The 56,857-nt window shown below is 72.1% G+C and carries 51 protein-coding genes, 1 tRNA gene and 1 riboswitch (2 of these 53 running past the window's edge); of the genes, 25 read left to right on the top strand and 27 right to left on the bottom strand.

Translation table 11 applies throughout. From position 1 onward, the window contains the following. The 4 genes from ABD883_RS03210 to ABD883_RS03195 form a co-directional block, all read left to right on the top strand. On the top strand, window positions 1–18 hold the final stretch of the coding sequence (locus ABD883_RS03210) for a TRAP transporter large permease (RefSeq protein WP_345029763.1). The gene continues 1,503 nt to the left of window position 1, outside the view; only the last 18 of its 1,521 coding nucleotides appear in the window; its start codon lies beyond the left edge, outside the window; it ends in the stop codon at window positions 16–18. A gap of 190 nt (window positions 19–208) precedes the next feature. Next, window positions 209–1,507: a type 2 periplasmic-binding domain-containing protein gene (locus tag ABD883_RS03205; protein WP_247423260.1), complete on the top strand. Its 1,299-nt coding sequence runs from the start codon at window positions 209–211 to the stop codon at window positions 1,505–1,507. A gap of 192 nt (window positions 1,508–1,699) precedes the next feature. Continuing rightward, the gene (gene dctP / locus ABD883_RS03200; protein ID WP_247423262.1) at window positions 1,700–3,001 is read left to right on the top strand and encodes a TRAP transporter substrate-binding protein DctP; all 1,302 of its coding nucleotides are present in this window, start codon (window positions 1,700–1,702) and stop codon (window positions 2,999–3,001) included. 330 nt (window positions 3,002–3,331) lie between these two features. Further along, window positions 3,332–4,630 (top strand): type 2 periplasmic-binding domain-containing protein, encoded by a 1,299-nt coding sequence (locus tag ABD883_RS03195; protein ID WP_345029760.1) that lies wholly within the window; start codon window positions 3,332–3,334, stop codon window positions 4,628–4,630. Between the two features lie 73 nt (window positions 4,631–4,703). Here ABD883_RS03195 and ABD883_RS03190 read toward each other — a convergent pair whose 3' ends face one another. The 3 genes from ABD883_RS03190 to ABD883_RS03180 all read right to left on the bottom strand — a co-directional run bounded on the left by ABD883_RS03190 (window position 4,704) and on the right by ABD883_RS03180 (window position 9,099). Further along, window positions 4,704–6,305 carry an AMP-binding protein gene (locus ABD883_RS03190; protein WP_247423266.1) on the bottom strand — a complete coding sequence of 534 codons (1,602 nt, stop codon included), beginning with the start codon at window positions 6,303–6,305 and terminating at the stop codon, window positions 4,704–4,706. A gap of 195 nt (window positions 6,306–6,500) precedes the next feature. Then, window positions 6,501–7,673 (bottom strand): trans-sulfuration enzyme family protein, encoded by a 1,173-nt coding sequence (locus tag ABD883_RS03185; RefSeq protein WP_345029758.1) that lies wholly within the window; start codon window positions 7,671–7,673, stop codon window positions 6,501–6,503. 121 nt (window positions 7,674–7,794) lie between these two features. After that, window positions 7,795–9,099, bottom strand: a complete 1,305-nt coding sequence (locus ABD883_RS03180) for an MFS transporter (protein WP_345029756.1) — start codon at window positions 9,097–9,099, stop codon at window positions 7,795–7,797. Between the two features lie 255 nt (window positions 9,100–9,354). Here ABD883_RS03180 and ABD883_RS03175 point away from each other — a divergent pair, with 255 nt between their 5' ends. Next, a complete protein-coding gene (locus ABD883_RS03175) occupies window positions 9,355–10,773 on the top strand; it encodes an SLC13 family permease (protein ID WP_345029754.1) in 1,419 nt (472 codons plus the stop codon). Between the two features lie 72 nt (window positions 10,774–10,845). On the opposite strand, the gene ABD883_RS03170 is transcribed toward ABD883_RS03175, so the two are convergent. Further along, window positions 10,846–11,391, bottom strand: coding sequence for a GNAT family N-acetyltransferase (locus ABD883_RS03170; RefSeq protein ID WP_345029752.1), 546 nt, complete (start codon window positions 11,389–11,391; stop codon window positions 10,846–10,848). After that, complete coding sequence (locus ABD883_RS03165; RefSeq protein ID WP_265808369.1) at window positions 11,388–12,350, bottom strand: ornithine cyclodeaminase family protein; 963 nt, start codon at window positions 12,348–12,350, stop codon at window positions 11,388–11,390. The genes ABD883_RS03170 and ABD883_RS03165 overlap by 4 nt, the downstream gene beginning before the upstream one ends. A 298-nt stretch (window positions 12,351–12,648) precedes the next feature. Here ABD883_RS03165 and ABD883_RS03160 point away from each other — a divergent pair, with 298 nt between their 5' ends. After that, entirely contained in the window at window positions 12,649–12,969 is a 321-nt protein-coding gene (locus ABD883_RS03160) for a GNAT family N-acetyltransferase (RefSeq protein WP_175406885.1), read from the top strand. Window positions 12,970–13,002: 33 nt separating this feature from the next. Here the strand turns inward: ABD883_RS03160 and ABD883_RS03155 are convergent, their stop codons facing one another. Next, window positions 13,003–13,377: a DUF488 domain-containing protein gene (locus ABD883_RS03155; protein WP_137318945.1), complete on the bottom strand. Its 375-nt coding sequence runs from the start codon at window positions 13,375–13,377 to the stop codon at window positions 13,003–13,005. Continuing rightward, a complete protein-coding gene (locus ABD883_RS03150; RefSeq protein ID WP_247423277.1) occupies window positions 13,374–13,718 on the bottom strand; it encodes a cupin domain-containing protein in 345 nt (114 codons plus the stop codon). Before ABD883_RS03150 ends, ABD883_RS03155 begins: the two co-directional genes overlap by 4 nt. Before the next feature lie 188 nt (window positions 13,719–13,906). Between ABD883_RS03150 and ABD883_RS03145 the strand changes: the two genes are divergently transcribed. After that, complete coding sequence (locus ABD883_RS03145; RefSeq protein WP_137318943.1) at window positions 13,907–15,364, top strand: NAD-dependent succinate-semialdehyde dehydrogenase; 1,458 nt, start codon at window positions 13,907–13,909, stop codon at window positions 15,362–15,364. Window positions 15,365–15,490: 126 nt separating this feature from the next. Here ABD883_RS03145 and ABD883_RS03140 read toward each other — a convergent pair whose 3' ends face one another. The 4 genes from ABD883_RS03140 to galU all read right to left on the bottom strand — a co-directional run bounded on the left by ABD883_RS03140 (window position 15,491) and on the right by galU (window position 19,827). Next, window positions 15,491–17,359 carry a hypothetical protein gene (locus tag ABD883_RS03140; protein ID WP_345029747.1) on the bottom strand — a complete coding sequence of 623 codons (1,869 nt, stop codon included), beginning with the start codon at window positions 17,357–17,359 and terminating at the stop codon, window positions 15,491–15,493. 111 nt (window positions 17,360–17,470) lie between these two features. After that, on the bottom strand, window positions 17,471–18,124 hold the full coding sequence (locus ABD883_RS03135) for a GNAT family N-acetyltransferase (RefSeq protein ID WP_345029745.1): 654 nt from the start codon (window positions 18,122–18,124) through the stop codon (window positions 17,471–17,473). A 3-nt stretch (window positions 18,125–18,127) separates the two neighbouring features. Then, window positions 18,128–18,898: a molybdopterin-binding domain-containing protein gene (locus ABD883_RS03130; protein ID WP_345029743.1), complete on the bottom strand. Its 771-nt coding sequence runs from the start codon at window positions 18,896–18,898 to the stop codon at window positions 18,128–18,130. Further along, the gene (gene galU, locus ABD883_RS03125) at window positions 18,895–19,827 is read right to left on the bottom strand and encodes a UTP--glucose-1-phosphate uridylyltransferase GalU (protein WP_345029741.1); all 933 of its coding nucleotides are present in this window, start codon (window positions 19,825–19,827) and stop codon (window positions 18,895–18,897) included. Before galU ends, ABD883_RS03130 begins: the two co-directional genes overlap by 4 nt. Window positions 19,828–19,850: 23 nt before the next feature. On the opposite strand from galU, the gene ABD883_RS03120 reads away from it, so the two are divergent. From ABD883_RS03120 to mscL, 4 genes are all read left to right on the top strand, one after another. Then, window positions 19,851–20,582: a 5-formyltetrahydrofolate cyclo-ligase gene (locus ABD883_RS03120; RefSeq protein ID WP_345029739.1), complete on the top strand. Its 732-nt coding sequence runs from the start codon at window positions 19,851–19,853 to the stop codon at window positions 20,580–20,582. Window positions 20,583–20,649: 67 nt separating this feature from the next. Continuing rightward, window positions 20,650–21,024, top strand: coding sequence for an FmdB family zinc ribbon protein (locus ABD883_RS03115; RefSeq protein WP_345029736.1), 375 nt, complete (start codon window positions 20,650–20,652; stop codon window positions 21,022–21,024). Between the two features lie 154 nt (window positions 21,025–21,178). Continuing rightward, on the top strand, window positions 21,179–21,871 hold the full coding sequence (locus ABD883_RS03110) for an SAF domain-containing protein (protein ID WP_247423290.1): 693 nt from the start codon (window positions 21,179–21,181) through the stop codon (window positions 21,869–21,871). Between the two features lie 267 nt (window positions 21,872–22,138). Beyond that, the gene (mscL, locus tag ABD883_RS03105; RefSeq protein WP_295687956.1) at window positions 22,139–22,603 is read left to right on the top strand and encodes a large conductance mechanosensitive channel protein MscL; all 465 of its coding nucleotides are present in this window, start codon (window positions 22,139–22,141) and stop codon (window positions 22,601–22,603) included. Between the two features lie 165 nt (window positions 22,604–22,768). Here mscL and ABD883_RS03100 read toward each other — a convergent pair whose 3' ends face one another. Both ABD883_RS03100 and ABD883_RS03095 read right to left on the bottom strand, forming a co-directional pair. Further along, window positions 22,769–23,011: a hypothetical protein gene (locus ABD883_RS03100; RefSeq protein ID WP_345029728.1), complete on the bottom strand. Its 243-nt coding sequence runs from the start codon at window positions 23,009–23,011 to the stop codon at window positions 22,769–22,771. 8 nt (window positions 23,012–23,019) lie between these two features. Continuing rightward, a complete protein-coding gene (locus ABD883_RS03095; RefSeq protein ID WP_345029726.1) occupies window positions 23,020–27,996 on the bottom strand; it encodes a DUF4011 domain-containing protein in 4,977 nt (1,658 codons plus the stop codon). A 153-nt stretch (window positions 27,997–28,149) separates the two neighbouring features. Here ABD883_RS03095 and ABD883_RS03090 point away from each other — a divergent pair. Continuing rightward, window positions 28,150–28,222: transfer RNA gene (locus ABD883_RS03090), tRNA-Arg, on the top strand. 85 nt (window positions 28,223–28,307) lie between these two features. On the opposite strand, the gene ABD883_RS03085 is transcribed toward ABD883_RS03090, so the two are convergent. The 4 genes from ABD883_RS03085 to ABD883_RS03070 all read right to left on the bottom strand — a co-directional run bounded on the left by ABD883_RS03085 (window position 28,308) and on the right by ABD883_RS03070 (window position 32,514). Next, window positions 28,308–29,090 carry an EcsC family protein gene (locus tag ABD883_RS03085; protein WP_345029723.1) on the bottom strand — a complete coding sequence of 261 codons (783 nt, stop codon included), beginning with the start codon at window positions 29,088–29,090 and terminating at the stop codon, window positions 28,308–28,310. 120 nt (window positions 29,091–29,210) lie between these two features. Further along, a complete protein-coding gene (locus tag ABD883_RS03080) occupies window positions 29,211–30,818 on the bottom strand; it encodes a hypothetical protein (RefSeq protein ID WP_345029720.1) in 1,608 nt (535 codons plus the stop codon). After that, a complete protein-coding gene (locus ABD883_RS03075; RefSeq protein WP_345029717.1) occupies window positions 30,815–31,405 on the bottom strand; it encodes an ABC transporter ATP-binding protein in 591 nt (196 codons plus the stop codon). Before ABD883_RS03075 ends, ABD883_RS03080 begins: the two co-directional genes overlap by 4 nt. 107 nt (window positions 31,406–31,512) lie before the next feature. Then, window positions 31,513–32,514 (bottom strand): universal stress protein, encoded by a 1,002-nt coding sequence (locus tag ABD883_RS03070; RefSeq protein ID WP_345029714.1) that lies wholly within the window; start codon window positions 32,512–32,514, stop codon window positions 31,513–31,515. A 365-nt stretch (window positions 32,515–32,879) separates the two neighbouring features. Here ABD883_RS03070 and ABD883_RS03065 point away from each other — a divergent pair, with 365 nt between their 5' ends. After that, complete coding sequence (locus ABD883_RS03065) at window positions 32,880–33,152, top strand: GlsB/YeaQ/YmgE family stress response membrane protein (protein WP_265808374.1); 273 nt, start codon at window positions 32,880–32,882, stop codon at window positions 33,150–33,152. A gap of 219 nt (window positions 33,153–33,371) precedes the next feature. Here the strand turns inward: ABD883_RS03065 and ABD883_RS03060 are convergent, their stop codons facing one another. From ABD883_RS03060 to pdxH, 5 genes are all read right to left on the bottom strand, one after another. Continuing rightward, window positions 33,372–33,875 carry an HNH endonuclease gene (locus ABD883_RS03060; RefSeq protein WP_137318929.1) on the bottom strand — a complete coding sequence of 168 codons (504 nt, stop codon included), beginning with the start codon at window positions 33,873–33,875 and terminating at the stop codon, window positions 33,372–33,374. Between the two features lie 459 nt (window positions 33,876–34,334). Beyond that, window positions 34,335–35,225, bottom strand: a complete 891-nt coding sequence (locus ABD883_RS03055; RefSeq protein WP_345029710.1) for a C40 family peptidase — start codon at window positions 35,223–35,225, stop codon at window positions 34,335–34,337. Between the two features lie 2 nt (window positions 35,226–35,227). Beyond that, a riboswitch (cyclic di-AMP (ydaO/yuaA leader) is annotated at window positions 35,228–35,370 on the bottom strand. A 278-nt stretch (window positions 35,371–35,648) separates the two neighbouring features. Then, window positions 35,649–36,344, bottom strand: a complete 696-nt coding sequence (locus ABD883_RS03050; RefSeq protein ID WP_345029707.1) for an iron-dependent transcriptional repressor DtxR — start codon at window positions 36,342–36,344, stop codon at window positions 35,649–35,651. A 109-nt stretch (window positions 36,345–36,453) separates the two neighbouring features. After that, window positions 36,454–37,926, bottom strand: a complete 1,473-nt coding sequence (locus ABD883_RS03045; RefSeq protein ID WP_345029704.1) for an aldehyde dehydrogenase family protein — start codon at window positions 37,924–37,926, stop codon at window positions 36,454–36,456. Between the two features lie 96 nt (window positions 37,927–38,022). Next, entirely contained in the window at window positions 38,023–38,694 is a 672-nt protein-coding gene (gene pdxH, locus ABD883_RS03040; protein ID WP_345029701.1) for a pyridoxamine 5'-phosphate oxidase, read from the bottom strand. A 97-nt stretch (window positions 38,695–38,791) separates the two neighbouring features. Between pdxH and serC the strand changes: the two genes are divergently transcribed. Continuing rightward, window positions 38,792–39,925, top strand: a complete 1,134-nt coding sequence (gene serC / locus ABD883_RS03035) for a phosphoserine transaminase (protein WP_345029699.1) — start codon at window positions 38,792–38,794, stop codon at window positions 39,923–39,925. Between the two features lie 183 nt (window positions 39,926–40,108). Here serC and ABD883_RS03030 read toward each other — a convergent pair whose 3' ends face one another. The 4 genes from ABD883_RS03030 to ABD883_RS03015 all read right to left on the bottom strand — a co-directional run bounded on the left by ABD883_RS03030 (window position 40,109) and on the right by ABD883_RS03015 (window position 42,302). Next, window positions 40,109–40,606, bottom strand: a complete 498-nt coding sequence (locus tag ABD883_RS03030) for a DUF456 domain-containing protein (protein WP_345029697.1) — start codon at window positions 40,604–40,606, stop codon at window positions 40,109–40,111. Between the two features lie 17 nt (window positions 40,607–40,623). Then, complete coding sequence (locus tag ABD883_RS03025) at window positions 40,624–41,595, bottom strand: DUF3027 domain-containing protein (protein ID WP_345029694.1); 972 nt, start codon at window positions 41,593–41,595, stop codon at window positions 40,624–40,626. Further along, window positions 41,595–41,969, bottom strand: a complete 375-nt coding sequence (locus ABD883_RS03020) for a cold-shock protein (protein WP_137318922.1) — start codon at window positions 41,967–41,969, stop codon at window positions 41,595–41,597. The genes ABD883_RS03025 and ABD883_RS03020 overlap by 1 nt, the downstream gene beginning before the upstream one ends. Window positions 41,970–42,068: 99 nt before the next feature. Beyond that, window positions 42,069–42,302, bottom strand: coding sequence for a hypothetical protein (locus ABD883_RS03015; RefSeq protein ID WP_345029691.1), 234 nt, complete (start codon window positions 42,300–42,302; stop codon window positions 42,069–42,071). 121 nt (window positions 42,303–42,423) lie between these two features. Between ABD883_RS03015 and ABD883_RS03010 the strand changes: the two genes are divergently transcribed. Next, a complete protein-coding gene (locus ABD883_RS03010; RefSeq protein WP_345029689.1) occupies window positions 42,424–44,634 on the top strand; it encodes a helicase-associated domain-containing protein in 2,211 nt (736 codons plus the stop codon). Next, a complete protein-coding gene (locus tag ABD883_RS03005; RefSeq protein WP_137318920.1) occupies window positions 44,631–46,331 on the top strand; it encodes a DNA repair helicase XPB in 1,701 nt (566 codons plus the stop codon). The genes ABD883_RS03010 and ABD883_RS03005 overlap by 4 nt, the downstream gene beginning before the upstream one ends. Before the next feature lie 24 nt (window positions 46,332–46,355). On the opposite strand, the gene ABD883_RS03000 is transcribed toward ABD883_RS03005, so the two are convergent. Further along, window positions 46,356–47,372, bottom strand: a complete 1,017-nt coding sequence (locus ABD883_RS03000; protein ID WP_345029686.1) for a DMT family transporter — start codon at window positions 47,370–47,372, stop codon at window positions 46,356–46,358. A 180-nt stretch (window positions 47,373–47,552) separates the two neighbouring features. Here ABD883_RS03000 and ABD883_RS02995 point away from each other — a divergent pair, with 180 nt between their 5' ends. From ABD883_RS02995 to htpX, 9 genes are all read left to right on the top strand, one after another. Next, window positions 47,553–48,107: a CGNR zinc finger domain-containing protein gene (locus tag ABD883_RS02995; protein WP_247423320.1), complete on the top strand. Its 555-nt coding sequence runs from the start codon at window positions 47,553–47,555 to the stop codon at window positions 48,105–48,107. 92 nt (window positions 48,108–48,199) lie between these two features. Then, complete coding sequence (locus tag ABD883_RS02990) at window positions 48,200–49,939, top strand: FMN-binding glutamate synthase family protein (RefSeq protein ID WP_345029683.1); 1,740 nt, start codon at window positions 48,200–48,202, stop codon at window positions 49,937–49,939. Window positions 49,940–50,041: 102 nt separating this feature from the next. Further along, window positions 50,042–50,803, top strand: a complete 762-nt coding sequence (locus tag ABD883_RS02985) for a response regulator transcription factor (protein ID WP_265808385.1) — start codon at window positions 50,042–50,044, stop codon at window positions 50,801–50,803. A gap of 98 nt (window positions 50,804–50,901) precedes the next feature. Then, entirely contained in the window at window positions 50,902–52,590 is a 1,689-nt protein-coding gene (locus ABD883_RS02980; protein ID WP_345029811.1) for a sensor histidine kinase, read from the top strand. Then, window positions 52,587–54,152: a S1C family serine protease gene (locus ABD883_RS02975; protein ID WP_345029679.1), complete on the top strand. Its 1,566-nt coding sequence runs from the start codon at window positions 52,587–52,589 to the stop codon at window positions 54,150–54,152. Before ABD883_RS02980 ends, ABD883_RS02975 begins: the two co-directional genes overlap by 4 nt. A gap of 151 nt (window positions 54,153–54,303) precedes the next feature. Next, a complete protein-coding gene (locus ABD883_RS02970; protein WP_345029676.1) occupies window positions 54,304–54,594 on the top strand; it encodes a WXG100 family type VII secretion target in 291 nt (96 codons plus the stop codon). Window positions 54,595–54,791: 197 nt separating this feature from the next. Further along, the gene (locus tag ABD883_RS02965) at window positions 54,792–55,601 is read left to right on the top strand and encodes a PspA/IM30 family protein (protein ID WP_247423324.1); all 810 of its coding nucleotides are present in this window, start codon (window positions 54,792–54,794) and stop codon (window positions 55,599–55,601) included. Then, complete coding sequence (pspAA, locus tag ABD883_RS02960) at window positions 55,598–55,882, top strand: PspA-associated protein PspAA (RefSeq protein WP_247423325.1); 285 nt, start codon at window positions 55,598–55,600, stop codon at window positions 55,880–55,882. The genes ABD883_RS02965 and pspAA overlap by 4 nt, the downstream gene beginning before the upstream one ends. Window positions 55,883–55,975: 93 nt before the next feature. After that, window positions 55,976–56,857, top strand: partial view of a zinc metalloprotease HtpX gene (gene htpX, locus ABD883_RS02955; RefSeq protein ID WP_247423327.1) — the 5' portion only. The gene runs 33 nt beyond the window's last position; the window shows 882 of its 915 coding nt (coding positions 1–882); it begins with the start codon at window positions 55,976–55,978; the stop codon falls past the right edge of the window.

Below are 56,857 nucleotides of genomic sequence, written 5' to 3'. Positions count from 1 at the left end.
GGCACAGCCACCCAATAGCCGCAGACCCGCACCGCCGGAATCACGGCACCGTCGCCGGCCCCGCACCTGCGGGACCGGCGGCACCGGCGGGGCAGGGCGCACGATGCCCTGCCCCGCCAGCCCGGTCCGCACCGCACCGCAGTCCGGTGCGGCGGAGCGGATCGCACCACAATCGTTCAACGAGGAACGACAGAAAAAGGGAGACACAGTGAAAACACTCACCACGACCCGCTTCCAGGGCCGCGCGCTGAGCATCTGCGCCATGGCCGCCGGCCTCACCTTCGCGCTGAGCTCGTGCGCCGGCAGCGCCGGCTCGGGCGGCGGAGGCGGTGACGGCGGGGACGCCGGCAGCGGCTTCGAGTACGGCGCCTCGCAGGAGGACGTCAACTCCGCGATCGAGGGTCTCGATCCGATCACCATCAAGTTCCAGCCCTCGGCCGCCTCGCAGAACTCGGTGATGGCCCCGGCCGGCACGGTTTTCAAGGAGATCGTCGAGGAGCGCTCGAACGGCCAGATCGAGGTCGAGATCACCTGGGGCCAGGCGATCGCCGGCTACGCCGAGGTGCACGACGCGCTCGCCGACGGCCGCCTCGACGTCGCGTACACCCTCCCGGTCTACCAGCCCACCGAGTTCCCCGCGGTCAACGACCTCGGCACCGCGATGGCCGGCCTCTCCGCTTCCCCGTACCTCGGCGAGCTCGTCGCGAACGCGGTCGGCAACGAGATCGGGTGGGGCAACGAGAACGTCCTGTCGCAGTACGAGGAGAAGGGCCTCGTGCCCCTCACCCCGCTCGCGGCGTCCGGTGGCTACTACACCGTGTGCAGCGAGCCGGTGGAGTCCGCCGACGACTGGCAAGGCCTGCAGACCCGCATCGCCTCGACCGCGCAGTCGGCCCAGGTCCAGCACCTCGGCGGATCCCCGGTGTCGATGGAGTACGTCGAGACCTTCGAGGCGCTCCAGCGCGGCACCGTCGACTGCACCCTCGGCCAGCTCGTGCCGTCCGCCGAAGCCGGCATCTTCGAGGTCGCCCCGAACCTCGGCTACACCACGACCGCGAGCTTCTCGCGTTCACCGGGTGCGTACCTCGCCGGGTCGAGCTTCGCGGACATGCCGCTGGCCTACCAGCAGATCATCTTCGACAGCAACGCGCTGGCCTCCTCCGGCGGCATGGAGGCGGTCATCGGCGGCAACGCCGCGGCCGTCCAGCAGGCCAAGGATGCCGGTGGCGAGGTGACGCCGTTCGCCGACGACATCCAGGAGGAGATCAGCAACTACTCCACCCAGCTCACCGACGAGGCGATCGGCAACGGTCAGATCGATGAGAACATCGAGACGATCATCCAGGACGCCGGCGAGAAATGGGCGAAGGAGTTCGAGGACCTCGGCTACACCGATGAGGGCGAGACCGCGGACTTCAACGACTGGTACGACGAGAGCAAGGACTTCATGGACTACGCAACCGCTTCCTACGAGAACGGCAACGCCATGAAGCACCGTCCGAGCTGACCCGCAGCAGGGCACGGCGGTGGCGGGGGCCGGTGACGGTCCCCGCCACCGGTGGGTCGGGAGACCGGCCCGCACCGCATCCGCAGCACCCTGCACGCCGCGAGCACCGGCACCGCCTGCGCCGCCGGCTCGAACCCCACAGATCCGCAGGCCCCCACCGGGGCAGGCATACGAGAGACACAAGGAGTCATCATGAGAACACTGCGCTCGCACTTCACGCGCACCCGCACCATCGGGGTCCTGTCCGCGGCGTCCGCCCTCACCCTCGGGCTCAGCGCCTGCGCCGGCAGCGCCGGCGGCGGCGGGGGCGGGGGAGGCGCCGGGAGCGGCGACGGCTACGAGGTCGGCGCCTCGCAGGAGGACATCGACGCGGCCATCTCCGAGCTCGATCCCGTCACCATCACCTACCAGCCCTCGGCCGCATCCGAGGCGTCCATCCAGTCGCCCTCGGGCACCGAGCTAGCAAAGGCCATCGAGGAGAAGTCCGGCGGCAAGATCACCGTCGACGTCGTCTGGGGCCAGGCCATCGCCGGCTACGGCGAGGTGCACGACGCGCTCGCCGACGGCCGCGTCGACCTCGCCTACACCCTCCCGGTGTACCAGCCCACGGAGTTCCCGGCCGTCAACGCGCTCGGCGACATGCTCGCCGGCATCTCCCCCTCCCCGTTCACCGGCGAGATGATCGCCAACGCGGTGGCAGCCGACGTCTCCTGGGGCTCCCCGGAGATCATCGAGGAGTACACCTCGAAGGGCATCACGCCGCTCGTCCCGGTCGTCGCCTCCGGCGGCTACTACTCCGTGTGCTCCGATCCGGGCATGGAGAAGGACGACTGGCAGGGCCGACAGGTTCGCATCGCCTCGAAGACGCAGAACGACCTCATGGCCTCGCTCGGCGCCTCCCCGGTGTCGATCGAGTACGTCGAGACCTTCGAGGCCCTCCAGCGCGGCACCGTCGACTGCACCCTCGCGCAGCTCGTGCCCTCGGCCGAGGGCGGCATCTTCGAGGTCGCACCCCACGTCGGCTACATGACGGAGACGAGCTACACCCGCTCGCCGGGTGCGATCCTCGCCGGCTCGAAGTTCGAGCAGCTCCCACTCGCCTACCAGCAGATCCTGTTCGACGTCTACGCCGACTACTACCAGGGCCAGATGATGACGACGATCGGCGGCAACGCCGAGGGCATCAAGCAGGCCAAGGCGGCCGGCGGCGAGATCGTCGAGTTCCCCGCGGACCTGCAGACGGAGATCGGCGAGTTCGACGAGGCGAAGAAGGAGGAGATCCAGTCCTCCGGCATCCTCGGCGACGACATCACCTCCCGCGTCGAGGAGTCCGAGCAGCAGTGGGCCGAGAAGATCGAGGAGCTCGGCTTCACCGACGGCGGCTCCACCGCGGACTTCGACGAGTGGTACGACACCGAGACCGACTACCGCGAGGTCGGCCAGGCCGTGTACGAGGACGCATTAGCCGAGCACCGTCCGGGCTCCGAGGGCTGATCGGGCTCACGCACCGATCGGGCTCATGTGCTGACCCGACTCATGCACTGACCTGGCACGCTCATCGGGTACACGCACGTCCACCCACAACGGCGCCGCCGGCAGGGGATCTCCCCTCCGGCGGCGCTGTCGTGCGTCCTGGAGGGTCCGCGGGCGCGCGTCCAGGGACCCCATCATCCGGGAACGGCCCACCGTCGTGCGCGCTGGACCACGGCACCGCCCTGGCGAGCCGGAGACGGGACTGTGGCGATCGTCATACCGCAGGCCCGATCGGATCGCCCACCTGCGGAATAGGGTGGGTGCACGCCCGCCAAACGCCCTAGGAGAACCATGCACCGCACCCCGGCCACCATCGCCCCACCCCTCGCCCGCCGCGGAGCCGGCCCGGGGATCGCACTCCTCGCCGCCGCCGGCCTGCTCGCCGGGTGCGCCGGCGGCGCGGGAGGCGCCGCGGACCAGGGGTCCGCCGAGGCGGGCGCCGGGTTCGCGTTCGGGGCCGCGCAGTCCGAGGTGGATGCCGCACTCGCCGAGCTCGACCCGGTGACGATCACCTACCAGCCCTCCGCGACCTCGGCGGAGTCGATCCTCGGCCCCAACGGCACCGACATCGCGGAAGCGATCGAGACGCGCTCCGGCGGGAAGATCACCGTCGACGTCGTGTGGGGGCAGGCGATCGCCTCGTACGCGGAGATCGACGACGCGCTCGCCGACGGCCGGGTCGACCTCGCCTACACCCTGCCGTCCTACGCCCCGACCGAGTACCCGGCCTTCGACGCGATCAGCACCGCGATGTCGACGCTGTCGTCCTCCCCGGTCTCCGGGGACCTCACGACGAACGCCGCCGGGGTGCAGGCCGGGTGGGACACGCCCGAGGTGCTCGCGGAGTTCGCAGACAAGGACCTCGTCCCTCTCATCCCGCTGCTCGCCTCCGGCGGGTACTCGACGATGTGCTCCGAGGCGCTCACCGGGCGCGCCGACTGGCAGGGCACGCAGATGCGGATCGGCTCCGCGGCCGCCGGCGAGCAGGCCACGGAGCTCGGCGCCTCACCGGTGTCGCTGTCGTTCCCCGAGACCTACGAGGCGCTCCAGCGCGGCACCGTCGACTGCGACCTCGGACAGCTCGCCCCCAATGTCGAGGCCGGCACCTTCGAGGTCGCCCCGCACATCGGCTACACGACGGAGGCCGGGTTCTCCCGCGCCGCCGGCGCCTATGTCGCCGGGCAGACCTACTCCGAGCTGCCGCTGGCCTACCAGCAGGTGATCTTCGATTCCATGGCGACGGCGTTCAGCACGATGACCGAGCTCGTCATCGGGGCGAAGGCGGTCGCGGTCGAGCAGGCCCTGGCCGCCGGCGGTTCGGTCCGGCCCTTCGATGCGGACGTGCAGTCGGCGATCGCCGAGCACGCCGGCCAGCTCAGCACCCGCACCGCGGAGGACGCCGGAGTGCCCGAGGTCCCGGCGCGGCTCGACGAGGCCGCGCAGGCGTGGGCCGAGCAGGTCGAGGAGCTCGGCCACACCGACGGCGGGGAGTTCACCCGGATGCCCGAATGGTACTCGGAGGATGCCAGCTACGACGACCTCGGCGCGGCGCTGTTCGAGCAGACCATGCTCCCCCACCGCCCCCACTGAGACCTCAATTCTCGAAGGTTCCTGAGCGCGAAACCTTCCGAAATTGCACTCTCACCCGGGCGGATGCCCCGCTTCACACCTCGTCGCGGAGCACCGTCTTCTGGATCTTGCCGGTGCCCGAGCGGGGGAACGCATCCTTGACGACGACGTCCTTGGGCAGCTTGTAGCGGGCGAGCTTGCCGTCGCAGAAGTCCCGGATCTCCTCGAGCGTCGGGGCCTCGTCATCGGACTTCGGCACGATCATCGCCACCGGCACCTCGCCCCACTTCTCGTCGGCCCGCCCGACGACGGCGACCTCGGCGACCTTGGGGTGCCAGGCGATGACGTTCTCGAGCTCGGCGCAGTAGATGTTCTCGCCGCCGGAGATGATCATGTCCTTGACCCGGTCGACGACGTAGAGGAACCCCTCCTCGTCCTGCCGCACGAGGTCCCCGGAGTGGAACCAGCCGCCGGCGAACGCCTCGGCCGTGGCCGCCTCGTTGTTCCAGAAGCGGCTCATCACGCCCGGCCCGCGGTAGACGATCTCGCCCACCTCGCCCGGCGCCACGTCATTCATCTGGGCGTCGACGACGCGGATCGCGTAGTTGCGGTCCGGCAGCCCGACGGAGCCGAGCTTGCGCAGGGAGTCCTCGTGAGACAGCGACACCCCGCTCGCGGTGGTCTCCGTCTGCCCGAATGCCGCCTGCGAGCTCGCCTGCGGGAAGGTCTCGCCCATCGCGGTCAGGAGCGCCTCGGTCGCCGGCGCCGCACCCCAGCTGTAGAACCGCAGGTCGACGGCGCGCGGGCTGCGGCGCTGCTCGTCGACGATGAGCTGCCACTGCGCCGGGACCATGAAGGTGCGCGTCACGCCGTGCTCCGCCATGACGTCGAGGAGGTGCCCGGCGTCGAACCCGGTCGAAGGCGTGATGACCGAGGTGGCGCCGTTGGCGATGTTCGTCGTCATGACGTTGAAGGCCGCGATGTGGAACATCGGGGAGGCGACGAGCACCGCGTCCTCGCCCGGCACGTACTGCCAGGACGCGGAGGAGCGCATGGTCGTGGCGAGGAAGTTCGAGTAGCTCAGCACCGCGCCCTTGGGCCGCCCGGTGGTGCCCGAGGTGTACATGATCGCCTGGTCGTCCTCGAGCGCGCAGATCACCGGATCCGGCGCCGGGAGGGTGCCGTCCGGGTCCGGCGCGGCGACCTCGAGCAGGTCGAGGAGGACCGGCGCGGAATCCCTCGTCGCCGAGGCGCCGTCCTCAGTGCTCCCGCTGCCCGCACCCGAGGCGCCGGCCGGCTCGGCACCGGACGCATCCGCGAGTGCGGTGCGCGTGACCTCGGCCCGCTCGGCATCGGTGACGACGACCGCCGGCTCGCAGTTGCTCAGGATGTAGGCGATCTCCCCGGCGGCGAGCCGGAAGTTCACCGGCACGATGATCGCACCGAGGAGGTTCGCGGCGTAGGGCACGACGGCGAACTCCGCGGCGTTGCCGGCGACGAGCGCGACCCGGTCCCCACGTCCCACCCCGGCAGCGGCGAGGCGCGCGGCGGCGGCCCGGACGCGGTGGAGCAGCTCGCCGTAGGAGATCACCGTGTCACCGGCGACGAGCGCCGGGCGGTCGGGCATCTCGTGCGCGTGCCGGTAGATCCCGGCGACGGGCAGGTGGGTGCGGGAAAGTTGGAACTCCAGGTCCACGGCGACTCCTCGGGTGATGCCGGCCCGCCGCCGACTGCTCTGTCCGGCACTCTGCGGGTGCGACTGATCAAACGTTCAGTAACTCGAGTCTAACCAGTCAGCCGTGACGGGTAAAGGGAGTCACCCATCCGAGCCGAGGTGCGCCCGAGCAGGCTCGCCCGAGCAGGGGCGCTCCCTCACCCGAGCGGCGCGCGCTCACCCGAGTGCGGTGTCGAGCGCCTGCTCCAGGTCGGCCCAGAGATCGTCGACGTGCTCGATCCCGACGCTGAGGCGGAGCAGACCCTCCGGGACGGACTCCGGCTCCGCGGCATGGCGGCGTCGGCGCTCGATGAGGCTCTCGACTCCCCCGAGCGAGGTCGCCGGTGTCCACAGCCGCACCGATTCCGCGACGGTGCGGGCGGCCTCGGCGGTGGGCAGGACGATGCAGAGGATCGACCCGAAGCCGGTCATCTGCGCCGCCGCCCGGGCATGGCCGGGGTCGGTGGCGAGGCCGGGGAAGCGCACCTCGAGCCCGGGATATTCGCTCAGCCGCTCGGCAAGCGCGAGCGCGTTCGCCTGCGAGCGCTCGACGCGCAGCGCCAGGGTGCGCAGGCCGCGCAGCGCCAGCCACACCTCGAAGGGCCCGGCGATGCCGCCGCGCACCGAGCGGTGGTGATGGAGCAGCTCGCGCAGCTCCGGATCCGCGGTGACCGTCGCGCCGAGCACCACGTCGGAGTGCCCGGACAGGGACTTCGTCACCGAGTGGAGGACGACGTCGGCACCGTGCTCGAGCGGCTTCTGCACGAGCGGGGTGGCGAAGGTGTTGTCGACGACGCTGAGCGCCCCGGCGGCGCGGGCGTGGGCGAGCAGCGCGGGGAGATCGGCGACCTCGAGCATCGGGTTGGTCGGGCTCTCGAGCCACAGCAGGACGGAGCGGTCGCGGCCGGAAGCCCTGTCGCCCGCCCCGGCGACGGCGGCATCGATCGCGGCGGTCACCTCGGCGGTGTCCTCGATGTCGACGGTGACGATCCGGAACCGGCCGGCGGCCGCGGACTCCTGCGCCCCGGACAGCGCGCCGAGGTAGCAGTGCCGGGGCATGATCACCGTGCCGCCGGGCGCCACGAGGTCGAGCGCGGCGGTGACGGCGGCGAGCCCCGAGGCGAACACGAGCCCCGGCAGGGCCGAGCCCTCGAGCTCGGCGAGCGCGGCCTCGAAGGGCTCCCACGTCGGATTGCCGTAGCGGCCGTACTGCCGACCGCCGTCCTCGACCCCGGCGGTGCCGATGAACGTCGAGGTCAGGGTGATCGGCGGATTGAGCGCGGCGTCGTGCTCGCGCGGAGGACGACCGGTCTCGACGACGACGGTCTCGGGGGCCCAGTTCTGCGTCATGGGGCCACTGTAATCCGCGTGGGCTCCGGCCGGCACAGGTGTCCGTATAGGGGCCGGCCGGCGCGGGTGGCCGCGTAAGGGGCCGGTCGGCGCGGGTGTCAGCGGGCGGCTCCCGCCGAGCTCAGCGCGCCGGGCGCATGTGCGGCAGCGCCCGCAGCGCGAACACCACGGCGATGACGAGCACGAAGGTCGCCATGAGGTTGATCCACAGGAAGCCGCCGAGCCCGAGCACGGCCCCGGCCATCGCGGCCATAAGCGCGCCCCCGAGGTTCATCGCGGAATCGGACACGCCCTGGAGGGTGACCTTGGCCTCCGGCGGCACCGAGCGGGTGAGGAGCGCGGAGCCCCCGATGAGGTACATCGACCAGCCGACCCCGAGGAGCACGAGGGCGGTGCTGAGCAGGACCATCGAGGAGCGCGCGGCGAGCGCGTCGACGACGCCGAGCACGATCGTCACCGCGAACACGAGCGTGCCCACCCCGATCACCGAGCCCGGCCCCCAGCGGTCGGACATCCAGCCGAACAGCGGGGACAGGCCGTACATCCCGGCGATGTGGATGCTCACGACGATGCCGACCGAGCCGAGCGAGAACCCCTGGTGGTCCATGTGCACCGGCGTCATGACCATGACGTTGGTCATCATCATCTGCCCGGTGATGATCGTGACGATCGCGAACAGCGGCACCGGCCGGGCGAGCGCATAGCGCAGCGCCTCCCCGAGGCCGAGGCCGAGGCGGCGGCCGGGCCGGGCTGCCCCGGCCGAGGGCGACCCGTCGCCGTCCGCAGCCGAGGCGTCGCGCGCCGAGTCCGCGGCCTCGGTGCCGGGCTGCTCCGGCATGCCCCCGGTGAGCCCGCGGGCGAGAGTCGAGGCCGCGATCGCGGCGATCGCGAACGCCGCCATGGAGATGACGTAGGGACCGGCGAGCGGGTTCATGCCGAGCGCCTCGCCCAGCCGGGCGCCCGGAGCGGTGAAGTTCGGACCGAGCACCGATCCGACGGTGGTCGCCCAGACGACGAGCGACATTGCGCGCCCGGTGGCGGCGGGGTCGGCGAAGTCGACGGCGGCGTAGCGCGCCTGCAGACCGGCGGCGGTCGCCGACCCGCACATCATCATGCCGAGCATGAAGAGCGGCAGGAAGCTCAGTGCGACCCCGAGGAGCACGACGAGCGCGCCGACGGTGCCGATCCCGAAGCCCAGGGTGAGCGCGGTCCGGCGGCCGGTCCGGGCGGCGAGAGCGGCGAGCGGGTAGGCGACGAGGCCGGCACCGAGGATGACGCTCATCTGCGCGAACCCGGCCATCGCCGTGCGCCCGGTGATCTGCTCGGCGAGCAGTCCGCCGACGGCGTAGCCCGAGGCGATCCCGGCCCCGGAGAACAGCTGGGCGGTGATGAGCTTGGCCTGCTGGGCGGCGCGCGGCGAGGGCACTCACGACTCCTTCGGTGAACAGGGGACCGGCCCGGCGGAGAGCTCAGCGGTGAGCGTCCGAACCGGTGTCCGCGCATCATCCCACATCGGCCCACCGCGTCTCCGAGCCGTCCACCCCTCGGCCGTGTCCGCCCCTCGGACGCGTCGCCCCTCGGCCATGTCCGCCCCTCGGACGCGTCCGCCTGTTAACCGGTCGGTGATCCTGTACCGTCCATGAGGTCAGCTCACCGTCGAGTCCCGGTCAGGAGGCCTGTCGTGTTCGCACAGATCGCGGCCATCATCATCTTCATCGCGCTGTTCGCCATCGGCGCCGTGCGCGGCGTCCACATCGGCGTCCTCATGGTCGCCGGCGCGGCGGGCACCGCACTCCTGTTCACGGAGATGGCCACGGACGAGGTCGTTGCGGGCTTCCCGCTGTCGATCATGGTGCTGCTCGTCGGCGTCACGTACTTCTTCGCGATCGCGCAGACGAACGGCACCATCGACCGGATCATCGACGGCGCGCTCACCCGGGTCGGGTCGAAGGCCGCGCTCATCCCGGTGGTGTTCTTCGTCCTCACCTCCGGCATCGCTGCGATGGGCGCCCCGCTCGCCGGCCTCGTGATGATGCCGGTGGGCATGCAGGTGGCCCGCCGCTACAACGTCGACTATGCGCTCATGGGCCTGGCGATCTGCTTCGGCGTGGGCGCCGGCGGCTTCGCTCCGACGAGCCTCTACGGCATCGTCACCTACGGCACCGCCCATGACGCCGGGATCGGGCTCAATCCGATGCTCCTATTCGGGATCACCGTGCTCGTCTACCTCCTGCTCCTCCTCGCCGCCTACGCGATGTTCGGCCGCGGCTTCTTCTCCCGCCGGGGCCGCGCCTCCACCGCGCACATCGACGTGCCGGACCTCGCGACGATCTCCGGGTCTCCCGCCAACCACCCGTTCGAGCGCGAGACCGCGCTGCGCCGCGGCTCCGCGTCGACGACCGGCATCCAGTTCGGTGAGGACGAGGAGGACCAGGCACTCTTCGACTCCTCCCACACCGAGGACGAGGACGCTCCCCTGCCGCCGTTCACCCCGATCCAGGTCCTCACCGTCATCTGCATGATCGGCCTCATCGCCGCCGTCGTCGCGATCGCCGCCTTCGGCCTCGAGCCCAACATCGGTCTGCTGTGCTTCGGCTTCGCCGCGCTCCTCACCATCGTCGACCCGGGCACCGGCAAGAACGCGGTGGGCAAGATCGACTGGTCCACGGTGCTGCTCGTCGGCGGCATCATCATGTTCGTCGGCGTGCTCGAGACGATGGGTGCCGTCGATCTGCTCGGCGAGGGCGCGAAGGCCATCGGCTCCCCGATCGTCGCCGCGCTCGTGCTCTGCGCGGTCGGCGGTCTCGTGTCCGCGTTCGCCTCGACGACGGGAATCCTCGCAGCGCTCGTGCCGCTCGCCCTGCCGCTCGTCGCAGACGGCAGCCTGCCGGGTTGGGCGCTCATCACCGCGCTCGGCATCTGCTCGGCCGTCGTCGACGTCTCCCCGTTCTCCACGCTCGGCGCGACCGTCGTCGCGACCGCGCCGTCCGAGCACAAGGAGAGGCTGACGAAGCTGCTCCTGCGCTTCGGCCTGTCGATGGTCGTCGTCGGACCGATCCTGCTCGTCGGCGGCCTCGTCGTCCCGGCGATGCTGTTCTGAGCGGTGCCGATCGGAGGAGCACTGCGCTGAGGTGCGCGACCCGTCCCCGCGCGCACCCGGTCCGGGTCGACGTCAGGCCGGAGTCGGGCCGAGCTCCTTGATGAGGACGACGAACTCGAGGTCCTCGGTGCGCGGCAGGCCGAAGCGGTCCTCGCCGTAGGGGAACGGTTCGCGCTCCCCCGTCTGCAGGTAGCCGCGGCGCTCGTAGAACGCGATGAGCTCGGTGCGCTTGTCGATGACGGTCATCCGCATCCGCTCGGCCCCGAACCGGTCGCGGGCGAAGGCCTCCGCGTGGGTCATGAGCTCCTTGCCCACGCCCCGGCCCTGGGCGCGCGGGGACACCGCGAAGGTGCCGAAGTACGCGGTCCGGTCGCCGAGGTCGCGCAGGTGCACGGTCCCGAGGGCGGCTCCGGACTCGTCACGGACCAGGAGCACGGTGCTGCCGGGTTCGGCGAGCATCTCCGCGGCCATGTCCGCGTCGATCCGCTGCCCGTCGAGGAGGTCGGCCTCGGTCGTCCAGCCGGCCCGGGAGTCGTCCCCGCGGTAGGCGGATTCGATGAGCGCGACGAGCTCGGGGATGTCCGCCGGCCCGGCGGTCTGCGGGTTCAGGCCGGTCACGACACCTCCTCGTACACGGCCTTGGCGACGACGAGGTCCTCCCAGGACATGCCGGAGGTCTTGAACACGATGGGGCGGTCGTCGGCGAGCACCGCGCCGCCGCTCGTCACGACCTCCTTGAAGGTCACGGTGTCCTCGATCGTCAGTGCGCCGTCGGCGATCGCGAGCACGACGTCGCCGCACTCGTCGAGCGCGGTGTGGCGGCTCTCGACGATGACGGTCGCCCGGCCCAACAGGGCGGAGGGCAGTTCGCGGGCCTCGGGGCTGTGGGAGCCCATGGCGACGACGACGGCGTCGTCGCGGATCGCAGCGGCGTCGAACAGCGGCTCCGCGGCCGAGGTGGCGGCGATGACGAGGTCGGACTGCTCGAGCGCCCGGGTGAGGTCCGGCGAGTCGCCGCCGGATCCGTCGCCGCCGAGGACCTCCGTGCCGGGGATGCCGAGCACGGAGAGGCCGGCGAGGAACTCCTCGCCGCGACCGGGCCTGCGCACGACGACGGTGACCTCGCGGACTTCGACGACGGCGCGGGCGGCCTCGACGTGGAGCAGTCCCTGCACCCCGGCGCCGAACACGGTCATCCGCACGCCGTCGGGGAATCGGCCGGTGAGGGCGTCGGAGACCCCGGCGAGCGACACTGCGGGGGTGCGCAGGTTGGTGATCGCCGGCCCGTCGAGGATCGCGAGCGTGCGGTGGGTCTGCGAGTCGAGGAGCAGGCAGCTGCCCTGGATGCGGGGGTGGCCGGCCGCCGGGTTGTCCGGGGTGACGGTGAGCACCTTGACCGCGGCATAGGCACCGATCTCGGAGGGCATGAAGAGGAACTCGCCGCGGGTCAGCGGGGCCGACATCCGCGTGGCGTCGTCGGCGGGATCGAAGTCCGAGGTCAATGCCGTGCGCAGAGCGGTGATCGCGCCTGCGTAGTCCAGGGCGGCGGTGACCGTCGCCTCGTCCAGAATCCTCATGAAGTTCTCCTCCGCCGGGTGGGCGCACTTCGCCGCACGCGCTGCATTCCATGCGCTGCGGGCGGTGCGCCCGCGACGCGTTGCATCTGCGCACCACTGTACTGGCACCCTCGGACACGGGCGGGAGGGAATGAACGGCCCACCACGCACAGCCCGGCACACCACGACGCAGTCGGCCGCACACAGCACAGGCCGACTCCGCGGAATAGCACCACGGGCTCCGGCGTTGACCCGATCAGTCGCTGCGTGCGACCACCGGTCCGCACCGAGGACGTCGGTTCCGCATCGAGGAGGACACATGAGCCAGGATGCCCGCACCATCGAGATCGACGGCGAGACCTTCGAGCTCCGCCATGACGCCGAGGCATCGAACTTCGCCGCCTGGCACGGCGACACCCGGGTGAGCCTCGCCGCATACCGCGACCGGGGCGAGCAGCGCCTGTTCCCCCACACGGAGACCCTGCCGGCCTGGGGCGGGCGCGGACTCGCAGGCGCGGTCGTGCGCTACGCGCTCGACTCCACCGTCGCCGAGGGGCTGACGATCGTCCCGGCGTGCTCGTTCGTCGCAGGCTTCGTCCGCGAGCACGACGACTGGGACGAGCACGTCTCCCGCCGCTGAGGCACGCGCAGGGACCGCAGCTCTCGCAGCCTCTCAGCGCTCCTGCGCGAGCTCCCGCAGCCTCTCAGCGAGCACCTGAGCGTGGTTGTGCTCGTCGTCCTTCGCCCCGTAGAGCAGCACGAGGATGCGCTGCGGCGCGGCTTCGAAGCGGTCGAGCAGCTCCCCCGGCGCCGCCGAATCCGTGAGCTCCTGCCGGTAGTGCTCGGCGAAGGTCTCGAAGTCCATCCCGCCGGAGTGGAAGGCTCGGCGCAGGTCTCCGCTCGGCGCGACGTCCCGGCACCACTCGGCGTGCTCGAACGCGGTCTTCTTCACCCCACGCGGCCACAGCCGATCGACGAGCACACGGTACCCCGGACCAGAGGCCGAATCGTAGAGGCGCTCGCACCGGATCTCGGGGACGGCGGTCATGCGCCGTCCGGCAGCCCGGTGACCGTGGTGAGGACGAGCACGCTGTCGGCGAGCGCGTGCACACCGTGCCGCTCGTGTCCGATCACGGTGAGCTCTCCCGCACCGAGCTCCACCGCGGGCGTCGACGACCCTGCGGCGTAGCTCAGCCGCACCCGGCCCTGCAATCCCTGGAGGGTGGCGGCGGCCGGGGCGTTGTGCTCGGCGAGCTCGGCGCCCGCGGCGAGCGCGAGGACGAGCTGGCGCAGCACCCCGTCGTGGACCACGAGCTCCGCGGCGCGGCCGTGCTCCTCGGCCCGGGCGCGGGTGAGCAGTTCATCTGCGAGTGCGGTGATGTCGACCATGGCTCTATCCAAGCAGGCGCGAGCACCCGCGTCCACGGCTCGCCGTCATCGCTGCGGGAACCCGGCACCGCGTGCGCCCGCCCGCTGCGTCCACGGGTCGAACAGGCGGGTGGAATGCACCGCGTGTCACATTAGACTGACACCAGCCCCTGGCAACCAGGATCACCCAACGGAAGGGAACGAGCGCTATGGACGTCCAGCCCATCATCGACCGCATGAATACCGGCCTGTTCATCAACGGACAGTGGCGTGACGCCGAAGGCGGGAAGACCATCGACGTCATCAATCCCGCCACCGGGAAGGTCCTCACCAGCGTGGCCGACGGCTCCGCCGCGGACGCCGAGGAGGCTATCGAGGTCGCCGGGGAGACCCAGGACTCGTGGGGCCGCACCGCACCGCGCGAGCGAGCGGAGATCCTGCGCCGCGCCTACGAGATCCTCATCGAGCGCGCCGACGACATCGCCGCGGTGATGACCGCGGAGATGGGCAAGCCGCTCGCGGAGTCCAAGGGCGAGGTGACCTACGGCGCCGAGTTCTTCCGCTGGTTCTCCGAGGAGGCCGTGCGGATCGACGGCGACTTCACCAAGTCCCCCGACGGCAGCACCCGCATCATGGTCTCCCGTGAGCCGGTGGGCCCGTGCGTGCTCGTCACCCCGTGGAACTTCCCGCTCGCCATGGGCACCCGCAAGATCGGCCCCGCGATCGCCGCCGGCTGCACGATGGTGTTCAAACCCGCCAAGCTCACCCCGCTGACCTCGCTGCTGCTCGTCGAGGCGCTCGTCGACGCCGGGCTGCCCGCCGGGGTCCTCAACGTCGTCACCTCGAACTCCGCCGGCCGCGTCGTGACGCCGTGGATGGAGTCCGGGATCGCCCGCAAGGTCACCTTCACCGGTTCGACCGAGGTGGGCATCGGCCTGCTCGAGCAGGCGGCGAAGACCGTGATGAACACTTCGATGGAACTCGGCGGCAACGCCCCGTTCGTCGTCTGCGAGGATGCGGACCTCGACAAGGCCGTCGAGGGCGCGATGGTCGCCAAGATGCGCAACATCGGCGAGGCCTGCACCGCCGCCAACCGCTTCTTCGTCCACCGCTCCGTGTCCGACGAGTTCGCCCGCCGGCTCGCCGAGCGGATGGGTGCGATGAAGGTCGGCAACGGCCTGGACGAGGGCACCGAGGTGGGCCCGCTCGTCGAGGAGAAGGCGCTGAACAAGGTCGCCGAGCTCGTCGATGACGCCGTGGGCAAGGGCGCGAAGGTCCTCACCGGCGGGAAGAAGATCGACGGCGAGGGCTACTTCTACGCTCCGACCGTGCTCACCGATGTGCCGGAGGACTCCGACATCCGCATCGAGGAGATCTTCGGACCGGTCGCCCCGATCACTCCGTTCGACACCGACGAGGAGGCGATCGCGCTGGCCAACGAGACCGAGTACGGCCTCGCCGGCTACCTGTACAGCGAGAACATCGGCCGCGCGATGCGTCTGGCTGAGGAGCTCGAGTGCGGCATGATCGGGCTCAACACCGGCCTGATCTCCAACCCGGGCGCACCGTTCGGCGGGTACAAGCAGTCGGGTCTGGGCCGCGAGGGCGGCCGCGTGGGCATCGACGAGTTCCTCGAGGTCAAGTACGTGGCTCTGCCGCGCGGCTGACCAGCTGCGTAGCACGCGCCCTGCACACGCAGATGGCCCCCGGTCCTTCGACCGGGGGCCATCTGCGTGCTGGTGCGATGCGGGTGTTCGGGAGGTGCGCGTCCCGGCTCGCTGCGCGGGGTGAGCTCAGGCGCGGCGGCGGGCGAGCACCTCGTCGAGGCGGCCGACGCCGCGGGTGCGGGCGCCGCCGATCGCGGTCCGGCCGTGGGCGAGCGGCCCGGCGTCCGCAGCGGTCTGCGCGTCGTCCTCACGGGCGGCGTCCTCGAACTCCGGGCGGTAGCCGAGCTCGGCGGCGAAGCGCTCGGCGAGGCTCTCCTTGGACTGCGGTTCGAGCCGGAAGGACGAGGCATCGGCCACGACCGGCTCCGGCTGCGCCCGATCGACGACCGGGGCGTCGACGTAGGTGGGGGTGGGCACCGGCGAGGGGTTCCAGCCGGTGGCCGCGAAGCGGGTGGCGAGCAGGTCGTCGCTCCCGGCGGGCGCGGGGGTGCCGCTCGCCGGGGGCTCCGTCGCCGAGGTGCCGGTCACCGAGGCACCGGCCGGCTCGTCCGTGTCCTCGTCCCCAGCGAGGTCGGTGCCGAGGCTGAGCACGACGCGCTCGCGCACCTGGGTGACCTGGAGCTCGCGACGCGCCCGGTGACGCGCTGCGGGGGCCTCGGCGGTGGAGGATGCGGCCGCGGTGGAAGATGCAGGCGCGGAGTCCGAATCCGGGGCCGAGGACTTGGTGGGCTCGGCGGAATCAGCGGACTCGCGGGATTCCTCGGTGGCCGTGGGCGCCTGCGCGCGCGGAACCTCGGTCCCGGCTCCCGGGTCGCGCTCCGCCCCGGCCCGGTTCTCCGCCCCGGCGCGGTGCTCGGCCCCGCGCCCGGCACCGAAGACGGCGCGGATGGCGGAGAGGTCCACGGTCGCATCGCGATCGTCGTCCTCGACGAGGGCGACGGCATCGGGAGTGCGCCGGGACTCGGGGGTCGCAGCTGTTCCGGGGGTCGCAGCGGTGGCGGAGGCCTTCGCGGCGGGCGCCTCGACCCCGGCGCGGCGGAGTCGACGGATGGAGAGGTTGATCGAGCGGACCATGAGCAGGCAGCCGCCGGCGAGGACGAGGGTGAGCACCGGCACCGCCCAGGGCAGCACGCCGAAGGGCACGAGCACCGCGGTCACGAGGGTGGCGAGCGCGGTGGCGAGGAAGCCGAGGCCGACGAACGGCAGCGCCGCGCGCAGGCGGGCGATCTTCTCGCTCGATTCCCGGTCGGCCGGCTGCGGGCGGAGATCCCGATCGGCGGCCGGGGTGGAGCGCGTGGGCGCCGCGGAGCCGCCGGACCCCTCACCTCGCGCACCGGCAGGCGCGCCCGAGGCGGGCCCCCGGCCCTGACCAGCCGCCGGGGTGCCGACGCGCGCGCCGACCGTGCCGGCGGTGTGCCGGGAGTCGGCGATGCGAGCGCGGAGGTGGGCGGGCAGGTTCCGGTTCGTGCGGTGCTGCATCGACGGGCCCGTGGCGGGTGACTGGGAAGAGGTCATGTGAGAGTCCATCGGTTCGTGGTGGGTGGAGAGCGGGAGGAACGCGGTCTGGCCGACCGCCAGCGGCAGCGCGGCCGCCTCGGCCTCGGGATCGAGCGGGGCGGCGAGGTCGAGGTGCGCGGTCCCCCTCTCCGCAGGCGAGCTGTCGGCCGGCCGTGCGCTGTTCGGGACATCGCCGTCGATGACCGCGAGGCGCGGGGCGGGCTTGGACAGGTGGAGCACCGGCGCCGAATCGGCCACCCGGTGGACGATCTGGGGCGGTTCGAACTCCGCGGCGTCACGATCCGCGGCGTAGAGCCGGGGTGCGTCGGCCGGCTGCAGGCACGAGGTGGCGCGCACCTCGGCGCATTCCCGCGCAGTGGCGGGGACGTCGTGGACGTGGCCGTGGGTGAGCGTGCGGTCGATGCGGCGCAGGGACGCGGGCAGCATGAATACGAACAGCACTGCGATGACGAGGGCGATGGTGATGCTGGTATCCACAGTCCAACTGTAGAAGGGTGGAGCAGGTCACGATCGGATCACAGGGGGCGTGTCGGGATCCGTCCGGTGTTCTGGGCCGGGTTCATCCCCTCGGGGGTCCGATTCCGCGTCTCAGGACCAGGATTCCGTGCCACCGGGCCAGTGGCGGTCGTCGGCGACCGGGCCGGCGGAGGAGTTCCGGACGCGCTGCCAGTAGTCGAGGAGGCCGAAGGGCACGTCCTCGGCGACGAGGGCGAAGGTGCGGTGATCGCACCACTCCCCGTCGATGTGCATGTAGCGCTCGCGCACGCCCTCGTCGCGGAAGCCGAGCTTCTCCACCACCCGCAGGCTCGCCGTGTTCTCCGGCCGGATGTTGATCTCGATCCGGTGCAGACCGAGCGCGGAGAAGCAGTGGTCGGCGGCGAGCGCGACCGCGGTGGGCGTGTGCCCCCAGCCGGCGACCCGCTCGTCGATCCAGTAGCCGATCGTCGCGCTGAGCAGGGACCCCCACTGGAAGGAGCTCACCGTGAGCTGGCCCCGGAACCGGCCGTCGACCTCGATCGCGAAGGGCAGGATGAGCCCCTGGCGGGCCTGGCTCGCGAGCATCCGGCGCAGCGGGTGGAAGCTCGGCAGGGTGTACCCGGGGTCGGGGTTCGTCGCCTCCCAGGGGCGGAGCCAGTCGGCGTTGTGGCGGCGCACCTCGGTGTACTCGCGCGCATCCTGCCGGTGGAGCGGCCGGAGGACGAGCCCGCCCTCGGACAGCACGACCGGCCAGAAGCTGCTCATCGCTCAGTCCGCGGACCCGGACTGCGGGCCGTCGGTGGGCATCGTGTCAGTGGGCATCGTGTCGGAGAGCGCCGTGTCGGTGGGGCGGCCGCCGGCGGGTGCGGTACCGTCCGCATGCTCCTCGTCGCCCTCGGCCGGGCCCTCGCCCGCCCCGGACTGCGGCCGACGCTCGGCGTTCCACATCTGGAGGATCGTCGCATCGGGATGCGGGTCGTCGACGACGACCGGCCATGGCAGGGTCTCACCGGATCCGGTCTCCAGATCGAACTCGAGCCCGTCCGCCGGCGGCTCGTCGAGCTCGGCGAGCATCTCCGAGGCGAGTCCGGCGAGGAGCTCGGCACTGGCGGCGACCGCCTCGGCGCGGTCCGGCAGGGTGACGACGAGAGTGCCGTCGATCCGGCCGCACACGAGGTTCTCGAACACCGCTGCACGGTGGCCGGCGGCGTACTGCTCACGGCGGAGCAGCTCGGACAGCCCTGGCACCTCGACCTCGATCTCGGTGCGCAGGATGTCGGCGATGTCGGGGTCGCCGTTGGCCCGCAGACCGCCGATCGTGACGAGCACGTCGAACGAGGACGCCGCATCGTCGATGAGCGCCTGGAGCCGGTCGCCGGAGCCGAGGATCGATTCGACCACGGAGAACTCGTGGCCCTCGAAGGCGGTCACGAGCGTCCGCACGAGGCTGGTGTCCACCGCGGCGGACACCGGTACGACGAGCGCGGAGTACGGCTTCATCGCCCGGTCGTCGACCCACGGTCGGGGGATCTCGGTCATCGGTCGGAGGCGCCGCCGGACTGCGGGGCGTCGAGCGCGGCGACGTAGTCGCGGAGCCACGCGTGGAGCTCGTCGGCGAGGTCGTCGCGCCGGCCGGCGAGCTGGACGACGGCCTTGAGGTAGCTGATCTTGTCACCGGTGTCGTAGCGGTCCCCGGAGAACACGACGCCGTAGACCCCGGCCGAATCCGGATCCGCGGCGAGGGTCTCGAGCGCATCGGTGAGCTGGATCTCGTTGCCGCGCCCGGGAGGGGTGACGCGCAGGACGTCGAAGATCTCCGGGGCGAGGACATAGCGGCCGATGATCGCGAGGTTCGACGGCGCGGATTCCGGTTCCGGCTTCTCCACCAGCCCGGTGACGCGCACGACGCCGTCCTCCCCGGTCTCCTCGACCGCGGCGCAGCCGTAGAGGTTGATGGTGTCGGCCGGGACCTCCATGAGCGCGACGACGCAGCCGCCGGTCCGCTCCTGGACCTCGATCATCTTCGGCAGGATCGGGTTCGCCTCATCGATGAGGTCGTCGCCGAGCAGCACGGCGAAGGGCTCCTGGCCGACGTGCTGATGGCTCTTGAGGACGGCATGGCCGAGTCCCAGCGGGTCGCCCTGGCGGACGTAGTGGATGTCGGCGAGCTCCGAGGCGTTCTGCACGAGGGCGAGCTTCTTCTCGTCGCCCTTGTCCTTGAGCGCGCTCTCGAGGCCGTCCACCCGGTCGAAGTGGTCCTCGAGCGGACGCTTGTTCCGGCCGGTCACCATGAGCACGTCGGAGAGCCCGGCCCCCACCGCCTCCTCGACGACGTACTGGATGGCCGGCTTGTCGACGACGGGGAGCATCTCCTTGGGGGTCGCCTTGGTCGCCGGGAGGAACCGGGTGCCGAGCCCCGCGACGGGGATGACGGCCTTGCGCACGGGAACGATCTGCTTGTCTGCCATGCCGGCCAGTCTACGCTGAAGGCGTGGACACGACGCCGGAACCCAAGAGCATGGAGGCCGCCGCCAAGGCGCGGCTGCGCAGGAGGGTGCGCACCCGTCGCCGCGAGCGCGCGCGGGCCGCGGCCGAGGCGCTCGCCGGGGGAGCAGGGGTCCGGGAGCCGGGTGCCGGGCCGACCGCCCCCGGGGAGCCGGAGCGGTTCGCGGCCGTGCTCGCCGAGGTGCTCGCCGGCTCCCGCGCTGTCCTCGGCTATGCCTCCTTGGCCGGTGAGCCCTGCCTCGATCTCGCACTCGATCAGGCGAGGGCCGCGGGCGCCGCGGTGCTCCTCCCCCTCACCACCGCCGGCCGGCCCCTCGACTTCGGCGTGCTCACCGGGCCGATGAGCACGCTCCCCCGCACGGGGAAGTGGCAGATCCGCGAGCCGAGGTCCGGGGCACCCGCCGCCGAGGCGCTCGCCGGTGAGATGGCGGGGCCTGCCGGCCGCCCCCTCCCACCGGTCGACACGATCCTCGTGCCCGGCCTCGCGTTCTCGCGCGCCGGGGTGCGGCTGGGCAACGGCGGCGGCTTCTACGACCGCACCTTCGGTCCGCGGGGGGCCGCCCCGCCGACCGGGTGCGGGGCGCAGGTGCTCGGGGTGTGCTTCGCAGAGGAGCTCGTCGATGCGCTTCCCCACCAGCCCTGGGATCTGCGGGTCGACGCCGTCGTCACCGAGCGCGGCATCGTGCCGGTGGGGGTGAGACGCTCGCCGGTGGGCTGAGACGCGACCCGGCAGGGCATGCGTGCTGGTCTATACTTCTTCGGGACTCTGACGAGAAAGGCCGACAATGCCCACGTACTCCTATGCCTGCAAGAACTGCGGTCACGCCTTCGACATCCACCAGGCGTTCACCGACGATTCGCTGACCGTGTGCCCGGAGTGCCAGGGCACCCTGCGCAAGGTCTTCGGCAATGTGGGAGTGACGTTCAAGGGTTCGGGCTTCTACGCGACCGACTCCCGCTCCTCCGGCGGCTCCCGCGCAGCGGCGAAGTCGGGCGGATCCGAGTCGGGTTCGAAGGACGCTGCTGCTGCCGGCGGCAGCACGGGCGCCCCCTCCGGCTCCTCGGGGTCCGGCTCCTCGGACTCCGGCACGTCGAGCACCTCGGCGACCGGCGATTCGAGCTCCTCGTCCTCGAAATCCACGGCCTCGACCTCCGCCTGACGGTCTCCTGCTCCCGGCACGGGGCACGATCGAGAACCGTCCTCTGGTCACAGTGCACCGTCCTCAGGTCACATTGGGGACGGCCGCGCGCCCTCCATCCACAGGCGCACGACGGTCGTAGCGCGGTCCGGGCTCCGCGGGGCACAGTCGGGTCATGGTCTCCTTCCGACTCCCTCTCCCCCTGCAGCGGTTCGCCGCGCTGTCCGTCAAGGATCGCCGCCGCACCCGTCGCCTCCTCGCCTCACTCGCGCTCGCCCTCGCGACCACGCTCGTCGTCTGGGCGCTGACACCGCGTCCCGCGGGCACCCCGGTGGTCGTCGCCGCCGGTGACATCGCCCCGGGCTCGACGATCGGTGCCGGCGACCTCGGGACCCGCACCTATCCCGCCGCGCTCGTCCCCGCCGACGCCATCGAATCCGTCGCCGAGGCGATCGGCAGCACCTCCGCGGCGCATCTGAGCCCCGGCCTGCCGGTCACGCGGTCCGGGCTGCTCGCCCCGCGCGCCGAACCGCTGGCAGAGGGGCAGCTCCTCATGCCGGTGACGGTGACCGACGAGGCCGCGGCGGCCACCCTGCGGCCGGGGCACCGGGTCCGGGTGTTCGCTCCGGGAGCGGGCACCTCGGCCGCAGGCGGCGCCGATGGAGAGGTCGAGGGGGTGCCGGGTGCCGCAGGGGCGGACGGGACCGGCGCGGTGATCGACGAGGCGGTGGTCGCTTCGATCTCCCAACGGGCGGGGACCGCGGTGTCCGGGTCGACGACGGTGATCACACTCATCGTGTCCGGACCCCAGGCCAGCGCGCTCGCCGCGGTGTCCGGCACGGCGCTGAGCTTCGCCCTGCTCAATTGAGAGGGAGCGAGAGGACATCGGCAGGCGTCCGATGCTGCTGCGGTCGCGGTCGATCCCGGCCGCTCACCGGCACATCGGCCACCTCACCAGCGGCTCCGTGTGCTCAAGCTGTCAGTCTCTCGAGAACCGGCCCGGTAATGTGACGAGTATCAAATTCTGAGATGCTTGAAATGTCTACTGGATCGTCTTTTCGCCGCTATCATGTTCTGGGCGCTCATGCGCACACGGGAGCAGTGTGCTCCTGACCCATCTGTGAAAGGACACACTATGCTCAAGGGCTTCCGGGATTTCATCCTCCGCGGCAATGTCATCGAGCTGGCGACCGCCGTCATCATCGGCGGAGCGTTCACCGCGATCGTGAACGCCATCTCCGACAACATCATCAACCCGCTCATCGCGGCCGTCGGCTCGCCGGACGTGGGCGGTCTCGGCTTCCGCATCCGTCCCGACGTCGAGGCGACCTTCCTCGACTTCGGTGCCGTGATCACCGCGGCGATCAACTTCCTCATCGTCGCCGCTGTCGTCTACTTCGTCATCATCATGCCGATGAACAAGCTCAACGAGCTCCGCAAGCGCGGTGCTGCTGAAGAGGACGTGCCCCCCACCCAGGAGGAGCTGCTCGCCGAGATCCGCGACCTGCTCGCCAAGGGTGCCCAGGACGTCGTCCCCGACCAGCGCCTCGAGGGCGGCCCGGCCACCGGCATCGACCCGAACTACCCCCCGCGCCACTGAGTCGAAGAGGCAGACCTCCACGCAGAGGCGCCTCGGACCCGACGCGATCACAGCGCCCCCGGACAGGAGTCCGGGGGCGCTGTCGTGTCGATGGCACCTCAATGCCGTGCGCCGCGCCCGGGCCGGTGAACGGGGTGCAGTGGTGCACCAGGACGGTCAACCCGCTCAGCGCGGCTTGGTCTGCCAGTGGGGCGGGCGCTCGGCGAGCAGCCGGGCCTCCTCCGCGCTGACCGCTCCGGGCCCGCCGGGCTCGCGATCGAGGCCGTCGCCGGCCGATGACTCGTTGCGCAGCGTACGCCGGTAGGCCTCGACTGCCGCGCGGGTCCGCGCGTCGCGGGCGCGCCGCTGCGCGGAAGCACGGTCGTCGGCAGCGCTCGGCTCGACGCCGTTCTGCTCCTCGGGCGGCATGGGACGCCTCAGCTCCGCGCGTCCCCGCGATCGGAGGCGGATTCCCCGGCGTCGCGGGCATCACCGTCCTGCGCGACGCGCTTCCCGGGATGCTTGCCGGCACCGCCGCCATCCGCGACGTTCTCGGATCCAGCACCGGTGCTCTTCCCTGCGGCTCCCGCCTCGGGCGCATGCTCCTCCTCCGAGCGTCGGCCCTGCTCGGACTCGCGGAGTCCGGCGTCGAGGAGGTCCTGCTCGCGGAGCTTGCCGGTGTTGTACAGCGGCATGACCTCGCTCTGGCCCACGGAGCCGCCCGCGGCGGGGAGGAACACCTCGTCCTCGGTGCGACCGGCCTGCTCGGCCGGCGGCGCGGCGGACCGCTTGGCCTGCGCATAGCGGTCGCGGTAGCGGGCGACGGCGGCGTCGAGCCCGGACTCCACACGCCGGGAGCGGCCCTTGAGCGCGAGTGCGGCGCGCAGCTGCACCTTGAGCTCGTCGTCGCCGCGGGACACACGGTCGGACTGGATCCAGTCGACCATCGCGTCGAGGTCCTCGGCGGAGTACGTGTGGAGCGGGAGCCCCGGGGTGAGCTTGGGGCGGTTGCCCTGCCGGCCCACGACCACCGCTGCGGCGCGGGCGGCATCGAGCACGGCCTGCGGGGAACGATCCTCGACGGTCTCCTTCCACATCTCGAAGATCCGATCCGCCTCCGCCTGCGGGTCGACGAACGCATCCGTCGACCACACCCGCAGATAGCGCCAACCGCGTCGGGCGAGAGCCTCCGCGCGGAGCCGCTCGCGCTCACGGATGCTCTCCGTCGCGGCGTAGTCCGCACCGTCGGTCTCCACCGCGAGAGCCATCCCCTGGGTGGGGTCGGCGGATACGGAGACGGCGAGGTCGATGTCCTCGTACCCCTCGTCGGAGTACACCCCGCTGCGCAGCAGGCGCTCGGCGATGTCGGAGATCAGCGGGTCGCGCTCCGCGTCACCGGCGGCGGGCATGGTGCGGCCGCCGGCGGCGGCGTCCGCGAGCAGCCCGGGCAGCACACGGGCGCCGTGGCGGAGGCGGGCGAGCTCGAAGTCGTCGGCCTCGAAGCACGACACGACGGTGAGCTTGCGCCGGGCGCGGGTCACCGCTGCGGCGAGCAGCCTCTCCCCGCCGGGCTTCGACAGCGCCCCGAAGTTGTAGACGACGCGACCCTGCCGGGTGCGGCCGTAGCCGAGTGAGAAGATCACGGCATCCCGGGCCATCCCCTGGATCCGTTCGCAGTCGGTGACGACGAACGGCTCCTTCGTCGGGTCGGTGAAGAACGACGCGACGTAGGGGTAGGTGCGGATCGCCTGCTGGATCGCCGCGGCGACGCGCTGCGCGTGCCACGGGGTGAGGGTGACAACGGCGAGCGACTGCCGCGAGCGGGTGCGCGCGTGCTTGAGCACGAGGTCGACGACGCGGTCGACCTCGACATCGAGGCTCTCGACCTGACCGGTGGCGGTGTCGGGACTGCCGAGCGCGTCGGGCACGAATGAGAACTCGACGCCGGAGCCCTCGTTCGTCAGGGCGGTCGGCAGGCTCGAGATCGTCGAGTCGTAGAACCGGCGGTTGACGAGGTCGACGAGGCCGGCCGGCGAGTGCCGGTAGCTCGTGTGGAGGCGGTGGGACGGGAGGAACTCCGCGAGCGCGCCGAACACGCTCGGGCCGCTCGCGTTGTCGCGCTGGCCGCGGCGGTCGACGGCGACGCTGAACTCGCGCGGGCCGAGCAGCCGGTCGTCGCCGAGTGCGATGACCTGCTTGGAGCGGGCGATCGCCGGGAGCACCTCGGTCACGGACATCCGCCCGGCGTCGGCGATGATCACGGTGTCGAACAGCGGCACGTCGGCGAAGTACTCCGGCACCTGGAAAGGGCTCATCATCCACACCGGGGCGAGCGCGGTGAGCACGCGCGGTGCCTGCTCGCTCAGCGCCTCGACGTGGAGGTGGCGGGAGCGCAGGGCGTCGCGCACGGCCTGCGCCTCGTCCTGGTGCTCCTCGATCGCGCGCTTCCAGCCCTGGCCGTGGCTGTAGCGCAGCCGGGCGGCGCCCGCGGCGACGTACTGCTTGTCGCAGATCCGGTAGTCGGCGACGACGCGATGGAGCTCGGTCCCGTCGTGGCCGCCCACCTGGGGATCGGCGGCGGCGAGCTGCTTGAGCACGGTCGCCCAGTAGGCGAGGTCGAACTCCTGGCCCACGAGCTCGTGCGGCACGCGGCGTTCGCGCAGGTCGCTGAGGAGATCGCCGAGGCCGCGGCCGCGGAGCTCGGTGTCGATCCGGGTGCGGGCAGGCAGGTCCGCGAGGCTGTCGCGGTCCTCGCCGAGCGCCTGCAGCCGGGCCTGCGCCTCCTCGACGAGCATGGACCCGAGGTCCCCGCCGTCGGGGGTGTCGCTGAGCACCGGTTCGAGCTTGCGGAAGTCGGCGACGATCTCCTGGTGGAGCTCGTCGGCCTCGAGCAGGCCGCGCGGGATCTGCGGGCGGATGTCACGCCCGGCGATGTCGCGCAGCTCGGCGCGCTGCTGGGCGGCGGCGAGCAGTGCTGCGTGCATGTCGTCGACCGTCGCGCCGGGGCGCAGGAACTCGCGTGCGGCCTTCTTGTACCGGTTGCGCTCGAACATGCCCATCTCGATCTGGTGCTCGCGGCGATATTCGGCGCTGCCGGTCGCGGCGATGAGATCGGACAGGTTGTGGTCGTAGACGTCGGGCGAGAACCGGTCGAGCGTCCTGCGCACGCCGAGCAGGACGGCGAGGCAGCGGCCCCAGGCGTCGACGGTGCGGGCGGGGTTGAGGCCGGCTTGGCGGAGCAGCGGCTCGACGAGCTCCACGAGGGCCGGGATCTTCTTCCCGGCGCGCTCGGCGACGCGGCGGGCCGCCTCGGCGTCCTCATCGCTGGCGAACCGGGCGCCGAACCACACGGTGTCCTCGACGTCGAGGGTGAAGGCGCCGAGCTCGGAGAACTCGATGAGGCGGGCGCGGAGGTCCTCCCGCTCGGCCTCGCTCGCCTCGACGACGGACGAGTCGAAGCGCACCGCGGTCGACGGACCGGGTTGCTCGGCGGTGAGCTGCGCGAGGCGCCGCATGGTCGACAGCACGGACACGCCCCAGGGTTCGCGCACCCGGTGGAGCGACTCGGAGTGCTCGCTGAGGATCGCCCGCTGGTCGTTGAGCTTGGCGAGCAGACCGCCGAGGTCGGGGCGGGGTGCGCGTTCGGCGTCGGCGATGAGCGAGATCAGGCGGGTGTGGACCTCGGTCAGGGTCATCCGACCGTCGACGGCGAAGCCGCCGAGCCCGGCGCGCTCGAGGCGGGAGGCGAAATCGCCGAGCGCATCGGAGTTCTGCGCGAGGTAGAGGACGCTGCGGCCGGTGTGGGCGAGCGTGGTGGCGATCGCGACGGCGACCTGGGTGGCGCCGGTGCCGGGCGGGGTGTCGACGACCACGGATTCGCCCATCACGGCGGCATCAACGACGGCCTGCTGGTCGCCGTCGACGTCGATCGCGAGGAATTCCTCCTGCGGCTTCCGGTCCGGCAGCGGCCGGGGCAGCTCGCGCGGCTTCGGCGTCGGTGCGGACACGGCGCCCGGGTCCGCGGCGCTCGCCTCGTCCAATCCGGTGTCGTCCCGGTCGGAGCCCGAGGAGTCGTCGCGGGACGCCGAGCGCGGGGTGCGGCGCTCGGCTGCGTGCTTCCGTGCGGCCCGCTTCTGCTCCCGGCGCCCGACCGGCACGGCGGTGCTGCCGGTGGGGGCGTCGTCAACAGTGGAATCCTCGTCGGACTCGGCGTCGGCGGTCGAGGCGTCGGCCGCATCGGAGTCGCCGGTGGCGGATCCCGCGTGGGTCGGCCCGTCGGAGTCGTCGGCCTCAGGGCCCTCGGTGCTGTCGGGCCGGTCAGGGCCGTCGGTGCTGTCGGAGCCGATGGGATCGGCCTTCGCGTCATCGGCCGGCGCGGCTTCGGGATCGTCGGAGGCACCCTCACGCGGGGCGCCCTCCCCCGGGGTCTCCACCGCCGGCTTCTCAGCACCGGACGGGGCGCCGTCGGCAGCGGGTGCGGATGCGGCGGCCGGAGCAGCGGGGGCTTCCCCGGGGATGTCGGCGTCGAGGATCGGCTCGGTCGGCTGCCCCTCGTCGAGAGACACCTCGGCCGAGGATTCGCGCGCCGCCTTCCCGCCGGCCGGCGGCTTCCCGGCGGAGGGCGCCTCGGGAGCGGAATGCGACTGGACGCTGCGTTCGGGTGCCCGGGCAGCGGAACCGCCGAAGCTGCGGCGGGCGGCATCGTCACCGGCGAGCGCACGGAGCACCGGGTGGCCGCCGGGCAGCTCCTCCCCGCTGAAGGGGGTCGTGATGTTGGCGAAGGTCGACACGACGAGACGCTGGTTGACGAGCAGGCCGGGGATCCCCTTGGCGAGCGCGCGGAGGCGCTCGAACACCGGGGCGGCGTCGAAGCCGTGGCTGTTGCCGGTCGCCTCGACCCATTCGTCGACGTCGATCGTCACCCGGTGGTGGCGCTCGAGGTAGGACACGAGGGCAGGATTGATCGTGATCTCGTCGTCGAGCACGATCTCGAAGTCCTCGACCCGGCTGCCGCGGGGCACGAGCCGCACGTGGCGGAGCATGACGGGGGCGATGTAGTCGGTGCGGCCGCCGGACTCGTCGCGGCTCCAGGTGGCGAAGCCGATCGCGAGGTGCGCGGTGTTGATCCCGCGCTCACTGGCGAGCTGCTCGGCCTTCTGCCGGATCGAGCGGGCGCGACGACGGGCGTCGGACAGCAGCTCCTGGTCGCGGATCAGGCTCGACAGGCGCGTGGGCCGGCCGGCGAGCAGCTGGGCGAGCCCGGAGGGATGCGCACCGGTGAGCTCGATCGAACCGTCGCGGGAATCGCGGTACTGGAGCATGGTGTCCCGGCCGCCGATCCGGGCAGCCTGTTCCTTCCACGCCGCGAACGTTCCGCCGACGGAGGCCTGAGTAGTGGAATCGGAATATGACACAGCTCGAGACTATCGGGATCGGGCCGCGATCACCGCCCGGCGCACCGTCAGCGGCGAAATTTCGGCGCCGATCGGACTGCTAGACTGTCCGTGCGCCGCGACCGGTGCGCCCCCACGATTCCGACAGGGCGCGCTGACCTGCCCGCGGCGCGTGCCCCCGTAGCTCAGGGGATAGAGCACCGCTCTCCTAAAGCGGGTGTCGTTGGTTCGAATCCAATCGGGGGCGCACTTCTCACCAGGGGAAGCACTCCGGTGACCCGGCCAGGCGCTGCCGCCGCCGCGCACCCCGGCCTCCCCGTGGACGCGCGCGCTCACACCTGCGGGAACATCACGAGCGCGCTCCGTGCGATCTTCTTCAGCTGACCGCGGTCGCTCGCCGCTCCGATGACGCCGCCGAGGCCGGGGATCGCCTTGCCGAACAGCCGCACCGAGCGCAGTCCGAACCGGCGCAGGATCCGGCCGCCGATCGCGTTGGCGACCGCGGAGATCTGCGGCTGGGGCCGGCGCTTGGCGACCTGGCGGCTGGCGAAGCCGGCCACCGGCCCGAGCCCGATGTTGCGCAGCACGTCGCCGGACTCCTCGCCGACGAGCGCGGCGAGCACCCGGGTGCGCACCTCGTCGTCGCGGAGGTCGTAACCGCGCACGGAGGCGATCGCGGCGACCATGCGGGTGGCCTGGACGTAGAACTCGAAGACGTTCGTCGGCAGCAGCACCGGCAGCGTGATCGCACCGCCCAGGCCGGTGAGGAACCCGCCGGCGGTGATGCTGCGGCGGTGACTGCGGATGATGCGCCGGATCGCGAGCTCCGGGTCGCGCCTGCCGCGGCCGCGCTGGGCCTTCCGGGCGACCTTCTCCGCCGAGTCGAAGGTGAGCTTCCCGTCGATGCCGATGTCGCGGAACGACTCGACCATGTGCTGGAGCGCGCCGCCCTCCTCGGCGGCCGGGTCCGCCCCGGCCTCACCGGAGCGCGGCGGCTTCTGCGCCTCCTCCACGGCCTGGCGGGTGGTCTTTTCGTCCGCGCGGTCGCGGCGCAGAAGGCTGAGGATCCCCATGGCGACTCCGGTCTCGTGATGGTGGGTGAACCTCTCCATCATGCCGTGATCCGCGTCTTCGCGCATCCCCCGGCCGGCAAGGCGCCTGGACGGAATGCGCCGACGGCCCGAGGAGCCCCTCCCGGTGCGCTCCACGGCTCGACCCGGCCTGCCCGGCTGCTCTCATTCCGCGGCGCGCGCGCCGAGCCGGAAGCGCAGCAGGACGAGGAGCGTCGCGAGGGTGCCGCCGAGCAGCGCGAGCGCGGGCCCTGCTCCGTCGGTGACGAGCTGTCCCACGATCACCGCACCGATCGCCCCGGTGAGGAGCACCGCGTCGAAGTGCCAGAGCACGACGAGGACCATGACGGGGTCGCCCACCGGGGTGGGCACCGAGGAGGTGAGCATCGACACGGGCATTGCGCCCTTGGCGCTGTCGTAGGCACGCGCCGCGACGGCGAGGACGCCGAGGAGCACCGCGGCGAGCACTCCGGTCCGTCCCGCGTCCGCCGGCGCCCCGGTCAGGAGCACGGTGAGCGCGGCACCGGCCCCGGCGAGGACCGGTGCCGCGCCGGCCGGCAGGAGCGCGTGGAGGCCGTAGAGCCAGGCCGTCGAATACCCGTAGAGCGCCGGCGCGCCGACCGCCTCCGCCGCATGCCGGAATCCGGCGCAGAGCACCCCGGAGGCCGTGAACAGCAGGGCGGCAGCCGGTGCGGCGAGCACCCACGCGGGCATCGGCGCAGTCGTCACCGCAGCCACGCTCAGTGCGCCCGCGGCGGCGATCCCGGCCGCTCCCACGAGGAGGGTCGCCGGTGTGCGGGCCGCCCCCACGAGGTCGCGCAGCAGGAAGCGGAGGGCGGTGGAGCGCGCCCGCACCGCCCGCCAGCCCCGCCCGGTGACGGGCACAGCGCGGTAGGCGGCGAGCGCGAAGGTGAGGTCGCCGGTCCCCGCCGCGGCCCCGGCCGCCTGCCTGCGCGCGGCCTGCGCGGCGAGCGCCTCGGCCCCGACCTGATCGAGAAGACGCGGGACGCACAGCGCGAGCGCCCCGGCGAGCACACAGAGGAGCACCACCGGCAGCCAGGCGAGCACTCCCCCGGTGTGCCCCGCGAGCGGGCCGGCGGCCGGCCAGGTGAGCCCGAACCAGCCCCAGGGCGCCACCCACTGCAGCGGCGGCACCGCGAACGAGGCGGTCACGAGCACCGCGACCCCCAGCGCACCGCACGCCGCCCCCGTCCCCGAGCCGAACCCCGGGATCCGCGCCTGCCCGGCGAGCCAGACCACCGAGCAGATGAGCCCGAGTCCGGCGGCGGCGATGACGAGCCGGACGACAGCGAGCACGGGCACCCCGGCTGCGACGCCCAGCACCCCGCCGACGCCCCCGGCGACGATCAGGAGCACCCCGATCACGGCGAGCGCGGAGGCCCAGAAGCCGCGTCGGAGCGCCGTGCGCCGGGGCACATCGGTGCGGGCGAGCAGGAGGACGGCGAACGGGGCGAGCGCCACCGGCCCGCGCACCTGCCCGAACAGCGCGAACGCGACGAGCAGTGCGGCGGCCGCAGCTCCGGCCCAGCCGGGTGCGGCTGCGGCCACGAGGGCGGTGGACACCTCGGCGGAGGCGAGGAGGAGCACCGCGCCGCGGGCGAGCGGCACCCCGAGGACGAGCCCGAGGAGGACGGCGGCGTAGGCGATGACGGTGAGGTCGTCCCGGGAGGGTGCTGCGCTGCGCTGCCGGTGGAGCCGGCGCAGGAGCGCGAGGCGGGAGGCGGGGGTGCTCACCGAGACCGCAGTGCTCACGCGGCGGGCTCGGCGAGGGCGACGACGGCATCGGCGACGGCCTCGACGAGCACCGGCGAGTGGCTCACGAGCACTAACGTCGTTCCCGCGTCCCGGCGGCGGCGGAGCGCGGCGGCGACGAGACCGCGGCGGTGCTCGTCGAGGCGCTGCTCGGGCTCGTCGACGAGCAGCACCGCGCACGGCCTCACGAGGGTGAGGACGAGGGCGAACAGCTGCCGCTGCCCCGAGGACAGCTCGTGGGGGAAGCGGGCGGCGAGGTGGGCGATCGCGAGCTCGGCGAACACCGCATCGGCCCGCGCCGCGGCCTCGGGCAATGCGATGCCCCAGGAGGCGGCCACGAGGACGGCGTGCTCGCGCAGCGTGAGGTCGCGGGCGAGCGGCGGCAGCCCGAGGTGGGCGGCGACGAGTCTGCGGAACTCCGGGCTGCGGTCGTCGGCGGGGCGCCCGGCGATCGCCACGGTGCCCGAGGTCGGCCGGGCGCGGCCGGCGAGCGCTCGCAGCAGCGTCGTCTTGCCGGCCCCGTTGGGCCCGGTGACCGCCAGCGCGCGCCCGGCCGCGAGCGCGAAGGACGTCGGCGCGAGGAGCACCTGGCCGTCGAGGGAGACTCCGAGGTCACGGGCCTCGATGCAGGCGTGCGGGCCGCCGGGCTCGGGACCGCCGGGAACGGGTGCGCCCGGGGCCGGGATGCCGCGGCTCAGCGCGGCACCCTCACCACCATGGTCGGGCAGGCGGCATAGGGCAGCACCGACTGCGAGGTCGAGCCCAGCAGCAGGCCGGCGAACCCGCCGCGGCCGCGCGAGCCGATGATGAGGACGTCGGCGGTGTCCGAGGCGCGCACGAGCACCTCAGCCGGCTGGCCGTCGAACAGCGTCCAGTCGACCTCGAGCCCGGGGTGCTCGGCGGCGACGGCGGCGCGCGCGGACTCGAGCTTGTCCGCACCCTCGTCGAGGAACCGCTTCATGTCCCCGGTGCTCGGCAGCCATTCGGGGCCGACGACGGTGGTGGTGAGCACCCCGAGGATGTGCAGCGGCGTGCCGCGGTGCAGCGCGTGCTCGGCGGCCTTCCACAGCGCCGGCGACTCCTTGGCGAGCGAGTCGACGCCGACCACGACGGAGCCGGAGAAGTCGAGGCCCGGCACCGCCTCGGCGGTCTCGTCGTAGCCGAGGAGCTCGCCGCGGCTCGAGCGGACCGGTCGGGAGGAGCTGTGCTTGGGCGCGGTCTCCCGGCCCGGGGTCCACCCCACGGGGACGACGATCGTCGGGCAGTGGGAGTGGGCGGGCAGGGCGCTGGAGACGGTGCCGAGCAGGCGGCCGGCGAAGCCGCCGCGCCCGCGGGAGCCGACGACTGCGAGCGAGGCCTGGCGGGACTCCTCGACGAGGACGCCGGCGGCATCGCCGATCTCGATGACGGCCTCGACGGGGACTCCGGCGGCCTTGACCTCGGCGGCGGCCTCCTTGAGGGAGTCGGTCACTGCCGCGCGGATCGAGGTGTCGTCGATCGGGACGTAGGAGACGTCGATCGTCGCGGCGGCGACGCTCGGGATCGTGTAGGCGCCGACGAGCCGGATCGACCGTCCGAGGGCCCGGGCCTCCTCGATCGCGAAGCGCAGGGCGTTGCGGCTCGCCTTCGAGCCGTCCACGCCGACGAGCACGGCTTGGGGGTCGGCGACTTCAGGGGAGGAGAGTTCCTCGGTCACGGCAGCTCCTTCGTTGCGGTCTCGCGTGCGCCCGGTGGGTGCGCCGCACCGGTTCGGGCGCGGTGTTCTCGCTCACACCGGTGTGCCCACGATACCCGGATGCGGCGGTCGTGCGAACCGCTGGTCATGCGCGTGGTTCCGCGGATCTCACGACTCGAACGGCGTTCGCCGCTCACCCCGGAACACCGGATCCCGCCGCTTGTCGCGCCGCGCCGGGCCGGACGATCATTGAGGCTCACAAGTATCCTTGATATATTTAACCGGTAATCGTCAGGAACTACTCCTGCTCGGTGCGGTAGGTCCGCATCACAGAATCCCGGCAGTCGCAGACGGCTGTCCGGACATCCAGAGATAAGGATCAACTCATGGGTATTCTCGCATTCCTCATCCTCGGCCTCATCGCCGGCGCCATCGCCAAGGCGATCCTCCCGGGTCGTCAGGGCGGCGGCTGGCTCGGCGCCCTCGTGTGCGGCGTCATCGGCGCCCTGCTCGGCGGCTGGATCGGCTCGGCTCTCTTCGGTGAGGGCGTCGACAAGTTCTTCTCGCTGAGCTCCTGGCTGCTCGCCATCGGCGGCGCACTCATCGTGCTCGTCGTCTGGGGCTTCATCTCCGGTCGCGGCTCCCGCGCCAACCGCTGATCACCTCAGCACACCGCTGAAGGGCGGTGCGATCCCTCCGGGAATCGCACCGCCCTTTCGCATGTCCGGGAATACCGGACGGTCGAGCAACCTCTCCTCCCCCTCCCCTCTCGAAGCACCGGGCACGGGAGTGTGGGGGTTTCGACGATGAGTATGAGCTTCAACGCCACCACTCTCGACCGGAAGCCCCACACTCGCCCGGTGGCGCCACGAGCCAGCTCAGGCGGCGGAGCCGTATTCGAGGAACGGCCGCCACGACTCTGCGGGGTTGTCGAGGTCGCGCAGCCACCAGCGGCCGACCCGCGGCACGTCGGGGACGAAGCCGAGCACCCAGCCCATCTCCTCGGGCGTCCGGTTCCCCTTGATGTTGTTGCACCTCCGACAGCACGCCACGAGGTTGCGCCAGGTGTTGCCGCCGCCGCGCGAACGGGGCAGCACGTGGTCGACGGTCGTCGCATGGCCGGCGCAGTAGGCACAGGCGAACCCGTCCCGGCGCAGCACCCCGCGCCGCGACAGCGCCACCGAGCGACCGGACGGCGGCCGCACGTAGCGGCGGAGGATGATCACCGAGGGCTGCGGCATGGAGACGTGGACGCTGCGCACCGGTGCATCGTCGTCGGCCGCGAGCACGGAGGCCTTGCCGGCGAGCACGAGGACGACCGCCCGGCGGTAGGACACCACCGACATCGGCTCGTAGCCGGCGTTGAGGACCAGGGTCTTCATCCGCGCTCACCCGCCCGGGAAACAGCGAAGGCGCTGCGCGAATGCGCAACGCCTCCATGCTCCACAACCGTCGGTATCGAATCGACGATGACATCACCGAGCAGATTCCGGGTCCGGCTCCACGCCGCGCAGAGGCGCACGGCGGCACTCGGCCCGGTCCGATGGACCGGCACCCGGTCTCCCTGCGATGCGGCGCTCACGCGTCCTCCTGGCGGATGAAGTGCAACGGCTGGAACCAGAGTAGCGGAGGCCGGCGCCCGCGCAAGCGTCTGCGCGGTCGCAGCGCGCCGCCCCCACCATGATTTCCACGCCGGTTCACCCACCGTTCCGCGACTGCTCACGAGCAGCGCCGGGACGGAGCATGCGGAATGCTCGCAGACACGACGGAACCCGCCGCCGGGTGGACCATGACCCGGGCGGCGGGTTCCGTCAGTGCGTCGGGCCGTGCCCGACCGTGGATCAGAGAACGCGGATGTAGGTGACCGAGCCCATCCACGAGTGGCTGCGGTACGAGGTCCCCGAGCTCGGGGAGCCCGCGTCGTACATCATGCCGTTGCCGGCGTAGATGCCGATGTGGCCGGGACTGAATACGAGATCGCCGGGCTTCGCCTCAGAAGCCGAGACGACAGTCCCGGCAGCCTTCTGCGCGCCGGAGGTGCGGGGCAGGTTCACGCCGACCTTGTCGTAGACGAACGCTATGTAACCGGAGCAGTCCCAGCCGCTGGGGGTGGTGCCGCCGTAGACGTAGGGCACGCCGACGTACTGCTTGGCGATCGCGATGACCTGCTCGGCCTTCGAGCCGTCCGGCACGGAGACGCTGTCGCTCTTCTTCTCGTCCTTCTTCGAGTCCGAGGAGCGCTCCGTGCTGCGCGAGGTCGAGGAGCCGCGGTCCGAGGAGTCCGAGGAGCGCTCGGTGCTACGCGAGGTCGAGGAACCGCGGTCCGAGGAGTCCGAGGGCTCGGTCGAGTCGGAGCTCTGTGCGGGGGCCGGCTCCGGCTCCGGCTCCGGAGCGGCGGTGGAGGTGGTGGTGGAGACGTTCGAGGTGCCGGGCAGTGCGGCGTCATCCTCGGTGTCCTCGGCGGCCTCCGGGATGACGGTGGCGGCCTGGTTGGAGAAGTCGGCCTCGACATTCGAGTCGGCGGCCTCGGCGGAGACGACCGCGTCGGACTTCTCATCGCCCTGGGTGGCGGCCGGGAGCACGGCGGTGGCCATGAGTCCACCGGCTGCTGCGACGACGGCCGCGCGGCGACCGACGACACCGGAGTTGGCGCTCAGCGCCTCGGTGAGCTCGGTCAGCGGGGTCTTGACGGGGGTGCTGGCCGCGCGGCGGCCATGCTTCTTCTGTGCCACTGGTGTGTCCTCCACGAAACCTACGAGGTGAGCTGTCGGGCTCGAGCTGGAGTTGCTCGGTCACTCATGAGTGAACTTGGCCCCGAGTCCCGGTGTCCGGGACGAGTGGTGGTTCCCCCGTTGCCGCTTCAGGTCCTGGTCTCCGCAGGCGGGAGCGGCACTCGGTTGCCCGCCTGGGGCCGGGTTCGGTGGAACCCGACCGCTCAACCGTAACCGATGCCGGACCGCAATGTCACATTTGGATCACAGGTTTCGTGACAAAAGTGTCGGGACGGGAACGAACGCCCAGGTCACATGGTCTTCGTGGTCGAAAAATCTCTGTAACGAAAGCCTGCGAGTCCGTGATCCAGGGGGCAGCCCGTAACCGGAATGTGACGCTCACGACGCCGCGGCACCCGCGTCACGGGCGCGGGAGCAGAGGGATCATTCGCCGTCGAGGGGGCGGACGAAGACGTTCGCGGCGGTCTCGAGCGGCAGGTCGAGCACGGTCGCGGCGTCCGGGGCGCGCAGCGTGATGTACTCCCCGGCGGGTTCCGCCGTCACGGTGACCCCGGGCAGGATCCCGGTCTCGCGCAGCTGGACGAGGAGGTGGGCGTCGACCTGGAGCGGCTCGGCGAGCCACTCGACCCGCACCTCGGCCCGGCCCTGGGCGGGGCAGGCCTCGGTCAGGGGGACGACAGGGGCGGCAGGCGCGGCCTCCGCGCCGATCGCGTCGAGACCGGGGATCGGGTTGCCGTAGGGGCTCGTGCCGTGCTCGGGGAGCATCCGCACGAGCCGGCGCTCGACCTGCTCGCTCATCACGTGCTCCCAGCGGCAGGCCTCGTCGTGGACGAGCTCCCAGTCGAGCCCGATGACATCGGCGAGCAGCCGTTCGGCGAGGCGGTGCTTGCGCATGACCGAGGTCGCGAGCTCCCGGCCGGTGGCGGTGAGCTCGAGGTGGCGGTCGGCGTCGACGACGAGCAGGCCGTCGCGCTCCATCCGGGCCACCGTCTGCGACACGGTGGGCCCTGAATGGTCCAGGCGCTCGGCGATCCGGGCGCGCAGCGGGACGATCCCCTGCTCCTCCAGCTCCACGATGGCCTTGAGGTACATCTCGGTGGTGTCGATGAGGTCGTTCACGGGCGGTTCCACTCCTCTGTGCTCACCGGGTCAGTCTAGCCCGGCACGGAGATGCGGCACAGCCGTCCGCCGGTGGGCGGACGGCCGTGCAACGGGCCGACAGCCGGCCTCAGCCGGCGTTGATGTAGGCGGTCTTGTGGACGGTGTAGAACTCCCGCGCCGCCCGCCCCTGCTCGCGCGGGCCGTAGCTCGAGCCCTTCCGGCCGCCGAACGAGGTGTGGTAGTCGACTCCTGCGGTGGGGGCGTTGACCATGACCATGCCGGCGTTGGAATGCCGCTTGAAGTGCGCGGCATGCTTGAGCGAGGTGGTGAAGATGCCCGAGGACAGCCCGAACGAGGTCCGGTTCGCCACGGCGAGGGCCTCGTCGTAGTCGGCGACCTCGATGACCGAGGCGACGGGGCCGAACACCTCCTCGCGATTGATCGTCATCTCCTCGGTGGTGCCGGTGACGAGGGCCGGGGCGAGGAAGTAGCCCTCCGTGCCGGTGTCGACGACCGCGCCGCCGTGCACGGTCCCGCCCTCGTCGGCGGCGATCTCGAGGTACTTGCGGTCCTGGTCGAACTGCGACCGGGACACGACCGGTCCCATCGTCGTGTTCGCATCCCGCGCGTCGCCGACGACGAATCCGTCGATCCGCTCCTTCACCCGGGCGACGAACTCGTCGTGGATGTCGGAGGTGACGATGAGGCGGCTCGAGGCGGTGCAGCGCTGGCCGGTGGAGAAGAAGGCCCCGTTGACGGCCGCCTCGACCGCGGCGTCGAGGTCCGCGTCGCCGAGCACGATGAGCGGGTTCTTCCCGCCCATCTCGCACTGCACCTTGGAGCCGGCGGCCGCGGCGTTCGCGATGACGCCGGCACCCACGCCGACCGAGCCGGTGAAGGTCACCGCGTCGACCTCGGACGAGCCGGAGATCGCGTCGCCGACGACCCGGCCGGGCCCCATGACGAGGTTGAGCACGCCGTCGGGGAGGCCGGCGTCGATGAGGATCCGCACGAGCTCGTGGGCGCTCGCCGGGACGAGCTCGGCGGGCTTGAACACGACGGTGTTGCCGTAGGCGAGCGACGGGGCGATCTTCCAGGCGGGGATCGCGATCGGGAAATTCCACGGGGTGACGACGCCGACGACGCCCGCCGGCTCATGGGTCATCTCGACGGTGAGGCCGGGGCGCACGGACTCGACGAGCTCGCCGGTGTTGCGCAGGGTCTCCCCGGCGAAGAACTTGAAGATCTGGGCAGCGCGCATGACCTCGGCGGTGGCCTCGGACACCTGCTTGCCCTCCTCGCGGGCGAGCAGCTCGCCGAGCTCCGCCGCGCGCTCCTTGATCGCGGTGCCGGCGGTGTCGAGGATGTCGAAGCGCTGCTGCACGTTCCCCAGCGACCAGGCCGGCAGGGCTGCGCGGGCGGCGGTGATCGCCTGCTCGACGGTCGCGGCGTCGGCGCGGGCGAAGCGGCCGAGCACGTCGGAGGTGTCGGAGGGGTTGACGTTCGCGCTGCGGTCCTCGCTGCCGACCCACCGGCCGCCGATCCAGTTGTCGAACTGTGCCTCGGGGCCGTAGGCGGGTGCGATGGTGGTGTCGGTCATCGTGGGATTCCTTCTCTGTGCGATGGGTGTGGTCGAGGTGGGGTGCGGACGAGGCGAGGCGCGCCCGTCGGCACGCTGCCCCGCCGCGGGGTGCGCTCAGGGGTCGAGGCGGGCGACGGTCCAGGCAGCGGCGTCGTCGAGCGCGGCCGGGCGGTCGGCGGACTCGTAGACGAATCGGTCGTGGAACCGGTTCGCCTGCCCCTGCCAGAACTCGATCCGGTGGGGGGCGACGGTGTAGCCGCCCCACTGCTCGGGGCGCGGCACCTCGGCGTCGGCGAACTCGGCCTCGACCCGGTCGAACGCGGCGTGCATCGCCGCCCGGGAGTCCACGGGCTGCGACTGGTGGGAGGCCCGCGCCCCCACCTGGGCGCCGCGCGGGCGGGCGGCGAAGTACTCGTCGGACACCGCCGCCGAGGTGCGTGTCGCGATCCCCTGCACCCGCACCTGCCGGTGCATGTCGTGCCAGGGCAGGACGAGGGCGACCCGCGCGTCGGCGGCGATCTGGAGGCCCTTGGCCGAGGTGTAGTTCGTGAAGAAGGTGAAGCCAGCGGGATCGACGCCCTTGAGGAGGACGATCCGGGCATCCGGACCGGAGTCGGAGGCGGTGGCCAGGAGCATCGCGTTGGGTTCGCGGATCTCGGCCTGCGCCTCGGCGTACCACTGGGAGAAGAAGGTGAATGGGTCGGTCCCGGCGGCGACCTCGCCGCGGGCACCGTACTCCACGCGCTGGTCGGACAGCCGGGACAGCGGCGAACGGTCATCGGTCATGGATCCACACTACTGCGCGGGGACGCGGGTGCCCAGGGTGTCCGCGCGGTGGGCCGAGGCGCTCGCGCGTACGGCGCCGCGGTAGGATCCCGGTGTGATGAACGCAGAGCAGACCGTGAAGATCCCGTCCGAACTCCTGCCCGCCGACGGCCGGTTCGGCTCCGGCCCGGCCCGCATCCGCCCCGCCCAGATGACCGCCCTGCAGGCGCTCGGCACCACGGTCATGGGGACCTCCCACCGGCAGCCGCCGGTGAAGAGCCTCGTCGCCCGGATCCGCACCGGGCTGACCGAGCTGTTCGACCTGCCCAGCGGCTACGAGGTGGTGCTCGGCAACGGCGGCTCGACGGTGTTCTGGGACGTCGCCGCGTTCTCGCTCGTGCGCTCGCGTGCCGCACACGCGACCTTCGGGGAGTTCGGCGCGAAGTTCGCCGAGGCCACCCGGACCGCACCCTTCCTCGAGGACTCGGTCATCACCGAGGCCGCCCCCGGCACCGGGGCCGTGCCCACCGCGGTCGAGGGCGCGGACGTCTACGCCTGGCCGCACAACGAGACCTCGACCGGAGTCGCGACGACGATCACGCGGCCGGCCGGCATCGCCGAGGACGCCCTCGTCGTCGTCGATGCGACGTCCGCCGCCGGCGGACTGGCCGTCGACATTCGCGAGACCGACGTCTACTACTTCGCCCCGCAGAAGAACATGGGATCCGACGGCGGCCTGTGGCTGGCGATCATGTCCCCGCGCGCGATCGCCCGCGCGCACGAGATCAAGGACTCCGGACGCTGGATCCCGGCCTCGCTCGACCTCGTCACCGCGATCGAGAACTCGGCGAAGAACCAGACGTACAACACCCCGGCAGTGGCCACGCTGTCGCTGCTCGCCGAGCAGATCGAGTGGATCAACGGCAACGGCGGGCTCGCCTGGGCCGCCGAGCGCACCGCGCGGGCCGCCGCGGCCGTGTACGCCTGGGCGGAGGAGAATCCGGCGACGACCCCGTTCGTCGCCGATCCCGCCGACCGCTCGAACGTCGTGTGCACGATCGACTTCGCCGAGGACATCGACGCCGCGGCGATCGCGAAGATCCTCCGGGCCAACGGCGTCGTCGACGTCGAGCCCTACCGCAAGCTCGGCCGCAACCAGCTGCGGATCGCGACCTTCGTGTCGGTCGAGCCCGAGGACGTCACCGCGCTCCTCGGCTGCATCGACTACGTGCTCTCCGCGCTGGGGAACTGACCCCGGGCACCTCGTCCGCACCGAGCCGCCTCGGGCGGTCGCTGCGAGTGCTTCTCACGGGAGCAGCTGGTTCTGCGCCGATCCGGGGCGCCCGCGCCTCGAATCGGTCGTCATCCGCAGGAACAGCTGCATCCGCGGCGGGACGGCCCGCGGCGGCACGGCCGTCTCAGCGGGACGGCCGCCTCAGACGAAGAAGTGGATGACGGTCGCGACGGCGAAGGCGCCGGCGGCCACGGCCGCGCAGCTGAACTCGACGGCGATCCCGATCCCGGCGGCCTTGATCGCCGTCCAGCTCGAGTCCCAGGCGGCGCGCGCGTCGCGGCGGCGCAGGTACTCGGCGAGGTAGAGGCCGGCGACGAAGCCGACGAGCAGCCCGACGACGGGGATGACGAAGAAGCCCACGATCGCGAGCAGCCCGCCGATGAGGAGCGAGGAGTTCGGCACCTGCTCGGCCTTGAGACGCCGGCCGGTGAGGATGAGCGAGGCGCTCATGCCGAGCGCGACGAGCACGGCGATGACCGCGAAGGCCGTCCACACCGGGGCCGAGCCTAGGACGAGCGCCCAGATCAGCGCGGCGATGCCGATGAGGATCGAGCCGGGGAGCACGGGGACGACGATCCCCACGCAGCCGACGAGGATCGCCGCCCCGGCGAGCACCGTGGTGACGATGTCGAGCGTCATCGTATCCATCGCGGCGCTCAGCCCGAGGCGCCGCTCGTCGACACCTCGGTAACGGGTGCATCGGCAGCCGGCGCCTCGGCCGCGGGTGCCTCCTCAGCGGCAGACGCCTCAGCAGCAGACGCCTCGCCGGCCGACACGTCGACGGTGTCGTGGAGGTCGTCGATGACGGGCTGCGCGGTCTCCGGGGCCTGCCGCTCGACGTCGGTCTCGGAGTGCGCACCGCAACCGGCGTCGAGCGCGACGACGCGCCCGTCGAACGGCGACCACTGGTTGGCGCACACCCCGAACTGGGTGCGCAGGCTGCCGGCCATCGGCAGCAGGTAGCCGCAGGTGACGCACTGGGCCGAGGCGCGCTTGGCGAACTCGCCGTCCGGTCCGGCCTCCGAGTCGTGCCAGCGCTCCGCGGCGTGGGAGATCCCCTGGGCGGAGAGCACGCGGCGGCGGCCGAGCCCGAGCTCGAAGATCGGCAGCTGGTCGACGGCGTCGTCCTCGTCCTCGGCGAGCGGCACCTGTTCGAAGCCGGCCTCGAGGTTGGGATCGTCGTCGACCTTGGGCAGGGTGTCGCGGGCGCTCAGGTCGCCCGGCTGCAGGCGGTCCTCCCACGGCAGCCAGCGGGGCGCGACGAGCGCGTCATCGCCGGGCAGCAGCGCGGTCTCGCACACGGTGATGGTCTTCGAGCGCGGGGCGCGGGCGAGCACGGCGACCCAGTGCCAGCCGCGGTAGGCCTTCGCGGTGCAGGCGAAGGAATGGGTGGCCAGCCGCTGCCCCTCCATCACCGCGCCCAGGTGGGCGCCGATGTGGTTCGGGTCGGCGACCTCGGCGATCGCGCGGCGGGCGGCGTCGACGGCCTCGAGGAGGAGCGCGTCCGGGCTCGGCCGGGCGGCGCGACGGGCGGTCGGGCGATCCGCGGCGGCGGCGTGGGCAGGAGCGGACCCGGCGGCGGGTGCCGGTTCCACGTCGTGCAGCCAGCGGGAGAAGAGTTCCGACATCAGCCCTCCAGGTCGTCGGCGATGGCACGCAGTACTTCTGCCACCTTATGCGAATGCCCGCTGTCGGGATAACGGCCCCTGCGCAGGCCGTTCGAGGTGTCGTCGAGGAGCCGGATGACGTCCTCGATCATCATCGCCGTCTTGTCCGGGTCGCGGCGGGCGCGCTTGGCGACCGGGGGCTCGATGAGCCGGGCCTTGAGCACCTGCTTGCCCTTGCGGCCGTCGATCATGTCGAAGTCGAGGCGGGTGCCCTGCTTGATCTCGGCGCCGTCGGGCAGCGCGGTCGAATGGAGGAACACCTGTTCCCCGTCGTCGGCGGTGACGAAGCCGAATCCCTTGTCGGCGTCGAACCATTTGACTCGTCCGGTCGGCATGATGTCCTTTCGCGGGAAGTGATGTGTGCAGTGGTGGTGCCCGGGGAGCGGCGCAGCGGCGGTGCCGGGCGGCGGGGCGCCGGGTGCGGGCAGCGCAGCTCAGGCCCGGCGGCGGCGTGCGATGGCGCGGGAAAACTCCACGAGCAGGAGGAGGAACGCCACGGGGATCGTGATCATTCCGATCCAGGTCAGGGCACCGGACGGCGTTCCGCCCGAGACCCCGACGATGACGACGAGGGCGAGCGCGACGAGTCCGACGAGGCTGAGCGCCACCGCGGTCACGACGATGATCGCATCGGCGCGGCCGGTCTCCGCGGTGGGTTCGACTGCCATGTGCCGTACCTCCTCCGTGCGGTCGTGGGTCTGGTCGTGGATCATGTCGTCGGTGCGGTCGAGGGCACGGTGGCCCCGATCCCGCAGGCTCCACCATTGTAGCCGGACTACACTGGAGCGGATGCCTCAGCTCATCTCCTTCGCCTCCTGGCTCTCCCGCGCCGAGGACTCCTGGTTCCTCGCCGTGTGCGAGGCCCGGCCGGACCTCCTCCGCAGCGACACCCCCGACGCCGCGGCCCTGGCTGCGCGGGCCGCGACCCGGGCGGCCGTCGCCGCCGCCATCGAATCGCTCGACACCGAGCAGCTGCGCGCCGTCCACCGCGCGGCCGTGGCAGCCCGCGTCGATCCCGCGGTCCCCGCGTCCACCCTCGCCGCCGCGCCCGGGGTGCTCACCCGGCTGCTCGCACTCGGCCTCGTCTGGCCGGCCCAGGCCGAGCACATCGCGGACCCCCTGTCCGCCCCGCTCCTGCGGGTCCATGCGGAGACGGTCGGCCTGCTGCCGACCTCCGCGGCGGACCGCGCCCAGGACATCGACTGGCTCACCGCGCAGCGCCCGGTCCCGGTGGAACCGGTGCGGATCCCGGCCGCCCTCGTCTCCAATGCGCAGGCCGCGGCCGCCTCGGGCCTGCTGTCCGAGGTGCTCTCCCTCCTCGACGCCGTCGACGACGACCCGCCCTCCCAGCTCACGAGCGGCGGGGTGGGCAAGCGCGACGTCCAGCTCCGCGCCCGGGCCGCGCGCCTCGAGCCCGAGCATGCGGTGTTCCTCCTCGAGCTCGCCGGAGCCTCCGACCTGCTGGGGGTGGGCGGCTCCGACGTCGATCCGCAGTGGCTGCCGACGGCGCACTACGACGAGTTCCTCGCGCTGCCCGGCGCCGAGGCGCACGCGCGGCTGCTCACCACCTGGCTCACCGGCACCGTCGACACCACCCACGTGCTCGCCGGCCGGACTGGGCGCGGCGAGCGCGTCCACGCCCTGTCCTCGGCCGCCGGGCACGGCCGCCTCAACCCCTACGCGGGCTTCCCGTCCGCGCTCCCCCAGCTCCCCCTCCTCAAGCACCTCGTGCTCGCCGCGCTCCTCGCGGCCGCTCCCGCAGACGGCGCGGCGGACGCCGGTGCGATGACCGGCGGCGCAGATGCCGAGGACAGCGACGCCTGGGCGATCCCCGTCGACGCCCTGCTCGCACAGCTGCGCTGGGAGCGGCCGCTCGCCGCCGCACTGAGCCCCGGAACGCTGGCCCAGGTGCTCCGCGAGGCGCAGGCGTTCGGACTCGTGTGCTCCCCGCTCACCGCCCCGCACGCCTACGGGCTCACGGGATTCGGACGGCTCGCCGCACGTGCGCTCGTGACTGCGATGCGCGCCGCCGCGACGCCGGCCGGCTACGATCCGGCGCTCGTCGAGCTCGGGTCGGAGCTGCCTGCCCGGGTGGACGCCGCGCTCCCGGAGCTGCAGACCACCGTGCTCGTCCAGTCCGATCTCACCGCCGTCGCCGCCGGGCCGGTGGCGCCGCGCCTCCACGCGCAGCTCGACGACATCGCGCTGATCGAGGCGCGCGGGCAGGGGACCGTCTACCGGTTCACCGCCGATTCGGTGTCCCGCGCGCTCCAGCAGGGACGCTCCGCCGCGGACGTCCTCGCGTTCATCGAGCAGGTGTCCTCGACCGGCGTCCCGCAGCCGCTGCGCTTCCTCGTCGAGGAGGCCGCCGCGAAGCTCCACCGGGTGCAGGTCGCCCCGGCCCGCGCCGTCGTCGTCGTCGACCGGCCCGACGACCTCGACCCGCTGCTCGCCGACCCGCTGCTCGCCGGCGCCGGCCTCGAGCGCATCGCCCCCACCGTGGCGCTCGCGAAGGTCTCGCAGGACCGGCTCACCACGCTCCTCGAGGCGACCGGGCAGCCGATCGGCTCGCACAGCGCCGGGGCGGGCCCCCGGCCGCGCGCGGTCCGCCGCCGGCACTCCGGCGCCGTGGCCCGCAGCTCGCTGCGGATCCCCGCGGACGAGCGTCCCGCCTTCATCGCCGGCCTGCTGCGCGGCCGCACCGCTGCGGCTCCGGTGCAGGCGGGCGCGTCCCCGCTCAGCGTGCTCGACGTGCTGCGGGAGGCGCAGGCCGCCGGCCGCGCCGTCGAGGTCACCGTCGTCGGCGCCGACGGGGCGCGCCGACGCCTCGCACTGCGCCCCACGCAGATCACCGGCGGCCGCGTGCGCGGAGTGCGCCAGGCCGGCGGGCGCGCTACCGAGATCGCCCTCGCGGTGTCCCGGATCGCAGCGGCGGCTCCGCTCGATCCCCCTGCCGGGGAGCCGGACGGCGGACCGGCGGCCGAGGCGGGGCCGGCATGAGCGGCCCGCTCATCGTCCAGTCGGACCGGACGATCCTCCTCGAGGCCGCCCATCCGGACGCCGCCGAGGCGGCCGTCGCGATCGCGCCCTTCGCACAGCTCGCCCGCACCCCGGAGCACGTCCACACCTACACGATCACCCCGCTCGGGCTGTGGAACGCGCGCGCCAGCGGCCACGACGCGGAATCCGTCGTCGACACCCTGCTCGAGTTCGCCGGGCACCCGGTGCCGCACGAGGTGCTCCTCGACATCGTCGACATCATGGACCGGTTCGGCGTCCTCACCCTCGTCACCTCGCCCGTCCACGGGCTCGTCCTCACGAGCGCCCGCCCCGAGCTCCTCGACGATCTCGTCGGGCAGCCGGAGCTGGCCGGCATCCTCGGTGCCCGGATCGATGCGGGCACCGTCGCCGTCCACCCCTCCGAGCGCGGCGAGCTCAAGCACCGCCTGCTCAAGCTCGGCCACCCGGTGGCCGACCACGCCGGCTACGTCGACGGCGAGGCCCACAGCATCGCCCTCACCGCCGACGCCCCGGAGCCGGACCCGGAGGCCGAGGCGGCCGACGACGATGGGTCCGGGCCGGGGAGTCCGGCGCACTGGCACCTGCGCGACTACCAGCAGCGGGCGGTCGACTCCTTCCTCACCGGGGAATCCGGCGTCGTCGTGCTGCCGTGCGGGGCGGGCAAGACCGTGGTCGGCGCGGCGACGATGGCCGCCGTCGGCACGACCACACTCATCCTCGTGACGAACTCGGTGTCCGCCCAGCAGTGGAAGGCCGAGCTGCTGCGCCGCACCTCGCTCACCGCCGAGGAGATCGGCGAGTACTCGGGCACCGTCAAGGAGATCCGGCCGGTGACGATCGCGACCTACCAGGTCCTCACCACCCGCCGGAAGGGCTCCTACCTCCACCTCGAGCTGCTCGATGCGCGCGACTGGGGGCTCGTCGTCTACGACGAGGTCCACCTGCTGCCTGCTCCGGTGTTCCGCCTCACCGCGAGTCTGCAGGCGCGCCGCCGCCTGGGCCTCACCGCGACGCTCGTGCGCGAGGACGGGCGCGAGGAGGAGGTGTTCTCCCTCATCGGCCCCAAGCAGTTCGAGACGCCGTGGAAGGAGATCGAGAAGGCCGGCTACATCGCCCAGGCGACCTGCCACGAGGTGCGGGTGCGCCTGGATTCCGGCACCCGGATCGCCTACGCCCGGGCCGACGGCGAGGACCGCTACCGGCTCGCCGCCTGCTCGGATGCGAAGGTGCCTGTGGTCGAGGACCTCGTCGCCGCGCATCCGAGCGCCCAGGTGCTCGTCATCGGGCAGTACCTCGACCAGCTCGAGGAGCTCGGGGCCGCGCTCGGCGCGCCCGTCCTCACCGGGCAGACCCCGGTGAGCGAGCGCACCCGCCTGTTCGATGCCTTCCGGTCCGGGGAGGTGCGCGTGCTCGTCGTGTCGAAGGTCGCGAACTTCTCCGTCGACCTGCCCGAGGCGTCCGTCGCGATCCAGGTGTCCGGCGCCTTCGGCTCCCGGCAGGAGGAGGCGCAGCGCCTGGGCCGGATCCTGCGCCCCAAGGCGCACGCGGAGCCGGCGACCTTCTACACGGTCGTCGCCGCGGACACCGTCGACGAGCAGTTCGCCGCGCACCGTCGCCGGTTCCTCACCGAGCAGGGCTACGCGTACACGATCCACAACCACCCGTTCGAGGACTGAGCCTCCCGCCGGTCAGCCGGCAGCTCAGCCGTCGACGGCCCGGAGCTCCGGGCTCGCGGCATCCCCGGCGGCACGGGGGCCCGCCCCGGAGCTCGCGTCCTCGGCCGCGGTGACCTCGTCGACCACGACCTCGCGGACGGGGGCGCGGGACTCCCCGAGCTTGATGAATACGACGCCGGCGATGATGAACACGCCGCCGACGAGCTGCACGTAGCCGGGCAGCTCGGAGAGCACGAGCCAGGCGACGAGCACGGAGAACGGCACCTCGGTGAGGTTGACGAAGCTCGACACGGTCGCCCCGATCATCCGCAGGCCCATGACGCCGGTGAGGTAGGCCCCGGCGGTCGCGGCCGCGAGCAGCCCCACAGCGACCCACCACGGCACCTCGGCCCCGCCGAGGTCGACCGGGACGGAGGTGAAGGAGTACTCGAGGATCCCCGTGGGCCACAGCGCGAGCATGACACCGGCACCCACACCCATGCCGAGCCCGGTCAGGGCGACGGGCGGGATGTCGATGTCGGCCTTCGCCCCGATGAGGAAGTAGGCGCACAGGCACACCGCGGCGCCGAGCGCCAGGAGCACCGCGCCGAGGTGGAGCTCGGCCCCGCGCGGGTCGAGGATGAGCACGAGCCCGAGCATCGCGGTGACCATGCCGGCGAAGGTCGCCGGTGCCGGGCGGCTGCCGGTGCGCATCCACACCCAGAACACGATCATCAGCGGTGCGGTCATCTCGAGCAGCAGCGCGACGGCCACGGTGAGGTGCTCGACGGCGAGGAAGTAGAGGAGCTGCACGCCGACGATCGCGACGACGCCGTAGACGACGACGATGCGCCAGTGCGCGCGCACCGCGCCCCAGCGTCCGCGCATCGCGACGACGGTGGGAACGGCGAGCACGATCGCGCAGCCGAGCAGGCGGAGGAGCACCACCGCGCCGGGCGTCCAGCCGACCGCGTACATCGCCTTGGCCACGGGGCCGGATGCGGCGAACAGGAACGACGACAGGAGGGTCAGGGCGAGACCCAGCGCGACCTGCTGCTTCATGGTGTCCTCCTCACGGGATGATGGGGAGTGATCTGCATCACTCACGAGTGTTCGACATTTGACTCATGACAGAGCCCCGCCGGATCTCAGTAGACACGATCCCTGGCTCATGAGTCAAATGCGTGATGCGCCTGACATCTGCTGCGCCCGGGAAGGCCCGCCCGGTAGACTGGTCCGACCATGACCTTCACCTACGAGGCGCGCTCCAACCTGCTCATGCTCGTCGACCTGGTCAACAGCGGCCGCCGGGACGTCGAGGACCTCCCCGACCCCGCATCGCTCACCGAATTCGTGCGCACCCACGGCTTCTCCGGCCCGCTCACCGGGACCGCGACGGAACTCGAGCGGGTGCACGCGGTCCGCTCGGAGTTCGCCACGGTGTTCGGCGCGGACTCCGTCGAATCGGTCGTCGCCCTCGTCAACGCCACCCTGCTGCGATGCAATGCGCTCCCCCAGCTCGTCGACCACGACGACTGGGGCTGGCACCTCCACGCGGTGGCGCAGACCGCGCCGCTCGCCGACCGGATCGCGATCGACATCGCTCTCGTGCTCGTCGACGTCGTCCGCGACGGGGAGCTCTCCCGCCTCCAGCACTGCGCCGCCGAGGACTGCGACGCAGTGTTCGTCGACTTCTCCCGCAACCGCTCGAAGCGGTACTGCGACGTCGGCAACTGCGGCAACCGGGCCCACGTCGCGGCCTACCGCAGACGGCAGGAGGCCGCCGAGGCCGGTTGAACCGGACGGGCAGGGCGCCTTGTGCCGCACGGTCGGCACCGGCGCGGACCCGGCCCGGTGACCGCGCCGGAGCACCGGCGTAGGCTGGTCCCATGGTCGCCATCGCCGTGTTCGTCGCACTCCTCGCCCTGGTCGCCGCCTCCGTCCTGCTGGCGGTGGTCGTCTCCGCCTGGTGGTGGCTGCTCGCCGGCCCCGCGATCCTCCTCCTCGTCCTCGGCATCATCGACATCACCCAGCGCGAGCGCGCGATCCTGCGGAACTTCCCGGTGATCGGCCGCGGCCGGTACCTCATGGAGACGATCCGGCCGATGATCCAGCAGTACTTCGTCGAGCGGAACTACGACGGCAAGCCCTTCGACCGCGATGTCCGGCTCCTCGTCTACGAGCGCGCCGCCGGCACCCACTCGGTCAAGTCCTTCGGCACCGAGCTCGAGGTGCGCTCCCCGGGATACGAGTACCTCGTCCACTCGGTCCAGCCCGGCCGGATCCCCGAGGGCGAGCATCGCGTGCGCCTCGGCGGTCCCCAGTGCACCCTGCCCTACGACGCCTCGCTGCTGAACATCTCCGCGATGAGCTTCGGCTCCCTGTCGAAGAACGCCGTGCTCGCGATGAACCGGGGTGCGGCCAAGGGCGGCTTCCTCCACGACACCGGGGAGGGCGGCCTGACGAAATACCACCTCGGCGCGGGCACCGATCTCCTGTGGGAGTTCGGCAGCGGCTATTTCGGCTGCCGCGACGCGGACGGGAACTTCTCCCCCGAGGAGTTCGCCGCCAAGGCCCGGCTCGACGAGGTCAGGGCCGTCTCCATCAAGCTCTCGCAGGGCGCCAAGCCCGGCCTCGGCGGGGTGCTGCCCGGGGACAAGGTCACCCCGGAGATCGCCGAGGCGCGCGGTGTGCCCGTGGGCATGGACTGCATCTCCCCGCCCGGGCACTCGGCGTTCGGCACCCCGACGGAGATGATGGAGTTCATCGCGCAGCTGCGCGAGCTCTCCGGCGGCAAGCCGATCGGCTTCAAGCTCTGCGTCGGCATGCGTCGGGACTTCCTCGCCCTGTGCAAGGCGATGCTCGCCACCGGCATCCTGCCCGACTTCATCATCGTCGACGGCGCGGAGGGCGGCACCGGGGCGGCCCCGCTCGAGTATGAGGACCACATGGGCACGCCGCTCGCCGAGGGCCTCCACATCGTCCACAACGCGCTCATGGGCTGCGGCCTGCGGGAGCACATCCGGATCGGCGCGGCCGGCAAGATCGCGAGCGGCCACGACATCGTGCGGCTGCTCATCCAGGGCGCCGACTTCTGCATGTCGGCGCGCGCGATGATGATGGCCGTCGGCTGCATCCAGGCCCAGAAGTGCCACACCAACCACTGCCCCACGGGCGTGGCCACGCAGGACCCCAAGCTCGCCCGCGGGCTCGACGTCCCCTCGAAGTCCGAGCAGGTCTACAACTACCACCGGGCGACGATCGAGGAGACCAAGCAGATGCTCTCCACGCTCGGGGTGTCCGGCCCCGAGGAGCTCGACCTGCGGATGCTGCGCCGCCGCATCTCGCAGACCGAGGTGGTGACCTATCAGACGCTCTACAACTGGCTGCGCCACGGCGAGCTCCTCAGCGACCCGCCGCGCGGCTGGGCGGCGGACTGGAACGCCGCCTCGGCCGACCGGTTCGGCCCGGACCCCCGCCTCCGCGGCGCCCGCTACTCCCCCGACCGGAACCGCGACGGGATCCCCGATGTCGGCCTCGACGACGCGCCCGTCGGGACCTCCGGATCGCCGATCGAGGGCCGCGACATCATCCAGGACTCACCGGACGACGGGAGCTACCATGCGTGAATCCCACCCCCGGGTCGCGCATCGTCCTAGATATGACTCACATCACATTCATGCTCAGTCGACATCCAGCCGACTACCAGATTCGGGGAGCATACTCGGACCATGAACACGACTCACCATGAAGCCCAGGACGTCGAGGCCACCCTCCTCGTCGTCGACGACGAGCCCAACATCCGCGAGCTGCTCTCGACCAGCCTCCGCTTCGCCGGATTCGACGTGGTGTCCGCGGCGAACGGCACCGAGGCGCTGCGCCTGGCCGAGCAGACCGAGCCCGATCTCCTCGTCCTCGACGTCATGCTGCCGGACATGGACGGCTTCACCGTCACCCGCCGCCTGCGCCAGGCCGGCCGCCACATCCCGGTCGTCTTCCTCACCGCGCGCGACGACACCTCCGACAAGATCACCGGCCTCACGGTGGGCGGCGACGACTACGTCACCAAGCCGTTCTCCCTCGAGGAGGTCGTCGCCCGCATCCGCGCGGTGCTGCGCCGCACGCACAGCCTCGAGGAGGAGGAGACCGCGGTCATCGAGGTCGGCGAGCTCGAGCTCGACGACGACACCCACGAGGTGCGCCGCGGGGGCATCCTCATCGACCTCTCCCCCACCGAGTTCAAGCTCCTGCGCTACCTCATGCTCAACGCGAACCGCGTGCTGTCGAAGGCGCAGATCCTCGACCACGTGTGGGAGTACGACTTCGGCGGCGACACGGGCATCGTCGAGTCCTACATCTCCTACCTGCGCCGCAAGATCGACACCGCGCCCACCACGGACGAGGCGGGCAACCCGGTCGAGCTCACGTGGACCCCGATGATCCAGACCAAGCGCGGTGTGGGATACATGCTCCGCACGCCCGAGCAGAAGTAGGCGACCGAGCCATCTCCACCCCCGTCAGACACAGCCGCAGGGACCGGACGGTCATCTGGGAGGAGTGGTCGCTCACGACCAAGCTCCTCTCGATCATGATGACCCTCATGGTGCTCGTGCTGTCCGGCACGAGCGCCTGGGTCCTCGAGAACCTCCGCGCGAGCCTCATCGAGCGCACCGACCAGCGGCTCATCCAGGCCTCCGAGGCGCTCGCGATCCAGGCCGCCGACCAGGTGCTCGTGCCCTCCCCGCTGCGCACTCCGGAGTCCACCACGCCCTCGGAGGACTCGCTGCGCAACCTGCTCCCCGGCTCGTACTACGTGCAGTTCTACACCACCGACGGCGAACGGATCTACGAACCGGTGGCCCCGGAGCCGGACAACACCCCGCGCCTGCCGACGATCGACACCGACACGGTCACGACGATGCAGGGACGGCCGTTCACCGTCAACGGCACCGGCTCCCAGTGGCGGGTGCGGGCGCTCACCGTGAGCAACTCCGACCTCCTCGTCGCGATCGCGGTGCCCTTCGACCGCGAGGTCGACGCGATCAGCGAGCGCGCCCGCAACACCATGGTCGGGATCGGCCTGCTCGCGCTCGCGCTCGTCGCCGGGGTCGGGTACTTCGCCATCACCAACACCTTCCGCCCGCTCAAGGCGATCGAGGAGACCGCCTCCCGGATCGCCGCCGGGGACCTCAGCCAGCGCGTGTCGACGTACCCGCCGGGCACGGAGCTCGGCCGGCTGTCCGCGGCGCTCAACACCATGCTCGGCCGGATCGAGGACTCCTTCGACGGGCAGACCCGCTCGGAGAAGCGGATCCGCCAGTTCGTGTCCGACGCATCCCACGAGCTGCGCACCCCGCTCGTGACGATCCGCGGCTACGCCGAGCTCTACCGGCAGGGTGCGGTCACCGACCCGGAGCACATCGCCCAGGCGATGAGCCGGATCGAGGCCGAGGCGAAGCGCATGGGGGTGCTCGTCGAGGACCTCGTGCTGCTCGCCCGGATGGACGAGCTGCGGCAGACTGAGACCGGTCCGGTGGACCTCGGGGCAATCGTCCGCGACGCCGCCGCGGACGCCGCCGCGCAGGACCCCGACCGGGACATCGCCTTCATCGGGCTCGACGGCGAGGACGCCCGCCCGGTGCCGTCGGTCATCGGCTCCGACGCCAAGCTCCGGCAGGTCATCGTCAACCTCGTCGGCAACGCCGTGCGGCACACGCCGCCGCAGACCGCGATCGAGTTCGCCGTCGGCGTCGTCGGCCTGCCCGAGCCCGCCGCCGAGCCCGAGGAGTCCAAGCCGGAGCGCGGCTTCGTCACCGGGCCGGTGCGGATCTTCCGCCGCGAGTCGAGCGAGGAGCGCAAGCAGAGCGCGGAGAAGAAGAAGGCCGCCCGGGCCGAGGAGCGCGCCCGCACCCGCACCGGCGAGCAGGCCATCGTGCCCGATGTGTCGGCCACCGGCGGGGTGAGCGTGAGCGAGAACCTCCGCGGGTTCCCCGCCGGCCGCGTCCGCTTCGAGGTGCGCGACCACGGCGAGGGCATCGACCCGGACCTCGCGCCGCGGATCTTCGAGCGGTTCTACCGCCTCGACTCCTCGCGCAACCGCGACACCGGCGGCTCCGGCCTGGGCCTGTCGATCGTCAAGGCGATCGTCGAGTCCCACCGCGGAGAGATCTCCGTGCACCCGACCCCGGGAGGCGGTGCGACGTTCCGCGTCGACCTCCCCATCCCCCCGCAGGACACCCCCGATGAGGACAGCGAGCCGATGAGAAAGGACCACCCATGAGCGACGATCCCCAGCGCCCCGGACCCGGAGACCCCCGACAGTCCGGATACGGGCAGCACACCCCCGGGTACGCCTCCGGTCCCGGCCGGCATGCCGAACCGCAGCGCCCGACCTTCGGGTCTCCCACTGCTCCTGCCGGGCCCTCGGGTCAGCAGGGCTACAGTCAGCAGTCCCCGGGTCAGGAGTCCCCGGGTCAGCAGGGTCAGCCCGGCCGGCAGGGCTACGGCCGACCCGGTTCGGGACAGTCCGCACCGGCCGGACAGCCGGGCCACGGACAGCAGGGCGGGGCGCCGGGATACGGCCAGCAGTACAAACAGCAGGGCGGCACCCGGCCGGGCTACGGCTCCGCGGGAGCCCCCGCCGCCGGCACGACCTCCACCGGCACTGCGGTCGGCACCACAGCACACGCCGGACCGGCCGGCTCCGGCCCGGCGTCGCCGGCTCCCGCCTCGGGACCGGGGCGCGGCCGCCGCGGACCGGGCTGGCTCCCGCTCCTCGCCCTCACCCTCGTCGCCGCGCTCATCGGCGGAGCGATCGGCGTCGGCACCGCGTTCTTCCTCGATGCGCAGAACGATCGGCAGTCGCAGGAGGAGGTGACGATCGAGACCCCGGACTGGACCGCGATCTCCGCTGAGGCCACGCAGAGTGTCGTCGCGATCCAGGTGGGCGTCAACGGCCAGATGTCCGGTGTGGGCTCCGGGTTCGTCTACGGCGACCAGGGCTACATCATTACGAACAACCACGTCGTCGCCGCCGCGGACACCGCCGGCGGCGAGGTCCAGGTGGTGACGAACAGCGGCGCGATGGTGAGCGCCTCGATCGTCGGCCGCGACCCGGAGACGGACATCGCCGTCCTCCAGCTCGACCAGCAGCCCGAGGGCCTCACCCCGCTGCCGGTGGGCGACTCCTCGGCGATGCAGGTGGGCGACCCGGTGATGGCGCTCGGCAACCCGCTCGGGCTCGCCGACACCGTGACCACGGGCATCGTGTCCGCGCTCAACCGCCCGGTCACCACCTCGAACATCGGCGAGAACCCCTCGGAGGAGGACATCGCGCTGACGATCACCAATGCGATCCAGACCGACGCCGCGATCAACCCGGGCAACTCCGGCGGACCGCTCGTCAACGGCCAGGGCGAGGTCATCGGCGTGAATTCCTCGACGGCGACCCTGCAGCAGCCGGGCTCCGGCGGGCAGAGCGGCTCGATCGGCATCGGCTTCGCGATCCCGATCTCCCAGGCGACGAACATCGCCGACCAGCTCATCTCCACCGGCGAGGCCAAGCACCCGCACCTCGGCGTGAGCATCACCTCCGGCGAGGTCGAGAGCGGCGGGATCTCCCGCGGTTCGGCGGTCGTCTCCGCTGTGGAGAGCGGCTCCTCGGCGGACCAGGCCGGCATCCAGCAGGGCGATCACATCGTCGCGGTCAACGACACCCCGGTGAATTCGAGCGTGTCGCTCCAGGCGATCATCCGCGCGCAGGCGGTCGGCGACACCGTCACCCTCACCATCGTGCGCGGCGGCTCGGAGACGAACGTGCAGACGACGCTCGGCGAGAGCTGAGGCCGGGACCGGAGGTCACAGGCGCACCGACGCGTGCGAGCCGGGGGCTGTGGACGACGCGGAGTCGTCCACAGCCCCCGGCCGTGCCTGGCGCGGCGGCGCTGCGGCGGCGGAGCCTGGGAGCACCATCCCGCCACCCCAGGAGGACCCGATGTCCCTGTTCGAAGTCGATTCCGAGCGCGTCCTCGCCACCGCCGCCACCGCATCCGAGTCGGTGACCGTGCTCGGCGGCGAGGTCGACCAGCTGCTCCACCACCTCCGCACCCTCAACGAGTGCTGGCGCGGCAGCGCCGCACAGAACTTCACCGCGGTCGTCGACGACTGGGAGGCCGTGCAGCGCCGCGTCCACGAGTCGCTCGCCTCGATCAAGGAGGCGCTCCAGCTCGCCGGCCGGCAGTACAGCGAGGTCGAGGAGGCGAACACCCGGCTCTTCATGCGCTGAGCGCCGGGAGACCCGCGCGGTGGGCGCCGCCGCCTGGTGCCGCGCAGCGCGGGCCCGGCGCGGATCTCGGCGGAAATTTCCAGACTCACGCAGTAGTGTGGACCGGGACAGCACGCGCGACCGAGCGTCGTGGCCGCCGGTGTTCCCCGGCCCGCGCCCACGGCTCTCCGACCGGCTCCGAAGGAGACTCCCTGAGCATGAGCATTTTCAAACGCATCGCCATGATTTTCGGCGCCAAGGCGAACTCGGCCCTCGACAAGGCCGAGAACCCCAACGAGACCCTCGACTACTCGTACCAGAAGCAGCTCGAGCTCCTGCAGAAGGTGCGCCGCGGGGTCGCGGACGTGGCGACGAGCCGCAAGCGCCTCGAGCTCCAGATCGGCCAGCTCGAGCAGCAGCAGTCGAAGCTCCAGTCGCAGGCGCAGAAGGCCCTCGAGGTCAACCGCGAGGACCTCGCCCGCGAGGCGCTCACCCGGAAGTCCGGCCTGTCCCAGCAGATCGCCGACCTCCAGACGCAGCACCAGAACCTCCAGGCCGAGGAGCAGAAGCTCACCACCGCCTCGCAGCGCCTGCAGGCCAAGGTCGACGCCTTCCGCACCCGCAAGGAGACGATCAAGGCGACGTACACCGCCGCGGAGGCGCAGACGAAGATCGGCGAGGCCTTCACCGGCATCTCCGAGGAGTTCGGCGACGTCGGGCTCGCGATCCAGCGCGCCGAGGACAAGACCGCCCAGCTCCAGGCCCGCGCCGGCGCCGTCGACGAGCTCATCGCCTCCGGCGCGCTCGACGACATGACCGGCACCGCGAAGGACGACATCTCCGCCCAGCTCGACGCGCTGTCGAGCGACAACGACGTGGAGATGGAGCTCGCCCGGATGCGCGACTCGCTGCCGAGCGGCAGCGGCGGCGCCCGCCGTCCCGCCCTCGAGGCCGAGGACGCGGAGATCGCCGACCCGGCCCAGGGCACCGCGGAGGGCACCGTCGACGGCCGCGGAGGTGCGCAGTGATCGTCCGCATCATGGGTGAGGGCCAGTTCGACGTCGCCGACGTCGAGCAGGACACCCTGCAGAAGTACGACGCCGAGGTCGAGGAGGCCGTCGAGTCCGGCGATGCCGACCACGTCCACCGGGCGCTCGAGACGCTCCGCCAGTACATCTACGACCACGCGCAGCCGGTCTCCGAGGACTTCCTCGGCGGGTCCGACATCGTCATCCCCTACCCGGATGCCGAGATCGACGACATCCGCCGGCTGCTCACCGGCGAGGGCTTCCTCCCCGACCCCGCCTGAGCCCGCGGCGCGCGGGTCCCTGCGCGCCACCGTCCGCCGCCCCGGCACCGGCCGGGGCGGACCGCAACCACAGGAAGCAGGCCGCTCGTCTCCATGGCCACCTCGCGATTCATCAAGGACCGCGGACTGTCGTTCCGCATGGGCGTCACCGTGTTCCTCAACGGGCTGATCTACGTCGTCCTCATCCTCGCGATCTGGTGGATCCTGGGGCGGAGCACGGCCGGGGCGATCCTGGCGCTCCTCATCAGCGTCGGGATCTTCTTCTTCCAGTGGTACTTCTCCGACTCGATCGCGCTCAAGTCGATGCGGGCGCGCGTCGTCACGCCGGAGGAGGCGCCCGAGCTCCACGTCATGGTCGACCGGCTGTGCCAGCTCGCCGACTCGACGAAGCCGCGGGTGGCGTACTCCGACTCCCCCGTGCCCAACGCCTTCGCCACCGGGCGCTCGCCCCAGCACTCCGTGGTGTGCGTGACGCGCGGCCTGCTCGAGCAGCTCGAGCCCGCGGAGGTCGAATCGGTGCTCGCCCACGAGCTCTCCCACGTCGCGCACCGCGACGTCACGGTGATGACGGTCGCCGGGGTCACCGGTGTGGTCGCCGGGCTGATGATGCGCAGCTTCCTCTACTCCGGCGGGCGCGGCCGGGGAAACTCGAACACCGGCGGCATCCCGATCCAGCTCGCCATGATGCTCGTCGGCGTCGTCGTCTACGCCCTGAGCTTCGTCCTCATCCGGGTGCTCTCCCGCTACCGGGAGCTCGCCGCGGACCGTGCGGCCGCCTACCTCACCGGCAGCCCCTCGACGCTCGCCTCGGCACTGACGAAGATCAGCGGTGAGATGGGCCGGATCCCCGCGCAGGATCTCCGCGCCGCCTCCGGCGCGAACCACCTGGCGCTCGTCCCGGCGATCAACGGCCGCGACGTCGTGCAGCTGCTGAGCACGCACCCCAGCCTGGAGCAGCGCCTCGCCCAGCTCCAG

This window comes from Brevibacterium pityocampae (genome assembly GCF_039541555.1).
Taxonomy (GTDB): domain Bacteria; phylum Actinomycetota; class Actinomycetes; order Actinomycetales; family Brevibacteriaceae; genus Brevibacterium; species Brevibacterium pityocampae.
The sequence above is the reverse complement of the archived record's forward strand: the minus strand, read 5'-3'. Positions and strand labels throughout refer to the sequence as shown.

Coding starts and splice junctions, on each gene's coding strand:
- dctP (WP_247423262.1), top strand. CDS start 1,700: ATGAGAACACTGCGCTCGCACTTCACGCGCACCCGCACCATCGGGGTC.
- ABD883_RS03195 (WP_345029760.1), top strand. CDS start 3,332: ATGCACCGCACCCCGGCCACCATCGCCCCACCCCTCGCCCGCCGCGGA.
- ABD883_RS03185 (WP_345029758.1), bottom strand. CDS start 7,673: ATGACGCAGAACTGGGCCCCCGAGACCGTCGTCGTCGAGACCGGTCGT.
- ABD883_RS03165 (WP_265808369.1), bottom strand. CDS start 12,350: ATGAGGATTCTGGACGAGGCGACGGTCACCGCCGCCCTGGACTACGCA.
- ABD883_RS03160 (WP_175406885.1), top strand. CDS start 12,649: ATGAGCCAGGATGCCCGCACCATCGAGATCGACGGCGAGACCTTCGAG.
- ABD883_RS03155 (WP_137318945.1), bottom strand. CDS start 13,377: ATGACCGCCGTCCCCGAGATCCGGTGCGAGCGCCTCTACGATTCGGCC.
- ABD883_RS03150 (WP_247423277.1), bottom strand. CDS start 13,718: ATGGTCGACATCACCGCACTCGCAGATGAACTGCTCACCCGCGCCCGG.
- ABD883_RS03145 (WP_137318943.1), top strand. CDS start 13,907: ATGGACGTCCAGCCCATCATCGACCGCATGAATACCGGCCTGTTCATC.
- ABD883_RS03135 (WP_345029745.1), bottom strand. CDS start 18,124: ATGAGCAGCTTCTGGCCGGTCGTGCTGTCCGAGGGCGGGCTCGTCCTC.
- ABD883_RS03130 (WP_345029743.1), bottom strand. CDS start 18,898: ATGACCGAGATCCCCCGACCGTGGGTCGACGACCGGGCGATGAAGCCG.
- galU (WP_345029741.1), bottom strand. CDS start 19,827: ATGGCAGACAAGCAGATCGTTCCCGTGCGCAAGGCCGTCATCCCCGTC.
- ABD883_RS03115 (WP_345029736.1), top strand. CDS start 20,650: ATGCCCACGTACTCCTATGCCTGCAAGAACTGCGGTCACGCCTTCGAC.
- ABD883_RS03110 (WP_247423290.1), top strand. CDS start 21,179: ATGGTCTCCTTCCGACTCCCTCTCCCCCTGCAGCGGTTCGCCGCGCTG.
- mscL (WP_295687956.1), top strand. CDS start 22,139: ATGCTCAAGGGCTTCCGGGATTTCATCCTCCGCGGCAATGTCATCGAG.
- ABD883_RS03100 (WP_345029728.1), bottom strand. CDS start 23,011: ATGCCGCCCGAGGAGCAGAACGGCGTCGAGCCGAGCGCTGCCGACGAC.
- ABD883_RS03085 (WP_345029723.1), bottom strand. CDS start 29,090: ATGATGGAGAGGTTCACCCACCATCACGAGACCGGAGTCGCCATGGGG.
- ABD883_RS03065 (WP_265808374.1), top strand. CDS start 32,880: ATGGGTATTCTCGCATTCCTCATCCTCGGCCTCATCGCCGGCGCCATC.
- ABD883_RS03060 (WP_137318929.1), bottom strand. CDS start 33,875: ATGAAGACCCTGGTCCTCAACGCCGGCTACGAGCCGATGTCGGTGGTG.
- ABD883_RS03045 (WP_345029704.1), bottom strand. CDS start 37,926: ATGACCGACACCACCATCGCACCCGCCTACGGCCCCGAGGCACAGTTC.
- pdxH (WP_345029701.1), bottom strand. CDS start 38,694: ATGACCGATGACCGTTCGCCGCTGTCCCGGCTGTCCGACCAGCGCGTG.
- serC (WP_345029699.1), top strand. CDS start 38,792: ATGAACGCAGAGCAGACCGTGAAGATCCCGTCCGAACTCCTGCCCGCC.
- ABD883_RS03030 (WP_345029697.1), bottom strand. CDS start 40,606: ATGACGCTCGACATCGTCACCACGGTGCTCGCCGGGGCGGCGATCCTC.
- ABD883_RS03025 (WP_345029694.1), bottom strand. CDS start 41,595: ATGTCGGAACTCTTCTCCCGCTGGCTGCACGACGTGGAACCGGCACCC.
- ABD883_RS03020 (WP_137318922.1), bottom strand. CDS start 41,969: ATGCCGACCGGACGAGTCAAATGGTTCGACGCCGACAAGGGATTCGGC.
- ABD883_RS03015 (WP_345029691.1), bottom strand. CDS start 42,302: ATGGCAGTCGAACCCACCGCGGAGACCGGCCGCGCCGATGCGATCATC.
- ABD883_RS03010 (WP_345029689.1), top strand. CDS start 42,424: ATGCCTCAGCTCATCTCCTTCGCCTCCTGGCTCTCCCGCGCCGAGGAC.
- ABD883_RS03005 (WP_137318920.1), top strand. CDS start 44,631: ATGAGCGGCCCGCTCATCGTCCAGTCGGACCGGACGATCCTCCTCGAG.
- ABD883_RS03000 (WP_345029686.1), bottom strand. CDS start 47,372: ATGAAGCAGCAGGTCGCGCTGGGTCTCGCCCTGACCCTCCTGTCGTCG.
- ABD883_RS02995 (WP_247423320.1), top strand. CDS start 47,553: ATGACCTTCACCTACGAGGCGCGCTCCAACCTGCTCATGCTCGTCGAC.
- ABD883_RS02990 (WP_345029683.1), top strand. CDS start 48,200: ATGGTCGCCATCGCCGTGTTCGTCGCACTCCTCGCCCTGGTCGCCGCC.
- ABD883_RS02985 (WP_265808385.1), top strand. CDS start 50,042: ATGAACACGACTCACCATGAAGCCCAGGACGTCGAGGCCACCCTCCTC.
- ABD883_RS02980 (WP_345029811.1), top strand. CDS start 50,902: ATGACCCTCATGGTGCTCGTGCTGTCCGGCACGAGCGCCTGGGTCCTC.
- ABD883_RS02975 (WP_345029679.1), top strand. CDS start 52,587: ATGAGCGACGATCCCCAGCGCCCCGGACCCGGAGACCCCCGACAGTCC.
- ABD883_RS02970 (WP_345029676.1), top strand. CDS start 54,304: ATGTCCCTGTTCGAAGTCGATTCCGAGCGCGTCCTCGCCACCGCCGCC.
- ABD883_RS02965 (WP_247423324.1), top strand. CDS start 54,792: ATGAGCATTTTCAAACGCATCGCCATGATTTTCGGCGCCAAGGCGAAC.